This is a genomic window from Prevotella ihumii (assembly GCF_900155655.1).
Taxonomy (GTDB): domain Bacteria; phylum Bacteroidota; class Bacteroidia; order Bacteroidales; family Bacteroidaceae; genus Prevotella; species Prevotella ihumii.
On record NZ_LT706987.1, the window covers coordinates 525976 to 582756 of the forward strand.

A 56781-nucleotide genomic window follows, 5' to 3' on the forward strand; every position below is an offset into this window, starting at 1 on the left:
TCTTGCTTCTTGTCAGGATTCCATTTGTAGAAACGCGGGCGGTTCTGCTCCTTATCCATACGGACATAGGCATTGAAGGGTTGTCCTTCCTTGTCCACCATGTTCTTCAGATAAAGTGTGCGACCGCTGTCTAATGCTTCACGCTGCTTCGCTGAGAGTTCCAAGCCGCAGAGTTTGCGGGGTGCGCCCTGCTGTTGTGTCTGCTGCTGGCGTTCCTTGAAACCACGGTTGTTGTCGAAGATAAACTCAATCCCCTTCCGTTCGGCATTGACCTGCAGGGTGGCATTGAAGGTCTTGCCGCTCTTGGCTGTCATGCCCTCCATCTTCACGGCTTTGCCCTCCACGAGGTCTTTGTATTGTGCATCGGAAAGCGTAACACCCTTGATTTCCTTGGGAATGTTCACGCGGTCGGCACGCAGGGCGACAAGTTCATTGGTCTGTGGGTCGATGGAAACGTAGGCGGCAAAAGGCTCTCCGTTCTTGGGTGTTACCTCAATGGTCTTGCCGAGGTTGCCTGTAGTGAGTAGTTGCTCCTTATCTTCGGGCGAGAACTTATACCCCATATAGGGAAAATCGAGTTGTGGCTCTTTCCTCAAAGGATGGATAGCCAGCCCGATGTTGCCCTCGCCGTCCGTGCGGAAGGCAAGACGTGCATCGGTGTAGATGGTGGTATCGCCCATCGGGATGGCAATCGTAACGAGATTGCTTTTCTGCCAGTTGAGCATATTTGTGAGTTCTCCGCTCTGCTCCAACTGCTCACGGGAAAGTCCGAGGCGGTCGAGTTGCTTCCAGTCCACTTTCTCCGGGTCGATGGCGGTGGTGTTCTTCTGCTGTGGCAGATAGTCCTCAAAGGGTACGCCAATCTCTGCCAGCTGCTGCTTGCTTTCGGGCTTCTCACGGCTTTGGAGCAGGGTGCGCAGGTTGCCCACGCCCTGCTCCACATTGCTTGCCACCACCTTGTACAGTCCGAAACGGGTCGGCTCGTTGAACTGACGAAGGAAATTCTTCATGAAGTTCTCCAAGAGTCCCTCCTTGCTGTTGAACTTCAGAAATGCTGCTTGGTTGACGGCGGTGGCTTCGGTGGTCTTGAGGTTGCCCTTGTCGTCGATACCAGATACTACGGAGAGTTTCCCCGTTTCTTTCTCGTTCTTTACCTCTGTGCGGTCTTCCAAGACCAGCACATAGTTGTCATTGCTGTTTGATTCCATTTTTTATAAATTGTAATGATGAATACTAAAATCATCTGCTAAATTATAGTTATAATAAGAGAATGAAGAAGATGAAAGAAAAGCGGGAATTATTGGGAAATAACAAGAAAGTCTTTCTGTTTTAAATGAGTTTTTATCAGATGGAATCTGAATGATTGTCACCGTAAAAGTGTTGCGAAAAGTTAAAAAATAGCATTATGAGCATTTTTTTTATTTTTTATTGCGAACGATGCAAAAAAAATCGCTATCTTTATGCCGTCAAAGACAATAGATGATTCCGGAATTTTATCGCGTCAAAAGACCTTACTATGGGATTCATAGTTCGTATATGTTTAACTTAAAGCACTTCATCGCTATGAAATTACTAAAAGTTGAAGCCATTGAAGACCTTTTCGCTGTAAAAGGTGGCATAGGAGAGAATGAGCCTGTTGAGCAGGACACTACAATCGTGGTTCATTGTAATGTTGCAAACTCAGGGATTATCGTAAAACATCAAACAGCTGGATAATCCCCACTATTAGGTAGGATTGGAGAATTTATGGTCTCCAATCCTACTTTTAAATATTCACGGTCGCAATGTATATTGTTTTTAATCCCAAATATGCTCTTCGTAGTGATGAAAAGAGAGTCGTTATCTTTGACTCTACTGATGGAGATGGTTGGATGTCATATATACATCCTATCCACGCTATTGTATTGGCTACAATAAGTTACACAAATAATGTAGCAGAAACAGAATCTTGGTTTTATGAAAACATGGGAATTTCTAAACAGATAATTACTTCTTTTGTACATTCTCTATTAGATAATCAAGAGATTACCTATGTTAAATTTGGGGATATGAACATTTCGTTCCCTCCTAATACATTAATATCATCTACAGAAGTAAATAAAAGGAAATTTGATGATATTATCCATATATCTCTGAATATGAACGATGTGGACTTGAAAACGAAAAGATTATATACAAGTCCCGACAAGATCGTTATTATGCTAAATAATAAATGTGCTGTCAAGTGTAATTATTGTTATGCTGATACATACACGACAAGCAGCGATTTAAATTTTGACGATTTTTGTAATCTCATTACAGAATGTAAGACCATTGGAGTAAGGAAAATAGAACTAATTGGAGGAGATGTTTTCGTCAAACCAAATTGGGAAGAATATATTTCATTCTTATTAAATTCTGGTTATCCTGTTGATTTTTTATCAACAAAAAAACCGTTGAAAGAGTCTGATGTCAATAAGTTAATAAATCTTCAATACAGAGGGGATTTGCAAATTTCATTAGACACAGTTGATGAAACAATACATAAATCATTATTATATGCTCCCAATGATTATTTAAAACAATTGCAACAGACATTTGATATATTATCTTCATTTCGTGAGTTACCATTTAAAGTAAGAATAAGTACAGTTCTTTGCTCTAATAACGCATCTTTTGATTCCATATTCCAACTGTTCTCTTTTTTAAATCAGTATAGTATAATTTCTCGATGGGATATTTGTTATGCATTATTGCCATTCAAAAAGGGCAATATTGAGTTATGTACATCTAGGCAAGAAAGTTTAGTACGCCAATACATTCGAAAGATTCAATTATCTTATAATCCATTTTTTGAGATTGTACTAAATGCCAAGGGTGTTGATTCCAAAAGCACAGAATTGCTTTGTAAAAATCAAGATGCTAATTATCGTTGTTCAGCCAATGTTAGTTCATGCTTTATTCTTCCAGATGGAAAAGTTACTTTGTGCGAACGATTATATTGGAACAAAAATTTTATCATAGGAGATTTGAAGCAAGATTCATTGGCAAAAATTTGGAGATCCCCACGAGCGATCTATCTGTCAGAATTAGAAAAACATATTGATGAGAAGAGTCCTTGTTTTTCTTGTATTGGCAAAACTGATTGTTATGGAAAAAACAAAAGATGTCTTGTTAATGTATTCTTACGATATGGTAATAATATTACCTTTCCAGACCCTTCATGTATAAATAGTATTTGAAAATGAAAAGATTCTTTATTTTTTTTATAGTTTTATTCTCGAATATCGTTATGTTCGCTCAGAATCAGAACTATAATATCAGATCACGAGTTTTAACCTTAGAAGATTCCATCCCAGTAAGTTTCGCAACAGTGAGACTCATGCAGACCGACTCCGTTATGGTTGGCTCAACCCTTACGGATTTGAACGGTCTGTTCGGTTTCGACACCCCATTAAAAGAAGGGATGTTTCTTTCCATATCCTCCGTAGGATGCAAAACCACAGATGTAATCCTTCCGTGTGATACCACGATTTATATTGAAAGCACCAATAAACTTGCAGAAGTCGTGGTTCGGGGAAGTAAGAGATATGTCAAGGGAACGCCGAGGGGCTTGCAAATCTCAATGGCAGGAAATCCTGTTGCAAAACTTGGCAATGCTATGGAGGCGATCAAGTACCTTCCGATGATTGACGCATCTGGCGGTGGGATATCTGTCCTTGGACATGGAACACCCGTTATCTATATCAACAACAGGCTTGTGCGTTCAATAAGTGAGTTGTCTTCACTTTCCGCCAACGATATATCCAATGTAGAAATTATCACCAACCCTTCATCAAAATATGGCGCCAATGTGTCATCTGTCATTCTCATACGCACAAAAAAACTTAATGAGGGATTCCATGCTGTCGCAGCAGGTAATGTTTCGGCAAGTGAAGAATGGTCAGAATCTGTCGATGTGTCACTGAATTACCATACAGAAAGCGGACTTACCGTCTTGGGAGATTTATCATACGGCTTTTCTGGCTTCAAACAGGATAGACATTATATTGAAGGTTTTTATTCAGAGAGTAACCCTGAATCAAAATATCGTACTGATACTTATTCCAAAGCCAAAAGCAGAAGCCAGTCCCTCATGGCAGACGCTGGCCTAAACTACGATTTCGGGAACAACTCCATTGGTGCAAAATACACGTTTCAGCGCACTCCCAAGAGTCACTATAGCGGCAATGCCAAATCCGTTATGGAAAATCAAGGGACCGAAGATGTAATAGCATCAATAAGTGACCTGCATAGTCAAAGCTCTATGCATCATGTCAACACCTTCGGCAGTTTTTCCTTGCCTGCCAATATCGGGTTACGCATAGACGCCGATTATGTAAAATCCTATCGTACTTCCAACTCGGGTGTAGATGAGAACAATTCTACCAATATGATCTACAATTCGAATGTAAGCAAAGCCTCTTTATGGTCAGGAAAAATTGTACTGTCAAGAAAAATCAGCAAGGTAGAGATAGAGGCTGGCTCGGAAATCTCATATACACGCAACAATCAGGATTATTTGGGGTCCTCCACCGGGAATCAGGATTTTATTGCTCCAGAAACAGACAATGTAAAACAAAATCTCTATGCAGGATTTGTCGGTTTTAACTGGACACCCAACAACACATGGAATATGTATGGTGGACTTAGACTTGAATCAACCAATACAGATTTCAGACAAAACAACGTTCTTCGTGAAGATTTATCAAAATCATATACAGACTTGTTGCCTAATCTGGGCATATCCTTTAACTCATCTATTCGTATGAGCTTGTTTTACAGAGCATCCGTGTCTCGTCCGGGATACCAATCTCTTGACAACACATACGTTTATGTTACTCCTACCCTTTGGGAAACGGGCAATCCTGAACTTCGTTCAACTCTCCGCCACAAAATAGGATTGAATCTTTATTATAAGAAATTTATCCTTCAAAGCTCATTCACAATGAACAAACGGAATGTGACCTCAATATATCGCTATGACAACACCGATCGTATTAATGTTGTACAACCAGTCAATCTGCCAGATTATAACTCATTCCAACTTGTGGCTGTCCAACAACTTGATTTCGGCTTTTGGCATCCCACCATACAGGGCGTGTTCTACGTTCAGGATTTGAAGTATGGCTCACCCGTAAGAAAATACAACAAACCACTCTATACTCTGTCGCTTAACAACCGGTTCGATATTCCCAGCAGCTTCTATGCTTATTTTAATCTGTTCGGTCTCGGGACCGGCAATCAAGATGTGATTTATAGCCGTGGTTCGTGGCAGGCATCGGTGACCTTGAACAAAACTTGGAGAAACTGGGTTTTCACACTCTCGGCTAATGATGTATTCAATACATGGAGACAGAAAATTGACACGTTCACCAATACTGTCGATTATTCTTCTGACATCCAAGGGGCATCCCGTTCAATCACATTAAGCATACGATATACTCTTAATGCAGCAAAGGGTAAATATAAAGGAAAAACATCTCGACAGGACGAGATAGATAGATTATAACTCCATACAATGAAGAAGATGAAAATTATCATGCAACGTGATGCTATGCAATGCGGTATAGCATCATTAGCTATGATTTCTAATTATTTTGGTCGATTTATTTCAATCGAAGAACTCTCCAAAATATGTTTTGCATCTTCGGAAGGTGTTTCTTTACAAGGACTATGTGAAGCCGCAACCACTCTAGGCTTTCATTCTATTCCTGGCAAAGTAACTATTGAGTCTTTGTGTAATGAAAATCTTCCATGCATACTTCATTGGAATCAGAATCATTTTGTTGTATTATACAAGGTTAAAAGGAATAAGTTTTATATTGCTGACCCAAGTAAAGGTATCCAGAAATGCACTATTGATCAAGTGAAAACACATTGGATAGCCACAACTTCTAATAACGAAGAGAAAGGAATTGCTTTATTCCTTGAACCGAATGATAATTTCAAAACCTCAAAGCAACAGAAGAGATTCCATCCTCGATCTTTTAGATTTCTATATGGATATTTTAAACAATACCGTAATTTTTTTACTCAAATAATCATTGGCTTAGTTTTAGGATGTGTTTTGCAACTAATCCTACCATTTCTAACACAGTCAATCGTAGATATTGGAATTAAAAATAATAATATTGGTTTCATTTGGCTTATATTATTAGGAGAGTTTTTGATTGTTATAGGGCGCACGGCTACGGATTTTATTCGCAGATGGTTATTATTGCACATATCAATGCGGATTAACATTTCGTTGGTGAGCGACTTCTTTATCAAACTCTTAAAACTGCCCATGTCGTTCTTCGACACCAAACTGATGGGCGACCTTATGCAGCGTATGAGCGACCACAGCCGTGTAAACTCGTTTCTGACACAGCAAACGCTCAGCATCGTGTTCTCGCTTTTTACATTTGTGGTATTCAGCGTTGTACTGCTGTCTTATAACTGGCTCATCTTTACCATTTTCATGCTCGGCAGTCTGCTCTATGGCGGTTGGCTTGCGCTATTTCTCAGACGTAGAAAGATGTTGGACTATGAACTCTTCGAGCAACAAACCATCAATAACAACAAGACCTACGAGTTCATCACCTCCATGCAGGAGATAAAGCTCCAAGATTGTGAACAACGCCGTCGCTGGGAATGGGAGGATGTTCAGGCAGACCTTTTCGGGGTGCAGATGAAGTCGCTGAAGCTCCAACAGACACAGGAGGCAGGCAGCATCTTCATTAACGAACTCAAGAACATTGTCATCACGGTGGTGGCTGCAACAGCCGTCATTCACGGACAGCTTACTTTAGGTATGATGCTTGCCGTGCAGTATATCATCGGACAACTCAACTCCCCCGTTGAGCAGTTGATGAGTTTCTTCTATTCAGTGCAGGACGTGAAGATAAGCCTTGAGCGTATCAATGAGATACACCGCATAGATGATGAGAACGGAAAGCAAGGATTGGAAATGGCAGTAAAAGAAGAACATAAGGGAATTGACCTTGAAAGCGTAAACTTCAAGTACGACCCTCACGCCCTGAAAACTATCATTGATGATGTAAGCCTCACAATCCCCAAAGGCAAGGTAACAGCTATCGTAGGCGCATCGGGCAGCGGTAAGACAACACTCATCAAGCTTATGCTGGGCTATTACCCTGTATTGGGCGGAAAAATCACCATTGGAGGAACTGATGTAAATGAGCTCAATAAGAAGTGGTGGCGCAGACAATGTGGCGTAGTGATGCAGGACGGTGTGATATTCTCCGAGAGCATAGCAAGGAACATTGCCGTAGATGATGGCGAGATAGACAAGGAGCGGTTGCAGAAAGCTGCAGAAATAGCCTGTATTCACGATTATGTGATGGGGCTGCCCTTAAAATACAACACAAAGATTGGTCGCGATGGCGTGGGGTTGAGTCAGGGACAGAAACAGCGTATTCTGATAGCAAGAGCCGTGTATAAGAATCCCGATTACATCTTCCTTGACGAAGCCACCAACTCGCTCGATGCCAACAATGAGCGCATGATTGTGGAACATTTGGACGGGTTCTACAAAGGCAAGACAGTCGTTATCGTGGCGCATAGACTAAGCACAGTAAAAAATGCCGACCAGATAGTGGTGTTAGATAAAGGTAAGGTAGTAGAGACAGGCAACCACGAAGCACTTACAGCGAAGCGTGGTGCTTATTACAACCTTGTAAAGAATCAATTGGAATTGGGTAACTGACAGCAGAAAGGAAGATTATGGCAGACAACAAGATAGAACTCCGCAGCGAGAAGGTAAAACACATCATTGGCGAGATTCCTTCAGGTATTGTACGCTATGGCATCACTATTATCACCATTGTAATATTGGGACTGCTGGTGGGCGCATACTTTATACCTTATCCCGAAACCGTCAGTGCAAAGGTACAGATGACAAATGCCCGTCAAGGCACAATAGACATTCCCTATAAATACGTGAATACGATAACGAGAGGAATGACGGTAAACATCGAAGTTGAGGGTTACGATGCAGAAACATACGGAGCTGCCAATGGTATCATAACATCCACATCGCATACACCCCGACAAACGGCAGCAGGCAGCGTGTTCACGGCACAGATAAGGATAACGGATTGCAGGTATAAAATTATCAGTGGAATGACTGGTACAGCATCTATATTAATAAGCAATGAAAGCATACTTCAAAAGATTGTAAGGCGAATTATAAATGTCCAGTAACTTCCATTGTAATAAAGCGATGAAAGAGGGCAATGTCTATGTTAATATGTCCACATTGCTGTTCAATGGAAATGATCAAAAGTGAGAAGAAACGCAATGGCAAACGGTGCTACTAATGCAAACATTGCCAAAAACGTTTTATTACCGGTTACGCCGACAAAGCCTATCTTCCTGACACTGATTCTGAAATCATTCAACTGACCAAAGAAAAGTGGAGTATTCGTAGTACGGCACGAGTATTGGAAAGTTCAATTACCACTTTGCTTAAAAGGATTTTACAGATAACAAGTAAAATCAAATAACCGTCTATCGCTGTACGATAGAGAAATAAATCATGTAGTTGCCTTCAATGTAGGCAGAGTACCAATCGTACTTTGTCGGTAATACTTAAAAGCCCTTTCCTCTTCAAAGCTGAATTTATTTATACCGATAAATTGAAAAACTATGGCTATCTTATCAGTTAGGAAATACTCCATACCCGTTTTTCATTCCACCAACCATATCGAGCTGTACAATCTTACACTTCTCACTCACCTAAAACAGCTAAACCGGAAAACGATTTGTTACAGCCGTAGTTTATCAATGCTAACAGCTATCATAAGGATTTATCTGTGGGTATAGCCATGTTCCGTAATCATCACACTGCAACTACAATACCCAATCCGTGTTTGTATTATTTGTCTGGAATGAGATGGGACAAGGCAGGGGTGTTCTTTATCCTTTGAATCTCTGAATCAACCAGCGAGAGTATTTCTTGCTTTATCTTACGATAATTGGCTTCGATGGTTTCTTTGAGATTGTCTGAGCCATCTTCATTTTTGAATTCCACTATCATAGGGATGGGCTGGTATGCTTTCATTTCAGCCGACACCTTGGCACTATCCACCACAATCTCGGCATGGAAAATCTTTTGGTCGATACGTTCATCAAAGTTGTCTGACACTGCCCCCACAAACATACCCTGAGTAAGGTTACTGATTTTCGATGCTGGGATAAGACTATCCATCTGCGTGGAGATAGAGGTGGATTTGTCATTGCGATTGATGGTCATCGACTGGCGTTGCTGGAGGACTTTTCCGAAGCGTTCGGAGAGAGTCTTGGCAGTTTCACCTACCACTTGTCCACTGAACACATTGCCCACTGTGTTCTGTATAACTTTGCTCTCCTTGTCCCCATAGTCCCTTGTTAATTGACTAAAATCTTGAAACCCCAAGCATACCGCTACCTTGTTGCTTCGGGCAGTAGCGATAAGATTATCAAGTCCACGGAAATAGATGGTCGGTAACTCGTCGATAATAACGGATGATTTGAGCTGCTTCTTCTTGTTGATGAGCTTCACGATACGGCTGTTATAAAGTCCAAGTGCAGCCGAATAGATATTCTGACGGTCGGGGTTGTTACCCACAACAAGAACTTTCGGCTCGTTGGGATTATTGATGTCGAGCGAGAAATCATCACCTGTCATCACCCAATAGAGAGCTGGCGAAATCATACGTGAAAGTGGTATCTTGGCACTGGCTATCTGTCCCTGCAACTGGTCTTGCGCTCCGCCCTCCCAAGCATCCATAAAGGGAGAAAGGTAGTTGGCAAGTTCATCGTATGCCGTAAGAATAGGAAAAATCTGTGCGTAGGGACGATTGAGAAACTCGATGGCGTGTGGAAACGTGCAATACTTACCGTTTTCATATATCTTCAGGAACCAAATGATGGCAGCCAAAAGGATAATAGGCGACTCCACGAAGAAGTCTCCCTGCTTCTGTATCCACGAGCGGTTGAGGTTGAGCATAATCGTGTAGGCACTCTCATAGGCATCTGAAATGTCCGTCATAAAGGACGGATTGATAGGATTGCAGCGGTGCGATTTGCGTGGGTCGTCGAAGTTAATCACAAAGAACTGCGGCTTTACTTGGTAGGCATCAAGGTGGTTGAGTAGATGGTTATAGGCAATCTCGGAAAGGTCGGGAAACTTATAGTCATAAATATACATCGCAAAGCCTTTTTCTATCTGCTGCTTGATATAGTTGTTCACGATAGCGTATGATTTTCCCGAACCGGGAGTGCCTAACACCATTGAGGCACGAAACGGATTGACCACGTTAATCCAGCCTTTGTTCCACCTTTTCTTATAATAGAAGCGTGTAGGAAGATTAACCGAGTATTCATTTTCCATCAGCCTTGTTTCCTGCATAAAGCTCTCGTTCTCCGTGTTGAATACGTCGTCCATAAGGTTGTTTTTGAGTAATCGGCTCATCCACACACCACTCATTAGCAGGCAGATATAACCCACAGAGAGTGTGAAGATATAAAGCGTAGCCGCCCCGATTTTACCAATGGGCAATGCCAACAGCCACCAATTCAGAAAAAAGAAGACGAACCCAGCGAAAAGCACCGTCCAAATCTTTGGCCATGTGATTTTCTCCTCCTTCACGCCTTTTGTACCTAAGCACGATAAAGCGAGGAACACTACACAAAAGAGCTTTGTCCAAAGGATGGATGAAAACAAGCCTGTGGAACGTTGAAAGTTCATCAGTATCTTGTTGATGATACCGAGTGTGAAATGCCACTCGTGAAATGCCTCGTAGCAGAACCAATAACAGTTAATCAGGAGGAATATCACTGAAATTCCCCGCATAAAGTCCATGACCTTACCCAATGCCCTTAAATCATCTTCCTGTGCCATAATACTATTTTATTGTTGTTAGAAAATCCTTTGAATGTTATTTGAACGTGTACTTAACGTTTCCTGCGTTTAAGTTTTACCTTACTTTGCTTACGGAGTTTGCGTTGCCATGCCGCTTCTTTCCAATCATCATTGCCCGATGAAGAGAAGGATTCTCCCACCATATCGTCGACTAGTTCATCGACAAGGTTGTCGCCTTCCTGCTCATCAGACTGTATTGTCTGCATCTGTTGCTGTAAGGTGGTATCAATCTTTCCATAAAGCGATTCATCCAAGAATGGATTGTGTGCTGGATTAGATAGATATGCGTTGAATACATTGGCAGCATATCCTTTACCCAATCGGGAACCATTGAGCGCAATGCCTTCTTTGTCATCAATGAACGTAATACCATAGATGCGTCCATTATCATTCTTTCGGATTACCACTCGCAAGCCTTGTTCCTCCAATCTTTGTCGGAGTATTCCCTCCGTGTGGGGAGAAGTACGCATTACTTCTAATACCTTTCTTCTGATGGTTGGTATCAATGGCTTAACTATCTGCTTCGATTTCAGCATCTTGTTCTGAACGGCAGCATAGCCCACACCTCTACCAATGTCCGAGGCGTGAATGGGCGTGCTCACCTTATTGCCCTTGTCATCGGTAGGCACATAGACCAGTCCGTCATATCGCTTTCCTCGATACTCCGTTTTAACCTCCTCTACCGCAAGGTTGTATTTATGCAGAACGGCATTTAGTTCACCTAAGGAGCAGAATGTATAATGCTTCATCGCAGAACGAACAGTATTTGCCACTTGTTCCTTGATATTTCCTTGCGTAGTATCGACCTTTGGCGTTTCTGTTGTTGTTCTATCACTGACCTTTGAACTTGGAATGAGGTTATATTTCTTTTCCAGAGCATCAGTAATCTTTTTGCTTCGCCTGCCCTCATACCTGTCATTGATTTTTCTGCCTTGGCTATCCACCCGAAGCGAAACGATGTGGATATGCTCACGGGCAATGTCATTATGCTTAAAGACGATGTAGGGTTGCTTGCCATAGCCGAGTTCCTCCATATACTCCTTCGCAATCTGTGTGAGCCTTTCATCAGACAGCTTCTCGTCTGGGTGCGGATTGAGGGAGCAGTGAAAGACCGTTTTCTTTGTTCTGCATTGCTCAGGTATTGCCTTTTGCATATCGGCAAGTACCTTATCCATTTGAAAAGTGCCATCGAAGCCTTTCCGAAGTTCGTTCACGCAGAGAACTGCCGCTTCGTCGTGCTGCACCTTTTTGAAGTTATATCCCAATGCTCCTCCAAGGTTCTCGGTAGAAGAAATCTTTGCAATCATATTCCTTTATCGACTATCAAATTGTTCCGTCAGTTGGATGGCTTTCTGTTGTAGCGTGATAATTTGACCAGAGATTTTTTCCAATTTTTCAAGTAAAATCTGTGCAGTTTTCACGCTGTGATAAGAGTTTATTGCGCGTACTGTTTGGTTGTAGAGTACGCCTATCCGATGATTTTCGGCAATCAATTCCGAGAGTTTACGATAATAGTCCACAGCGGATTTATCCACTGTTATCACCTTGAACTTCCCTCCAAGAATACATCCACGCACAAAATCAGACTTCGATTTTGCACCGGATTTATGGAAAAGTTCAATGACTTTTTGCTGGTCTTTGGGGTTGGGCAACCGCACGTGCCAATTGTCCCAGCGTGGCTTTTCCGCTTTTTTTCTCTCTGAACGAGATTTCTCTTCCTTATCCATAGCTTTACTTTTCTTTAATCACGACTTTGGAGTGATTTAATCCCCTTTGGGGCAAGGGTCTTTGTGGTACAACTGTAAGTTTGTGTTACAAAGACACACCTTGCCAATATCAAGAGTTGATACGATTGAAGTATCCACCCTCGTGGGGTGTCTGCTTCGGGATATTACCTCCATGTATTATTCTCGCCTGCAAAGTTACGGCGAGTTTTCAAATATCTCATTATCAATGGTATTCACTCTTTTTCCTCGCATTTCCCTGTACTTCACAGGTAGTTGAAACTTAGGATAAAACCTTGTTATTTTGCAACCGAATTCAGTGAAAAGTCAACTTAAAATTCATTTGAATGTAGAGTGCAAGAAGATAGTTTCAACCTCTGTGATTCTTATCCGAATGAAATTCAGGATATAGTCAATTTTAATCCTTTGAGCTGAGTCAATTTTAACCTAAGTCAAAATTCGACTTTTGAGTCGGGTCAAGAATAAGGTTTCAACTTTGGACGTAATCAGACTTATCAGTCAAGTTAAAAAATAATTTATAACACAACTAACGACCATTCAAGATTATGAAAAAGAAAAACGAAACTCCCATCTATCTGGGCTTCGCCTCACAGAAGGGCGGAGTGGGCAAAAGCAGCCTTGCGGAAGTCTTGGCAGCTATCTTATACTACGAAAAGAATATCCCTCTTGCCGTCGTGGACTGCGATGGCACACAGGAATCGTTCTTCAAGCTACGCGAACGGGACAGAGACCTTATCGAGTCCTCCCCCGAACTGGGCAAGGAACTTCACGAGCGTCTGGCTTGCTATGGCAAAAAGTCATACCCAATCATCCGAAGTAAACCGGAGAGTGCCGTCGGTGATATTGAGAAATATATTAAAAAGAAAGCATCCCCTCCGCAACTCGTTATTTTTGACTTTCCCGGTCATGCAGTTACAAGTGCCTTGATGGACTTGTCCATTACGATGGACTACATTATCTCTCCGATAGAAGCCGACCCTCAGTCGCTGGCATCGAGTTTCGCCTATGCCAAAACCATCTGTGAGTTGGGGATTGGCTTTGAAGGTTCACGTATTCAGGACTTCTTCCTGCTTTGGAACAAGATCAACCGCAGTGCGAGTACCACGGTCATTGATTTGTTCACTGAAAACGCAAAAGAACAAGGACTGACCATCCTTGATTCACGTATCTACCATTCTGTTAGGATTAGTCGAGAACTGGCACAGGGAGGAACAAGAGGCGTGTTCCGATGCTCTTACCTTCCTCCTGCAATTTCCCTCCGTCCGCAGACGGGAGTGGATGAATGGGTGGCGGAAGTCATACGGAAAATCAAACTGTAAACGGAGGATAGTGTATGAGTTCATTAAAGGAACAACGAGAACAGCTGCTTCAGGAAAAAATGAAGGAGATGGCGGATATTGGTGTCAAGAAACGCACGGCAGAAAACACTCCTGATTTTGATGAGCCCATCGACTTGGACGAAGAGATCCTATCAGAGGACCCCGTCTCAGAAGATGTAGAAAAGGAGGAAAAGACCAACGATATTTCTACCGAACAGGTTGTTCACTCTCCCAAGCGCAAGAAAGTAGGTAAAGGTATGAATGCAGCTATGGCATTAGACTTTGAGGAATACGAGCAACGTTTTCTGACAAGCGTCCGTAACGGGCGCAACAAGTCAGGTTTCAGCATTCACACCGAAATCCTGCAAATTCTGCGTGATGTATTGAGCGACCTTCGCTCGGAGGCTTCCATTACAGGATATATAGAAAACATTCTTCTTGACCACCTGAAGACCTATCAGGATATGTTGAACCACACCGCCTCACAGCGTAGGCGCAATAAAACCATAAACTTATGATGATGGAATTACTTATGAATATCTTGTTGCTGCTTGGAATTGTATGGATGCTTTTGGGCATCGCATACCTTTGGAGAATATTCCGACACACAGCACCACAACCGGCAGAAAAAGCCAAAAAGCGACCTACCGTAACAAATGAGCAGATAGCACAAGCTCGCCATGTTCTGGTGGGCAGAAGTAAACCCTTCGTTTCCCCGTCTGTCCCCGAAGTTCCCGCCGTTTCCCCGTCTGAAAATTCAGCCGATAATCCCGATACCTTTGCAGCGCAAAATGTACGCAAAGAAGATGAAACGGAGTCGCCAATCCCACCTCAATCGCCATCGGAGCATACCGACGAACGGGAGAAGGACAATGAAATGCAGGTCGCCTACACAATGGACGAACCCGACGAGGATTCCATTTTAAAGGAAGACCTGCTGATTGCCGATGAAGCCATGCCCGAAGTTTCACCGACTTCAATCCTCTCACGGGACATCGCCCGTGTCAGTGGCTGGCACAAGAATGACGATGCGCTTCAGACAGAAAATGAGGAAACCGTCCATGAGACCCTTCAAGCCATACGAGGCACGGAGTTGATGGAACACCTCAAAGAGAGCACGCTCAAGCAGGAACACGACCATCAACGACTTCTTGCCGCCATTCGCAAAGCCGAAGAAACGGCACAGCAGGAAAGAGAGACAGCTTCCTCTTCCGAGTCCAAAGCGGACGAAAGAGAAGACGACAAAGAAAACACGGTGGACGACAGACCGCTGTCCTATTATCTGTAAAACAACCAAAACCGAAGAAGCGGGCGGGTGGCTCAACCGTAAAACCATCTGCCTGTATTGAAACAGAGCCGCCCTCCGCAACTTCTCAAACATGATTCATCAACAACTTAAAATTATAACAAACAAATGAACAACAAAAAAATCACAATGATGCTGCTCCTGACGGCACTGACCACCGCAGCAGCGTATGCACAGGGAAATGGTATGGCAGGTATCAACGAAGCCACGAAGATGGTAACCTCCTACTTCGACCCGGGTACGAAACTCATCTATGCCATCGGTGCCGTAGTGGGGCTTATCGGAGGAATAAAAGTATACAACAAGTTCTCAAGTGGCGACCCCGACACGAGCAAGACAGCCGCTTCTTGGTTCGGCGCGTGTATCTTCCTGATTGTGGCTGCCACCATCTTACGTTCCTTCTTCCTGTAAACGATGGCACAATGGGAAATCAATAAAGGTGTAGGTCGGACGGTGGAGTTCAAGGGCTTGAAAGCGCAATATCTCTTCCTCTTTGCTGGGGGACTGTTGGCGGTCTTCTTTCTCGTGGTGGTATTCTATCTCTGTGGCATCGACCAGTTGGTCTGCCTTAGTCTTGGCTTAGTGGGTGCTACACTCGTCGTGTGGCAAACGTTCGCCATGAACCGCAAGTACGGCAGATACGGACTGATGAAGCAGGGAGCCATTAAGATGCACCCTCGCTACCTATTGAACCGCCGCACCGTCTTTCACCTTATCCGTAACCTCAAACCAAAACGCAAGGCATAATGAGAAACAACAGTAAAATCACGACCTTGGAAGCGAAGTTCCCGCTACTCTCCATCGAGCAGGGTTGTATGGTGAGCAAGGATGCCGACATCACGGTAGCTTTCCGTGTGGAGCTGCCCGAACTCTTCACCGTTACCTCCGCCGAATACGAGGCGATGCACTCGGCATGGCACAAGGCAATCAAGGTGCTGCCCAACTATACCATCGTGCATAAGCAGGACTGGTTTATCAAGGAACGTTACCAACCAAAGATGGCAGAAAGCGGACTTAGTTTCCTCTCACGTGCATCTAACCGACATTTTAACGAGCGTCCTTTCCTGCACCACTCAGTCTATCTCTTTCTAACCAAGACCAACAAGCAGCGTATGCAGCGACAGAGCAATTTTGGTTTATCAAGGAACGTTACCAACCAAAGATGGCAGAAAGCGGACTTAGTTTCCTCTCACGTGCATCTAACCGACATTTTAACGAGCGTCCTTTCCTGCACCACTCAGTCTATCTCTTTCTAACCAAGACCAACAAGCAGCGTATGCAGCGACAGAGCAATTTTTCCTCGCTCTGCCGTGGGCACTTGCTCCCCAAGGAGATTACCGACAAGGAGGAAGTGGTCAAGTTTATGGAAGCCGTGGACCAGTTCGAGCGTATCATCAACGACACGGAGCAAATCCGACTCAGCCATATGATGGAGGAGGATTTGGTGGGTACAGCAGAGAAAGGCGGACTCTTAGACCGCTACTTCTCCCTTTCTGAAGAAGGACACGCTTCTTTGGAAGACATACGATTAGGAGCAGACCTTGTGCGTATAGGGGACAACCGCCTTTGTTTGCATACGCTGTCAGATACGGACGACCTGCCCACAAGTGTTTCCACCGACACACGCTATGAGCGATTATCAACGGACAGAAGCGACTGCCGACTGTCCTTTGCCGCTCCCGTTGGCTTGTTGCTGCCCTGCAACCATATCTATAATCAGTACCTCTTCATCGAGGACAGTGATGATAACCTGCAAAGGTTTGAGAAGCAGGCACGCAACATGCACTCGCTTGCAAGATACAGCAGAAGCAATCAGATTAACGAAGAGTGGATACAGGAGTATCTCAACGTAGCCCACTCGCAGGGGTTGACCTCCATTCGTGCCCACTTCAATGTGCTGGCATGGAGCGATGACAAGGAGGAGCTTCGCAACATCAAGAATGATGTGGGCAGCGCGTTGGCACTGATGGAGTGCAAGCCACGCCACAACACCGTTGATACGGCTACCCTCTATTGGGCGGGTATTCCCGGCAATGCCGCCGACTTTCCAAGTGAGGAGAGTTTCTATACCTTTATCGAGCCGGCTCTCTGTTTCTTCACGGCAGAGACCAACTACAAGGACTCGCTCTCTCCCTTCGGCATCAAAATGGCTGACCGACTTTCGGGCAAGCCAATCCACTTGGACATTTCCGACCTGCCGATGAAGAAAGGTATCATTACCAACCGCAACAAGTTCATTCTCGGTCCTTCAGGTAGTGGCAAGTCTTTCTTTACCAACCACATGGTACGCCAGTATTACGAGCAAGGGGCGCACGTGCTTTTGGTCGATACGGGTAACAGCTATCAAGGCTTGTGCGAGCTTATCCACCGCAAGACCAAGGGCGAGGACGGTGTTTATTTCACCTATACCGATGAGCATCCTATCTCTTTTAATCCTTTCTTCACCGATGATTACTTCTTTGACGTGGAGAAAAGAGAAAGTATCTGCACCTTATTGCTTACGCTTTGGAAGAGTGCCGATGAACATATTACCAAGACAGAAGCAGGCGAACTTGGTTCTGCCGTCAACACCTACATCGAACTTATCAGGACGGATCACACCATCGTTCCCTGCTTCAACACCTTCTATGAGTATCTTCGTGATGTGTATCGGGAGGATATGGAGCATCGGGACATTAAGGTAACGCTCTCTGACTTCAATATCAATAACCTCCTAACGACACTCAAGCAGTATTATAAAGGTGGCAGGTATGACTTCCTGCTGAACTCGGACAAGAACATCGACCTGCTCTCGAAACGTTTCATCGTCTTTGAAATCGACCAAGTGAAGGACAACAAGGATTTGTTTCCTGTCGTAACGATTATCATCATGGAAGCTTTCATTAACAAGATGCGCCGATTAAAAGGCATCCGCAAGATGATTCTCATCGAGGAAGCATGGAAGGCGATTGCATCCGCTAATATGGCAGACTATATAAAATATTTATATAAGACGGTCAGAAAGTATTTCGGGGAAGCCATCGTCGTGACACAGGAGGTGGACGACATCATTCAGTCGCCCATTGTCAAAGAGAGTATCATCAACAACTCCGACTGCAAAATCCTGCTTGACCAGCGCAAGTACATGACCAAGTTTGACGGCATACAAGCCATGCTCGGACTCTCCGAAAAGGAGAAGAGTCAGATACTTTCCATCAACCAGAACAACGATACCAACCGACTATATAAAGAGGTGTGGATAGGTTTAGGCGGTATGCAGAGTGCCGTCTATGCCACGGAGGTGAGTATGGAGGAATACCTTACCTATACTACCGAGGAAACAGAAAAAGTCGAAGTGATGCAGCGCGCGGAACAGCTGGGTGGCGACATAGAAACCGCCATCAGGCTACTCGCCAATGAGAAAAGAAACAATAAGAAGAAATAAATATGAACCATCAAAATAGTAGTAATAATGAAAAAGTTTTTATTCATGGCTCTCTTAGGATTGAGCCTTTCTATTCCCAAAGCCCACGCACAGTGGGTAGTAACCGACCCGGGCAACTTTGCGGGTAACATCGCCAATTCCGTCAAGGAAATCGCCACCGCCTCGAAGACGGTGAAGAACACCTTGGACGGATTCAAGGAAGTGGAGAAGCTCTACAACGACACGAAGAAGTATTACGACGATTTGCGTAAAATCAAGAACTTAATCGGTGATGCCTATAAAGTAAAAGAATGTATCCTGATGGTGGGCGACATCTCGGAGATTTACGTTACCTCGTACAAGAAGATGCTCTCAGACAAGAACTTCCGTCCTTCGGAACTTGCTGCAATGGCTTCCGGCTATACCAAGTTATTGGAATTGAGCGGCGAGAGCCTGAAAGAACTCAAATCGGTTGCCAAAAGCAATGTGTTCTCGATGAACGACCACGAACGTATGCAGCAGATAGACCATATCTATACCACGCTGCGTGAATATCGTTCGCTGGTATCTTACTACACCCGTAAGAACATATCGGTGAGCTTCGTGCGTGCCAGAGAGAAGGGAGAACTGAGCGAGGTAAAATCCCTCTACGGTAATATGGCAAGCCGCTATTGGTAATCAAGTAAGGAAAGGACAAACTTATGGATTTTGCCAGTTTACACGATTTGCTCCGCTCGACCTATGACGAGATGATGCCGCTTTGTTCGGATATGACAGGTGTGGCAAAGGGGATTGCGGGCTTGGGCGCGCTCTTCTATATCGCACTGAGGGTATGGGCTTCGCTTGCCCGTGCCGAGGCAATCGACGTGTTTCCGCTCCTACGTCCCTTTGTGATTGGTTTTTGCATTATGTTTTTCCCTACGATAGTGCTTGGCACAATGAATGGCGTACTCTCCCCAATCGTCAAGGGTACGGAAATGATGGTGGACAAGCAGGAGGGGACACTTGCCAAACTTATAGCACAAAGGGATAAGTTGCAGGAGGAAGCCTATCTGCGCAACCCCGAAACGGCATTTTTGGTATCGAATGAAGCCTTTGACCAAAAGATTGAAGAGATGGGCATCGTCGGTCCGGAGGATGCCATAACCATTGCGGGAATGTATGCGGAACGCTCTGCCTACCAAATGAAACAATGGATTTTAAAGTGTGTTCACGACATCATGGAAATACTCTTCCACGCTGCGGGATTGATTATTGACACGCTGCGCACTTTCATTCTGATTGTGCTCTCCATTCTTGGACCCGTCGTTTTCGGCATTGCCGTATGGGACGGACTGTCGGGGTCGATGACGGCTTGGTTTTCTCGCTATATATCGGTGTATCTATGGTTACCGGTGAGCAGCATCTTGACCGCCCTTCTGACAAAGATACAAGTGCTGATGGTGCAGAAAGATATTGAAACCCTTAGCGACCCGAATTTCCTCCCCGATGCGGGCAGTTGGTATCACATCGTCTTCTTCCTCATCGGTATCGTGGGCTACTTCTGTGTTCCAACAGTCGCTGGCTGGATTATCGAAGCGGGTGGCGGCATCGGCTCATACGGTCGCAACGTCAATCAGACGGCTCAACGTGGAGCGCAGGGCGCATACACCGGAGGCAAGTATTTGGCAGGTGGAGCCGGAGCCGTTGCAGGCAATGCCATCGGACGTATCAAGGGTGCATTACTCAAAGGTAAATAACAAAAAACGAAAAAAACAATGGAATTCAAATCACTCACCAATATTGAGACCTCATTCCGTCAAATCAGGCTCTATGCCTTTGTCTTTGCCATCGTCTGTGTGGCGGTCAGCGGCTATGCCGTCTATGCCTCGTATGGCTTTGCCAAGGAGCAACGGGAGAAAATTTACGTGCTTGACCAAGGAAAATCCTTGATGCTCGCACTGAGTCAGGATGCAAGCAAGAACCGACCTGTGGAAGCGAGGGAACACGTCCGCCGTTTCCATGAACTGTTCTTCACCATCGCGCCCGATAAGGATGCCATCGAGAAGAACATGGAGCGTGCCTTCCTGCTCTGCGATAAGTCGGCTTTCAACTACTACAAGGACTTGGCGGAAAAGGGCTATTACAACCGTGCCATTTCGGGCAATGTCAATCAGCGTATCGAGGTGGACTCCATCCGCTGCAACTTTGAGGTCTATCCCTACGAGGTAACGACCTACGCCCGTCAGTTCATCGTACGACCGAGCAACATCACGGAGCGTAACCTGATTACGACCTGCACCTTGCAGAACTCCGTCCGCTCGGACAACAATCCGCAGGGCTTCCTGATGGAACAGTTTATGGTGCGACAGAATCAAGACCTCCAAACCTATAAACGATAGCACGATGGAAAGGACAAGGGGATTTTCATTCGCACGGCACTATCTGAGGGCGCACTTGTGGCTTCGCCATCGGTGCGACAGGCTCACGGCAAAGCAGCGCAAGCTGATTGTATTCGGATTAAGTTTTGTCTATCTCGTCTGTTCTTTAGTGATGATAGCGCAGTTTTTCCTGCCGCACGATAAGGAGGAAAGACTACCTATCCCCAAGGGAACGATAATAGACAGCGACATCCATACAGATAGCGTATTTATACGACTTTATCAACAATATTCAACTAATAGTAATGAAAATGGATAATAAACAAAAAGAATATCTCAAGAAAGGACTGGTCTTCGGTGGGCTGGGATTGCTTTTCGCCCTCTCGATGTGGTTCATATTTGCCCCGTCGGGCAAGGAGAAGAGTGCGGCGCAGCAGGGACTGAACGACAGCATACCGCAGGCGACCACCGAACAGCTGACGGGCAACAAACTCAAAGCCTACGAATTGGGCGACAAGAGCCGTCAGGACGAACAGACACGCGAGGAGATGGGCAGGCTTTCGGATTACTTTGATAGTAATACCGCCCCCTCGGAAAGCGAGCGTGCCGAAGCAGCCGCTTCGACGGCAAAGATTGAAAACTCGATGCACCGCTATGAGGAGAACAACCGCCTGTTGAACTCTTTTTATGCGCCCGACCCCAATGAGCAGGAGCGTGAGGCACTGCGCTCGGAGTTGGACAACCTCAAAAAGGAATTGGCATCCAAGAACGAGAGTGAGGATGCGGAGGAGAAGCGACAGCTCGCCCTGATGGAAAAGAGTTACCAAATGGCGGCGAAGTATCTGCCACAATCTTCTTCAACTACCAATGCTGCCCACGCTTTTACACCCGCAAAGGAAAAGGGAGTTTTGGAAACATCGGCAACAAAACAAGTATCGGTAGCCGGTTCTCTCCCTGCAATGGAGGTATTGGCAGAACGTAAGCAGGTGGTGTCTTCGCTCAACCAGCCGATGACAGATGCCGACTTCGTTCAGCAATATGGCACGAAGCCACGCAATATGGGCTTTCTTTCGCTCACGAGTGCGGTTGCTGCTGTACCCCGCAACACGCTCAGCGTGGTGGTGGACAGGACGGCAACGCTGAAGGAGGGCGACAATGTGGCGTTGCGCCTTCTCGAAACTGCCCAAGTGCAGGGCTTGCGCATTCCCCGCCAAAGCCGACTCATTGCGAGGGCTAAGATTGAGGGCAACCGCCTGCACCTGCTCGTTAAGAGCATTGAAGTGAAGGGACAGATTATTGCCGTGAAGCTCTCGGCATACGACACAGACGGACAGGAGGGTGTGTTCATTCCCGGTTCGGAGGACATTAACGCTCTCAAAGAGGTGGGTGCGAACATCGGTGGTTCGATGGGGACTTCCTTCACCTTTGCTTCCTCCGCCAAAGACCAGATTATCTCGGAGGCGGCACGTGGGGTGATGCAGGGCGCAAGTCAGCTGCTCCAAAAGAAACTCCGCACCGTCAAGGTAACACTTAAAGGCGGCTACCGCCTGTTCTTGGTTCAGTCAAAATAAGCATATCAATCAATAAAAATAGCAATAACAAAATAATAACAACAATGAAAAAATGGATTTTTTCGGCTGTCCTGCTTGCCACGATGGGAGCGTCAGCCACTGCACAGACAACGACTTCAACGCTCACGCCCGACCGTCCGCTCTCATCGGGAGAACTCTTTCAAGGCATGAGCAAGGCAATCCCAAACGGACGCATCGTCCTGCCTTACGGCTTGGAGGTTACTTTTGAAAAGACGGTGCATCTGATTTTCCCTGCGCCTGTCCGCTATGTGGATTTGGGTTCACAGAACATCATTGCCGGCAAGGCGGAGGATGCGGAGAACGTACTGCGTGTAAAGGCTGCCGTCAAGGACTTTGAGACGGAGACCAACATGAGCGTGATTTGCGAGGACGGCTCATTCTACGCTTTTAACGTGAAGTATGCCGATGAGCCAGAGAAGCTGAGCGTGGAGATGAAAGACTTTCTGTCGCCCGTCGAAGGACGCTTGCCGAGCAACCGTGCGGACATCTACTTCAAGGAACTTGGGAACGAGTCGCCCGTACTTGTCAAACTGATGATGCAGACCATCTATCAGAATGACAAACGCTATATCAAGCATATCGGCGCCCAAATGTTCGGTATGAAATTCCTGCTTAGGGGATTGTATGCGCACAATGGCTTGCTATATTTTCATACCCGAATAGACAATATGACCAATATGCCGTATTCGGTGGACTTTATCACCTTCAAGGTTGTGGATAAGAAAGTAGCTAAACGCACTGCCATTCAGGAGAGAGTGCAACAACCACTCCGTGCCTATCATCAGGTGAACTATATCAAGGGAAAGCACACCGAAAGTTCAGTGTTTGCCTTGGAACAGTTCTCACTATCAGAGGATAAACAGCTTGAAGTGACGCTTTATGAGCATAATGGTGGACGAACGCTTACCTTCTATGTCGAGCCGCAAGATTTACTTTTGGCTCAGAAGATTGATAACCTCAAACTTAAATGGTAATGAAGAAGTATCTTTTCAAATGGATGAAGGAAGTTCTTTCAAGGCCCCTGCTCGACATGACGGAGGAGGAACTCACGAAAATGCTACCTTCAAACTTCAAATAACAAATAACCCTTATATGCTGCCAGACATATAAGGGTTATTTGTTGGTGTGAAAGGCGGCTAATATTGGATGCTTACCTTTTGCCGGAAGCGGAAAGTGAATGCAGAGTGTGTCAGCCTGCCCCATGAATGAAACAGGCGCCCACACACAGCCGGACAAACCGGGAAGAATGATTGTTGCCACCCGGCTGAACAAGTTCCGTCGGATCGGAAACAATCATACTTCCTTTGTTGTGGTTTGCCCTTTTCACGCTTCCGGTGATGTCTTTTTCCTTTTGGTGATTCTTTTTTTTACGGATTTTCCCCTGAAGTTTTTTTCTACACAATCTGCCTCTGTTTTCGTTTACCTCCATTTTGCGCCTTTCAGTAAGCCGCATCAGTCAGTCATTTTCGTTCTGGGCGCAAAGGTAATTCCGGGATTGGACGGGAAAGCAAGGTCAAGCCTCCTGTTTTCGGTAAAAATCTCCAGCCCTGCGGGTAGTATTTTGACCGAAAAACCTTGCATTCCCTAATCCCTACCTTTTCAAGCACCCGAAACGAAAACGACCGATGCGACAGAAAGACGCATAAAAAAAATGTCGGATAAACGAGAGGCAGATAAGATAGTTTGAAACTCAACTCCCTCAGCTCTTGAATCCGCATTAAAAACAAAAAAATCAAAAACAGCGAAGATATGACGGCAACGGCAAATTTCAGACAAATGGCGCAACACATCGGGTTGGCGATATGCGGCTTGATGATGCGCACCGCCTTCGGGGTGTTCGGCATCCTTTGGGGCATCATCAGAGAGATTGTAAACGGAGTGTTCCGAGTGGCGATAGGTGTAATCGTGGCTATCCTTTCCACCATTGCCTTCTTTGGCTTCATCCTTTGGTTATTCACCCTTTAACCCTTACCGACATGGCAAAAAGAAACAGCAAGACGGCAGCGCAGCAGTGCAGATATTACGAGGTGGACAACATCTTCGTGTATATGGTGGAAACGTACATCAACGGCAATTTTGAAACTTTCCGAAGATTGTACCACGAACTGAACAAGGACGCACGGAGGGATTTCATGGACTTCCTTCTCAGCGAGGTAGAGCCGACCTATTGGAGAGAGATACTGAAACAGATAATCTAAAAACGACAGCGATATGAAAGGAACAGACCATTTCAAGAGAACGATATATATGTACTTGGAACAGCGTGCGGAGGAAGATGCGCTATTTGCAAAGAAGTACCGCAACCCTGCCAAGAACATGGACGAGTGCGTGACCCACATTCTGAACTATGTGCAGAAAAGCGGTTGCAACGGTTTCACGGACGGAGAGATATTCGGGCAAGCCATCCACTACTATGAGGAAAACGAGATAGAGGTGGGCAAACCGATGGACTGCCAAGTGGTTGTGAACCACGTTGTGAAACTCACGGCAGAGGAAAAGGCGGAGGCACGTCAGAACGCTGTCCGCAAATACCAAGAGGAGGAACTCCGCAAGTTGCAGAACCGCCACAGACCGTCAGCGAGAAAAGAAAACCAACCCCAACCCTCATTATTTGATTTAGGCTTATGAAACCGAAGACCAAGATACAGACAGAGGTGGCAAGACTTTCCGCCAACCTTCGCCCCATATCAGCGACACAAATAGATTGGGCATACCGCCACTGCGTTGAGCATATCGGCTACCGCACCAAGAAAGGGAACATCACCTGTTCCGACTGCGGTCACGAGTGGCACAGCGACAGCGGACTATGCGACACCCTTGAAGGCTGCACCTGCCCCAAATGCCATGCCGAACTCAAAGTGCAGGACACACGCAGACGCATCTACAAGGAAACGCAGAATTTCAGCGTGATAACCACCTGCAAAGGGTATCAGGTAATCCGCGTGGCGCAGGTCAGATGCGAGAGCAGGAAAGGCGAACCGATGCGTTTCTACTGCCACGAGGTCGTGCAGCGTTGGATTTCACCCGACGGCAAGGTTACGGACATGGCGTTGCTCCGTGGCTTCCTTTTCTGCTATTGCGATGTGTGGGCATTAGGCAGCGATATGGAGGTAAGACCGCACAACAGCCTATACGATGATGTGGTGGCAAGAAGCTGTGCATATCCAAAGATGAGGATATTGCCCCAACTCAGACGTAACGGCTTCAAGGGCGATTTCCACGGCATCTCCCCCGTGCGTCTTTTCAAAGCCTTGCTTTCAGACCCAAGAATTGAAACCCTTATGAAAGGCGGTGAGATTGAGGTCATGAAACACTTTCTTTTCAATACCCGTACTGCCGATGAATGTTGGGCATCATATCTGATTGCCAAGCGTCACAAGTATCAGATAGACAACCTCTCAATGTGGTGCGACTATCTGCGTATGCTCAAAAAACTCGGTCAAGACCTCCGTAACCCGAAGAACATCTGTCCCGAAGATTTCATGGCGGCACACGACAACGCAACCCGAAAAATTGAAGCCATACACGAGAAGGAAAGAGCCGCAGAGCAACGCCGTTGGGAGATTGAAAGGCGTGAGCGTGAGCAACAGCGACAACTCCAACGAAAGAAAGATGCGGAGGATTTCATCGCCAACAAATCCAAATTCTTCGGCTTGGTAATCACGGACGAGGAAATAATCGTCAAGGTGCTTGAAAGCATAGACGAGTATTACAACGAGGGCAAGACGCAGGGCATCTGCGTGTTTGGCAGTGGATACTACAAGAAAGCCGACACCCTCATACTATCGGCAAGGATTGGCGATGAGATTATTGAAACCGTAGAGGTGGACTTGCGAACCCTCGAAGTGGTGCAGTGCCACGGCAAGCACAACCAGGACACCGAATATCACGAGCGCATCATAGACCTTGTGAACAAGAACGCCAACCTTATCCGTGAGCGGATGAAAGCGGCATAGCATAACCCCTAAAACAACATTGATATGGAAGTAAGAATTGAAAGTATGATTTGTGTGTGGGATGATGCAATCCCCACGATGTTCCTTGAATTTGTGAACCTCCTCACTCTCACAACGAGTGAGGGGGAATTGAGAAAGAGCGTAAAGGAGTTTGCCGAGAAGCACGAACTTGACAAGTTTTTCCTTTACGGCTTCGGCTCACACCATTTCTACCTGCACCAACGCTACACAAGCAACCCCGAAATGGTGATGAAGAACAGAGTTCTGTCAGTACATTTTTAACCATCTAAAAAGCAACATTATGACAACACGAATGACCATCAACGGAGTAAGCACCTGCGCGGAAGCAGGTACGGAGAAATACGAGCGTTTCCAATCGGGTATCGGAAGACGCAGGCGGACACTTGTGCAGTACGACTACCGCCACCCCATAGACAGAGAATTGTTCTCTTGTGTCAAACCCACGTTGGACGAGTGCCGAGCCGCACGGGACAAGTGGCTGAACGCAAAGAAGGGAAAGGAGGACAGACTATGAACACGACCTATCAAACGCTGATAGTCAAGTTCAGCGAACCTATCACGGCATTGGACGGTATCTTTGACGATACCGGAGCGTGGGGAACGGACACCCTCAAGGGGTGGATAGATGATTACGAAAGCACACGTTTCACCGCCACCGACAGCCATACGGCAGTCATCACGAGCGAGTACAATATGGAATGTGTGAAAGAGTGGCTACAACGGCAGACCCCCATTTCCGAAATGCGAGAATTTTGAACGGGATGGCGGTGTCCGCACCGCCAATACTTAAAACCCTAAAAACAAAAGATATGATAGCCAAGACGATATTACAGCAGATAGGCGGAAAACGCTTCACCGCCATGACAGGTAGCCGTGATTTCATAGATATGGGCAACGGCTTACGGATGAGCCTTGCAAGGAACAAAACAAGTGCCAACCGCCTTGACATCATCTATGACGAAGGGGCAGACCTCTACAATATGCGCTTCTACCGCAGGACGTTCAGCAAAAAGACCTTTGAGTGCAAGACAAAGGACATTGCCGTACACGAGGGTATCTATTTTGATATGCTGGAGGAAATGTTCACGATGGTGACGGGACTTTACACACGCTTTTGAGTGGCGGGGCGGCGAGAGCCGCCCTACTTTCTTTCAGTGAGCATGATGGCGGACAAAGAAAGTAGCAAAGAAACCTTTGTCCAATCTGCGATAACTAAAAAATCCGCAAGTAAAACTTGCGGAGGCTATATATTGGGTCGTTATTTTTTGGTGGAGGGGAATGATAATCTCGAACCGTTGAACTACACATTTCTGCTTCGTCTCCATTTCCCCCAACGATTTGATACGTTCAATCATTTTTGTTGTTCCTTTCTGAATTTTCCTAAATACTTTCTTCATAATTTCGCTATACTTTTTATGGTTAATAACTATGTTTTGTATTGCTCTCACAACACTTACAACTTGAAGTGTTATTTGGAAACCGATAGGCAAAAATGGCTCAACGATGTCAATTAACGAGAAAATCCTACGATAATCTATCAAGTGATAGAGCAAAAGACGTGCCAAGTTAAATATGGCACGTCTTTTGCCAGTTTTGTCAGTCCTTTTATGGGATATACAACAGCGCAAACTCCGCCTTTCTCCGTTTGAGCAGCATGGCGTGGCGTTTTCCTTTGTAGTTGCAGAAGGCTATATACTCACGGTAGATGTTCCTGTCACCAGCTTCCAGCTTCTTGATTAAGGTGCTTTTGGGGATTGTTTTGCTGCCTAACAGCTTCGCCGGTCCCACATTGTAAGCTAACGTGCCAAGCAAAATCGAATCAACCCCGAATTTACGGAACATGGCGACAAATTTGCGCAGGTCTTTCCGCAAAAGTTCATCCGCATCCCGTTTTGTCATGGTTCGTGCCGAATACTTCTCGTTTGGCAAAAGTTTGTGACCCCAACCGACGTATGGGTAGTGTTTTTCTGAGTGCCAGCCTTCAAAGTAGCGGCAGCATAAAAAAGCACGTTCCATAAGCGGCAGTCGGTAGATTGCCGCCTGCCCGTCCGTTCCCTCTTGGCGGCTGATCTGCGCGGACACAGAACAGACCGTCAGAAGTGAACAGAGCATTGTCATGAATACACGCATCATTTCAACAAGGGGCTGAAGTTGCCGATGGGAACGATGGTAAGATCGTCGTCCTTTACATTCCTGTTGTTGAAGTCAAATTCCAGTTCGTAGGAGTTGCTAAAGTTATCCTCCACCACCACGATGAAATTATGCGCCTCATCACCCGCCGCCGTGTAGTACAGGCGGAATTTTTCGTTCTCCAGCAGGTAGCGGTCGTTAGGCAGGAAGGTGATGCCGTTATCCATTTTGAGCGAGCCTTCCCCCTCGAACTGGAAATAGCGGATGGTATAGAGCGTACCCGAAAAGTCGCCCTCCTTTTTCAGTTCACAGCGGATTTCCACTGTCTGCCCCTTTACTACCTTGTTCGGCACGGGCATGACCTCCACCGTGAAGGGATAGGACTGCTGGATGTCCATGTCATCGTCACATGACACGAGGGTGAATGACATGGCGGCTATCAGGCATAACGCCACTGCCTTGAATATTGATGTTCTCTTGTTTCTGTTGTTCAGTATGTTCATTGTTCTTCGATTTTTAGATGGTTGTTTTTCTGTTTTTTCGTTGTCAGTTGCAGGTACTCGTTCAAGTCCTTGCAACCGTCATAGAGGGAGGAACGGTCGGTGACACGTTCCCCGTATCGCATGGTAAGTGCGGCAAGCGTCCGCCGTCCGGCTTCGTCACGGTCGAGGAAGCAGCCGATGCGCCCGTATCCGTCCAGCAATCCCGCCGCCTTCTCCACGTTGGCGACTGAGTTCAGCACAAGACAGTCAGCGTTACCGGTTACACCAAGCGTCACGGCAGAGAGAAAGTCCATGAAGCCCTCGAACACGAGGCACTCGTCAGCCGGGATGTCATTCGCCTTTACCAGTGATACAGACTTCGGAGGTATGCAACCCTTGAAATATCGGCTTCTGACTTCATAGCCACCTGCCATGTTCGGAAAGCCAACGGCAAAATACCGTTTCCCACGCACACCGTAGTTCAAGCGGCAGCAGTGACGGGATGCGATGGCGTAAGGGATGCCCCGTTCCTCTAAATACTCCGTCAGCAGTGAGCGGAGCAGCGGAGCGACCTCCACATCCTCAAAAACGGATTCGGTCGGCTTCGAGAGATAGACGGGCTTTTCCCATCCGGCAACCGTCATATTGGCGGCTTCCGCTATGAACTTCGCTTGCTTCATGAAGTCATCGCTTTGCAGAAACTCCCCGGCAAGCGTGAAGATGTCGCCGCCCTTGCCCAAACCGAAGTCGTACCAGAGCTGTTTCGCCACGTTCACACGGAAAGAGGATGTGCGCTCGCCCCTGTACGGGGCAAGATACCACAGCTCGTTACCGCTCCTTCTGACAGGCTCATGCCCCAGCCGTGCGAGAAAATCCGCAAGCGGCATCCTTCTGACAGCATCTATTTCCGTCCTTTCCATGCCCGTGTCAGTTGATGATGAACTTGATACCGACCCCGAACTGCGTGTGGAACTTCCGTGTGTCGCCACCACAAAGGCAACGCTCCCGCAGGTTGGCAAGCAGGGCGATACGGTCTGCCACGTAACACTCCACATCGAGCGTCAGCGCACCGCCGTAGATGAAGGCGTCCCGGTCGTGCAGCGTGGAGCCGTCATGCAGCACCTTCTTCCCCCAATTTACCGCCTCATATCCGGCGAGAGCCGAAGCCCCGGCATAGACGAAAACAATCTTTCGGGCGTCCGACAGTATCTTGAAGTAATAGCCGCCCTCCGCCGTGAACTGCGCCACGGGTATCTTGGTGTCCTTGTAGGGATTGTTCTTCAACAGGTATTCGCCACCGAACACCCACTTGTTCCCCTTCTTCGTGTAGGTGGAGAGAGCCGCCCCGAAGCTGTACCCGCCGTCCTTGCCGCCGAGATTGAAGCCGTCCGCCATGTCCGCCCTCACCTCGATGCCCTGCATCTTCGGCAGACACCGCTGGGCGTGCGCCTGCCCTGTAAAAAGGGCAAGCGACGCGATGATTATTGCGATGTACTTTCTCATGGTCAGCGTACTTGAAGTTCGTTGATGGTACCCGCGCGTACCAAATCCTCGTTCTCAATCACGAAGGACTGGTGACGGCCGCCGTTCTTCTCGTTCAATTCCACCACGAGGCACTTGTCATCGGGGATGGTGAACTTCGCCATCGTGAAGACCGTGCGCTCGCTCTTTTTGCCCGGCACGAGGGTGGCGTAGTTCTGCGCGCGGAGCGGCAGAATAATCTGCTCCTGCACGGCAGTACGCTTCGCAACCTTCTTGTCCACGATTTTCCAAGTGATGTAGTCCACATCGAAAGGCACGTTGCTCTGGTTCTTTATCTCCGTGTGGAAATAAAGCAAGCCGTTGTGCGTGTAGATGCCTTTCAACAGGTATTGGATGCCGAAACGCTTGCAGCCGATATGCTTCACCTCGCGCTTGTTCTGTTTGTGGATGGACTTCATGATAAGGCGCACCAGCATCGGGCTTTCGCTGCCCAGCTCTTTCAGATAGATTTCCTGCGCGTTGTTCGGGCGGTTCACCGTGCTGCCGTCATGGATGAAGTCGCACATCTCCACGTTGAGCAACAGCGGTTCGGCGGCGTACTTCACGTTGAAGGTGTAGAAACTGCCGTCCTCCGTGATGACGGACATATTCGTTTCGTTGGGAAAATTCCTTACGGTAGCCTTCACACGGATGATGTTCTCCGCTCCGTCGGCTTTCCCGGCAATCAGGTCGGGCGAGCCTAAATCGACATAGCGCACCTCCGCCGGAAAAATGACGTGGACGGTCTTGTCGTAGGTCACTTCCAGACCGTGCGGCGGTATCATGCGGTCGAAGGTCAGCTTGCGTGACAGCCCGTGATATAGGTCGCCGTCCGCCTCCTTCTGCGGATAGACCTCCTTCGTCAAGGTCGGTTGTTCACTTCCGTTGGTCGTTTCAACGGTTACATTCTCCTGCGCGTTGGCAGTTATGATGCCCATAGCGAGGGCAAACATGATGATTACTTTTCTCATTACTTTTGGATTTTAGTGGTAATTTTTATTGTTTTCAATATTTTTCTTGGTAAAGCATGACCCTGTACCCGGCTTTCAGATGCACCTTGACGGTTCGCATCTTTTTGGCGATGTACTGGCTCGTGCCTTGTATCAGCCCCTTGCCCAAGTCGGAGGCGAGCTGCGCCCCGGCATTGGTGGAGATGTTGATGCTGCTTCCCAGCGAGCCGCCCATGTTGGCGGCGACCTCCCGGACGGCGTTCATCTCCATCGAGTTCGGGATGAAGATGCCGGGCTGTCCGTCCGTGTCATAGACCGCAAGCTCCACGGGGATAATCGTGCCGTCGTATTCCAGCGAGGTAATCTCGATGTCGAGCCGCTCACCCTGTATCTTGCCCGTGCCGACCACCACCGCACCCCGGGGTATTGTCCTGCCTGCCACCGCCATAGGCTCCAGCAGGCGCAGCCTTACCGTCTGCCCGTCCGTCACGCTCTGCGCCCCATGCACGCACGCCGGTATGGTGTTCCTGTCCAATACCTCCGCCGTGCCGACAGCCGTGTTGAAACCCCGGTTGCGTTCCTGCGATAAGGCGGCGACAAACTCCGCGTTACTCATAGGCTGTGAGAGTGAAGAAACTACTTGATGCTCCACCTGTCTGATAGGCATTGCCTTGTTCTTCTTCCCTTTCTGCACGGTAGTTGGCTCTGCCCTCTGTTCCGCCGATGGCTGTCCTCCGTTCTGACCGCCCATGTACTTTGCCGCCAGCTCGTAGGACTTCTCCATAAGAGCCACCTGCTCGTCCATAGAGGAAGCCTTGCCCCTCTCGCTTTCCAGTTCCGACTCCAGCGATGCGATGCGCTCCAACAATTCGTCCATCTCCGCATTGTCGTTTTTCGGCTGGTCGTAGAAGTTTCCGAGCGTGGCGTTCAGGTCACGGTAGGCGGCTGCGGAGGACTGGATGGTCTGCGGCGTGGCTGGCTTTGCCCTTTCTTCCTTGCCGCCCGGATTGGCGAGGTCGAAGTCCACTCCGTTCTCCGTTCCCGCTATCTCGCGGTCGAACATGTCGCCCAGCTGCCCGATGGCACGGTTGCGGCTCTCCTGACGCTCTTCCATCTCCCCATGCTCGTAGGCTTTCAGCTTGTCGCCGATAATCTGCCGGTTCGCCTTGTCAGCGTCGGGCATCTCGGTGTTGTATCCGTCCGTTCCCGGCGGTTGCTCCTTGCCGGAGGACGGGGCGAATATCAGCCACATCGCCCCGATGAACACCAACACCATAGCGGGCAGCACGATCATCTTCTGCCGTTTCAGCCGTTGCGCCTCTGTCAGCGGTTCGCGCTCCTTTTTCGGTTTCCCCGTTTCGGGAGCAGCTTTGTTCTCTTTCGTCGGTTCATTCTTTGTCTGTTCCATATAAATAAGGTGTTAAGTGATTGCCTGTTTCCGCCGGGGTCGGCAGTTCCACCCGTCCGGCGTGTCCCGTTTCCATATGTGAGCCGTCGTTCCTGCCGATGTCATAGACGGCTCTGCCGAAGGTGTAAAGGGCAAGCACCGCGAAGGCGGCGAACATCCCCAGCACGATGCGGCGGCGTGTTTCCGGCGGCAAGCCGTCCAGATACCCTTTGAGACTTGCCGCCAAGCGTTTCCGTTTGTCGTGGAGTTTCCAATACATGCCCCACATTGATTTTCTGATACTTTTCATGTCCTGTTACCGTTTGATAGTCTGTAAATCCTTGTTCTCAATGATGGTGAAACCCTCGATGGTAAAACCGTTCGGGTTGTCATCCGACCGCGATGCGTTCAGCAGGCGGCAGGTGGTCACGAGGCTGCGCTCGGTGACGTTGCTCTGCCGGATGATTTTCTGTGTGGCGTAGGTCACGGCACGGTAGGGATAGGCGTTGAAGTCGCACACCACGCTGTCCACCTTCAGCACTTGGTTGATGTTCCCGGCGATGATGCGGTTGTAGTACCCCTTCTCCGCGAAGTCCGAATAATAGTGGTACACGCTCTTGTCCGCCAGCAGCAAGGCACGTTTCACGTTGTGTTCAATCGCGCTTTTTTCAGGTGATAGCGTGAAGAACATCTCGTGGAAACGGCGCACATGTTCCCGTGCCTCCGCCGGGCGGTTCTGCGACAAATCCTGAGACAAGGCGAGCATCAGGCTCTTGCCGTTGTCCAGCACATAGATTTTCTCCCGTTGCTTCTCTGCGAAACGGTAGGAGTTCCACACGCTCCACACCGTCACCACGGCGCACAGCGAGAGGAAGACGATACCGAACAGGCGTATCTGCCTGAACGACGATTCGATGTTTCTAAGTGATTTGAATTCCATTTATATTTTCCAATTTATGATTGCACATTGATTATTTCAGCAATTTGCCGACACGTCCGACTGCGTTTCCTGCGGCTGCACCCGCCACGCTGCCCGCCATGCTTCCGGCTCGTCCCGCCATCTGGTTCACGTTGCGACCGTAACCGCCCATGCCTCCGGCTTGGATAATCCAGCCCGCAACGGTGGGAATGGTAAAGTAGCCGATGATGCCGATGCAGAGGAATACGATATACACCCCGTCGCTCGAATCCAGCGAGAAGTTCGGGTCTGCCTGCATCCGCTCGATGTCGTTTTGCAGCATCAGAACCTGTATCTTCGCCAGTATGGTGCTGAACATGTCCGATACCGGTAGCCACAGATAGACCTGTATATAGCGGCATATCCACTGCGTGAGCGTGTTTTGGAAACCGTCCCATACCGACAGGGCGAAGGCTATCGGACCGAGAATCGCCAGCACCACGAGAAAGAAGGTGCGGACGGTGTCTATCACGAGGGCGGCGGCTTGGAACAGCAGTTCGAGTATCTCGCGGAAGAAGTCGCGGATGCTCTTCTTCATGTTGTACATTCCCCGGTCGATATACATTCCCGCCATCGTCACCATGTCGGAGGGCGACCAGCCGAGTTCCTCCAGTTGCTTGTCAAATTCCTCGTTGGACACGAGGTAGGCGGTTTCGGGGTTGCGTACCATCGCCTCGTATTCCAGTTTGTCCTTCTGCTCCCGGTATCGGTTCATGTCCAGCGTTTCCGCCTCCAGCATCTTTGCCGTGCCCTGTACGACGGGTGAGAGGATGCTGTTTATCGTGCCCAGCACCACAGTCGGGAAGAACATGATGCACAGACCGATGGCAAAAGGACGGAGCATCGGGAATACGTCTATCGGTTCAGCTCTCGCCAGCGACTGCCATACCCGGTAGGCGACGTAGAACAGCGCACCCAGCCCGGCGATGCCTTTCGCCACACCAGCCATGTCCCCACACAGCGGCATCATCTGCTCATAAAGTGAACGTAAAATCTGATGAAGGTTGTCGAACTTCATAGGCTACCAGTATCTTTCGTTCATGTTCCCGTACAGCCCCATGATGCGGTCGAGGTCGTTCTTCTTTTTCGCACGCAGGTAACTCACGGAGATGTTCTTGTTCGTGTAGTAGCTCACGAGGTTGCGGTAACGCTTCATCTTCGAGTGGCAGCGTTCCACCACGTCCATGCGCTCCTTGTCGGTCATGGAGAGCGTGGTGATGTTCACCACGTTCCTGAGTTCCGTCAACACTTCGTTGCTTTCCTCCAGCAGTTTCGTGTAGCCGAAAGCGATTGCGGAAAGCTCTTCGGGTCTGAAATTCCCGTCACGGAGCATCCGTTGGAAACTGTTCACATAGATGTCTGTGATGTCGCCCACCATCAGGATGGTCTGCTGCACCTTGCGGGCGTCCTTGACCAGATTGTTCACCGATTTGAGGGCATCGTAATACTTCTTGCCCTGCTGATAGATTTTCACCGTCTCCTGAAAGTTGCTCACCATGTTCGTGGCGGTCTTGGAGGTATGGATGATGTTTTTGGAGGCATTGATGATGCCCTGCGCTAGATTGCCCGGATCGCTTACGACCCACTGTGCGCTTGCCCTGCCCGCGAAAAGCAGGCACAGGCAGATAATCATTGTTATTCTTGTTCTCATGTTACTTTGGATTTTAGTGGTTGTTATTCTTCGGTCGGATGTCCCGGCTGCGGCTTCACCCGCACATAGTCCCCGTTTGGCGAGAAAGTCAGCACATCCGTGGCCTCGTTGTAGGACACGTCGATGCGGAAGCCGGTGTTCATGAACAGGTTGCCGTTCTCCTCCTGCAAGAGATAGGTTTCCGGCTTGAGCTTGCGGCGCAGACCGCTACGACGGAACACCGTCACTTTGTAGGCTTCGCCCTCCTTGTAGATAAGCACGTCAGGTTTTCCCTCCACGCTCTCCCAGTTCCCGCACAGCATGTCGCGGCGGTTGTCGGCCCCCTCGCAGGATTGCAGCATCATGACCGCCAATCCGATAAGGCACTTGCTGACTTGCAGCATTTTCACTTTTGGTAAATTCATACGCGTTTTTCTTTTTTGGTTGATACATTCTGTTTTTTAGTTATTCCTTGTTTCTCCGCCTTTCGGCAAGCTGCCGGATGGCGGCTTCGATGTCGTCGCCCAGCTTCTCCGCCAGACGGTAAACCTCCACTTTTTCCGTTTCCTCGGTGGTGTACGCCAGATACTCTTCCGCGCTGACCTCCGTGGCATAGACCGCCGACTGCGTGCCGCCCAAGCCTATCCACACCTCCTTGTAGAGCCGTGAAGGGTTGTTCGCCATGTTGATGGAGAGTATCTGCGACTTCTCCTTTTCCGTCAGTCCGAGCAACGCCTGTATCTGGTCGAACTTGTTCATATATTTCCTTTGGTCAAGCAGGATTTTACAATCCGAGTTGTTGATAATGCTCTCTTTGACCACCGGAGAACTGATAATGTCGTCCACCTCCTGCGTCACCACGATTGCCTCGCCGTAATATTTTCTGACCGTCTTATACATATAGCGCAGATATTCAGCCATGTTCGCCGATGAGAGGGCCTTCCAAGCCTCTTCCACGATAAGCTGTTTCCGCACGCCTTTCAGCCGCCGCATCTTGTTGATGAAGGCTTCCATGATGATGATGGTCACGACGGGGAACAGTTCGCGGTTTTCTTTAATCGAATCTATCTCGAAGACGATGAACCGCTTGCCGAGCAGGTCGATGTTCTCCGTGGAGTTGAGCAGGAAATCGTAACGCCCGCCCCGGTAATACTGCCGCATGGTGGTGAGCATGTTGTCGATGTTGAAGTCGGACTTCTCCACCTTGATGTCACGCTGTGCCAGTTCCTTGCGGTAGTCGTCACGCATATACTCGTAGAAGGTGTTGAACGACGGCACGATGCTACGGTCGGATTGGATGCGCTCAATATAGGCACTCACGGCACTGCCCAGCTCGCCGCTCTCCGTCTTTGTCACCTTGTCGTCCTCCGACTTCCAGAGCGTCAGCAACAGGGTCTTGATGCTGTCCTTCTTCTCCACGTCGAAGATGTAATCGTCGGTGTAGAACGGGTTGAAGCTGATGGGCTTATCTTCCGTGTAGGTGAAATACACACCGTCCGCTCCGCCTGTCTTGCGTCGGATCATGCCGCACAAGCCCTGATAGGAGTTTCCCGTGTCCACCAATACCACATGTGCGCCTTGCTCATAATATTGGCGCACGAGGTGGTTCATGAAGAAAGACTTGCCGCTGCCCGAAGGACCCAGCACGAACTTGTTGCGGTTGGTCGTGATACCCCGCTTCATGGGCAGGTCGGAGATGTCAAGGTGCAGCGGTTTTCCCGTGAGCCTGTCCACCATCTTGATGCCGAAGGGCGAGAGCGAGTTGCGGTAGTTGGTTTCCTCTGTGAACAGGCACACCGCCTGTTCGATGAAGGTGTGGAAACTCTCTTCCGCCGGGAAGTCCGCCGCATTGCCGGGTATCGCCGCCCAGTAGAGTGTCGGGCAGTCGATGGTGTTGTGGCGCGGCACGCATTCCATGCTTGCCAACTGGCTGCCCACGTCGTTCTTGATATGCTTCAGTTCCTCCGCATCGTCGCTCCACGCCATGACGTTGAAGTGTGCCCGTACCGAGGTCAGTCCGTAGGAATGGGCTTCGTTCAGGTATTGGTCTATCCACTCGCGGTTGATGCTGTTGCTCCTTGAATAGCGAGATAGCGACTGCATGTTACGGGCGGACTTCTCGAACTTATGCAAGGTTTCCTCACTGTTGTCTATCAGCACATACTGGTTGTAGATATGGTTGCAGGAGAGCAGAAGCCCCACCGGGGAGGCGAATGACAGTCGGCAGTCACTCCGGTCGGTGGAGAGCTTCTCGTAACGGGTGTCGGTAGCCACCTTGCCCGGCAGGTCTTCCGCGTCGGAGAGGGTGTGCAGACACAGGCGGTTGTCGCCGATGCGCATCTCCCTTGCCGAAAGCTCGATGTCCTGCAAGGTGGTGTCACCTTCCGACATGAGCGAGAAGTAGCGTTCAATAAGTCCCGTATTTCCCTCAGTACCCACAATCTCATCGGTGGAGAGGCGGCGCAGCCTGACAAGCCCGCTGTCGTTCATGATGCGCTCGAACTGTTCGCAGGCTTCCAAGAACTTGGTCGTGGTTTCCCTGTCCAGCTCCTTCGGGATGATATGTCCCCGGCACAGCGTGCTGAAATTGCTCTGCATCCGGTTACGCTCCTTTGTTGTCTTGGTCAGGTAGAGGTAGCAGGTGTGTTTCAGGTACGGACGCTCGTTGAAGTGACGCTCGAAAGAGCGGCTTAAAAAGCTCATGTCGTCCTTCTGAAGCTCCGGTTTGTAGCGTTCCTTGATGAACCAGTCCTGTTTGTGGACGACGGAGTAGTCCGGCAGCACCTTGATAGCCTTGCACCAGCAACTGTGTATCGCCTCGTACTCCGCACCCGTCACGGTGTAAAGTTCCGGCAGTTCCACCTCGAAAGCCACCGTGATGTCGGCGTCCTTTGAGATGATGCAGCCATGCTCCACCGCTAAAAGTGGGAACCTGTTTTCCAGTGTTGTCATTTTCGATGTATTCCTCATTGTCTTTCTTCCTTTCGTTGTCGTTTGAACAGACGGGGTATCCGCCGCCGGTTGATAAGGTATCGGGGATGGCTCCGTGCCGCTCCTAATTTCATCAGCCCGTGTTCGCCGTACCGGGCGTTCAGCGCGAAGGTCTGCCATACAAGGAGGGAGGACGATGCCGCGCCGAAGCCGATACATATCCACTGGTCGATACCGACCATGTAGAGGATGACGAACAGGACGAAGAGAGCCAGCAGACCTCCGCAGAAGATGAAGAGGTACTGTGCCTTCAAGCCCTTGAACTCTACCGGACGGCCGATACCCTTGTTGATTGGGTATTCAGCCATACATTATTTATTAAAGGAAGAATGAGCGCAGGATGGTGGCGGCAACAATCAGGAAGATGCACGCGCCGAACCACGAGGCGGCTGTCTTGCTGGTGTCGGGGTCGCCCGATGAAAACTTGCCGTACACTTTTACGCCCCCGATAAGCCCGACGACTGCACCGATGGCGTATATCAGTTTAGTTCCGGGGTCGAAATAAGAACTCACCATAGAGGTGGCTTCGTTGATGCCCGCGATGCCGTTTCCCTGCGCGAAAGCGGAGGCGGTTGCGGCGATGACAAGTGCCGCGGAGAGGATTGCTTTTCTGTTTTTCAAGATGTTCTTGTTCATAAACTGTTCTTGTTTTTTGCCGTCAAAAGGGTGGATGGTCCTTTGTCGGGCGGTTGATACTTTGTTTCTTTACTTTGGTTTTAGTGGATGCCCGTTTGTTTCCACGGACGTGGGCGTGTCCGTTGCGGATAGGGATGCGCCTTGCGTTTCCTCGCCGCGTGGGTTGATGTCATTCTTTCATGTTCATTTCTTTTATTGTTGTCATACATAGTTGCGAATGTCGAACTCCTCGATGTTGTCCGGCACGACGAACTCCTTTTCAGGTTTCTTCAGCCGAATCTCGATAAGCCCCTTGATGCGGATGCCTATCTCCGAAGAGCCTTCCATCATTTTCTCGTACAACTCCGTGCCCTCCATGTCGGTGAACACCTTCGCCGCCTTTTCACGTTCCGCCTGTGTCGCGTCCGGGTTCTTGGCGGTCTTGCAGGCGTCGTCAATCTCGTCAAAGCTGCTGCCCGAAGCCCGTGGCGTGTCCGAGGCGTCCTCTTCCGGTTCGTCGTCCCCGTATCCCAGTTCCTCCGGCGGTATGCTCGTGAAGGTCTCATCGAGTTTTTCCTCCGGAACTTGTGCCGGGCGGGATGCGTTTCCCGTTTTTCCGTCGTCAAAAGTAGCCTCTTCCTCCGACAGCTCAATGCCTTTTTCCATAGTGGCGGCTTCTTGCGTCGGTATGGCAGCGGTTGTCCGGGTGGATGCCATCCTGAAACGGCTCTTGCCGATGATGTCCGCCTTTTCCGCAGGGACTTCCTCGTGTGCCGCTATGCGTTTAGCCTCATTCCCGTCCAGTGACCGCCATAATCCGACAATGCCCTTGAAGAAGCGGACAATCCGCGTGTCCATGATGCGCTCGTAAAGGAGCAGGAACAGGAACCAGAGGTTGCAGCCGACCGATACCGCCAGCAGAATGTCTGTCATGCTGATTGTGTAATTCATATCCTTCCGTTTTTGGTTAGAATACTGAATTATAATTTCGGGCATAAAGGCTCTTTATCGCATCCTCGCACTGGTTGAAGTGATGCGTCAGCACATGGTCGATGTAAGCGGACAGCATAAGCCGGTCATGCCCGATTACACGGGTGATACACATGATACGCTCGTGGTACTCCGGGCGCACATACGCCATCTTCCCCTCACGTGCCTTTACTTCCGAGTCACGGATGAACAGACGTTCATAGTCCTTCTCGCAGCATTTGCCGCTTACCGGGACAGGCGACAGGATTTCCACACTCGCCTGCACTTGGGCAAACATACCTCCGCAGTCTTGCTGTGGTCTTTTTTCATTCGGTGTCATTTCTTTTTCCATTTTCAAATCAGATCTTCACGTTGTTTCTTGTACAGTTCGTTGATTCTCTCCTTGTGCTGTTCCAGATGTTGGCGCAGCACGGTATCCACATAGCCGCCCACCGAGATTTCACCTCCGGCGATGTCGTTCACGATTCTGAGGATTTTGCCGTGGACATCGCGGCTGATATAGACACACTGGCGGGTCTTTATCTCGTTGCGGCGCAGGAACAGCTCGTTATAGTCCTCATCCTGCCTTTTCCGGCGGCCACTTTCCCTCTGCGCTTTTTCCCGTGTTACTGGTTGCACAGGAGGTGGTTCCGGTGCGGCGGTGTCCTCTTCGGTCGGTGCAGCTGCGGGTACTTCCTGTGCGGGGCGCAGTGTCCCGTCCTGTGTGCGCCGCCCGATGGAAGCTAACAGCAGTTCCTCGTCGATGCCTTCCGTGTTCACTTTCCTGCTGCCCATGCTCACTGCGGTCTGATGATGTCGCTTATCTCTTCGGAAAACTCCCGGATGCCACTCCCTTTCAGCAGTGCCGTGTCCATCGGGAAGATGGTGGAGCGGAAAACGCTCTTGCGCTCTTCCGAAAGGTCACGGCGGAACTTCTTGCTGTCGGGCAAGCGGGTGGAAAGTACCGGAAAGCCCATTTCGGCTATCACTTCCTCGTAGATGCCGTACAGGTCGTTCCTCTCCCTGCCGTCCACCATCGTCCAAAACAGATAAAGCCCCTTTGTTTTCGCCTGTCCGGTAGTCATCAGCCTGTCGCGGAACATTGTGACGAATTTCAGGGTACTCTCCACAACAAAGCGGTCGGCACTCAGCGGAGTGAAGATGTAGTCCATCTGCGAGAGCGTCTTTATCACGCCGTTACTACGGAGTGTGCCGGGCATGTCGAAGAACACCACGTCGGGTTTCACGTCCTCAGTGGCAATCATCCTCTCGGCATCGTCGAGGGCGTTCACCGCATTGCTCTTGACGATGGTGTAGGCGTTCTTTTTCATCCGGCGGAAATGGTCGCAAGCGAGAGCCTTGAAGTAGGTGCTGCTGTCGATAAGCCCCATTTCGTGTTCGCGCAGCCCGTGGATGCTGTGCTGCGGGTCGTCGCAGTCCACGACGGCGACATTGTAGCCTTTCACGTTGTGCAGGTAGCTGGCGGCAAGTGCCGTGACAGTGGATTTGCCGATGCCACCTTTCTGTGTTGCGAATGCAACGAAGATTTCCTTACTCATAGTTCCATTTATTTTAATTGTTGAAGATTTCTTTTTCTATTTATATGCGGATTTGGTTGCTACATTATCCGCTTCAGTGAACAGACACATGGGCGGGTCATCGCGTATCCGGTTCTGTGGTGAAGCGGTGCGGCGAACAAGTGATGAATGACGACACTGCGTCATGAAGTCATTGAATCTGTACTTCACCAGATTGTCGGATAACCGGGGTTCCGACGGTTCGGGTATCCGCTTCGGCAAGTATCCGCCGAAGCGATTGTCCGGGTATTTGAATGTTCCTTTTCTCATATTTTCAAATCGTTCGTTTCTTGAATCATGCTGCAAATAAACAAGTATATTTTGGAACCTGTATCACTTCTCCGGCAAGTGGCAGCACGTTGCGCCGGTTGGCAGTCATTGACCGGGTCAAGCATCTGTCCAATACAGCTTTAAGGGCGTAACTTTGCCCCCCGGACAGCAGGGTTCGCCGATGGTGCGCGGCCCGGAGTCCTGAAAGGTATCTTCCCATCCGTCCCCTGACGGATTTTTATGTTCACCTGAACATAGCAAGGTATGTTTTCAGCCGCTCAAAATATTTTGAGCATCCCGGAAAACGCCTTGCCCTTGCAGGGGGCGGGCTTTCCCTCCGAAGTCGGAAAGCCTTTCAGAACTGCGGTGCTGTGATCCGAAGCGGCGGCTTATGCCGTCAATCCGCTAAATCCAAAGTAATATGAAAGAGAAAAGGAAAAGCAAAGCAGGGAGAAATCCCAAACTTGATCCGGCGGTGTACCGTTACACCGTCCGTTTCAACGAGGAGGAACACAATCGTTTCCTCGCCATGTTCGGAAAATCGGGTGTCTATGCACGGTCGGTTTTCCTCAAAGCGCACTTCTTCGGACAGCCGTTCAAGGTGCTGAAGGTGGACAAGACGCTGGTGGACTATTACACCAAGCTATCGGATTTTCATGCGCAGTTCCGCGCCGTGGGTACGAATTACAACCAAGTCGTGAAGGAACTGAGGCTGCATTTTTCAGAGAAAAAGGCGATGGCGTTGCTCTACAAATTAGAGCAACACACCGTCGAACTCGTGAAACTGAGCCGCCGGATTGTGGAACTTTCAAGGGAAATGGAGGCGAAATGGTCGCAAAAATCAGTGTAGGAAACTCGTTGTACGGCGCGATTGCCTATAACGGGGAGAAGATTAACGAGGCGCAGGGGCGGTTGCTTACGACCAACCGCATCTACAATGACGGTTCGGGAAAGGTGGACATCAACAAGGCGATGGAGGGTTTTCTCACCTTCATGCCGCCACAGATGAAGGTGGAGAAGCCGGTGGTGCATATTTCGCTCAACCCACATCCGGAGGATGTGTTGACCGATGCGGAATTGCAGGATATAGCCCGCGAGTATCTGGAAAAACTCGGTTTCGGCAACCAGCCTTATCTTGTTTTCAAGCACGAGGACATCGACCGCCACCACCTGCACATCGTGACGGTGCGGGTGGACGATAACGGGAAATGTATCAGCGACAAGAACAACTACTATCGTAGCAAACAAATCACCCGTGAGCTGGAGAAGAAATACGGGCTGCACGGCGCGGAGCGCAGGAACCGCCGGCTTGACACGCCGCTAAGCAAGGTGGACGCATCGGCAGGTGATGTGAAGAAGCAGGTGGCTGGCACTGTGAAGGCTCTGAACGGGCAGTACCGTTTTCAGACGATGGGCGAATACCGTGCGCTCCTTTCCTTATATAATATGACGGTGGAGGAAGCGAGAGGCAACGTGCGCGGACGGGAGTATCACGGGCTGGTTTATTCCGTCACGGACGACAAGGGTAACAAGGTGGGCAACCCGTTCAAGTCCTCGCTTTTCGGGAAGTCCGCAGGTTATGAAGCCGTACAGAGAAAATTTATCCGTTCCAAATCAGAGATTAAGGACAGGAAGCTCGCCGACATGACGAAACGCACCGTTCTTTCCGTGCTGCAAGGCACTTATGACAAGGACAAATTTGTATCCCAACTCAAAGAGAAGGGCATCGACACCGTACTGCGCTACACGGATGAAGGGCGTATCTATGGAGCGACGTTTATCGACCACCGCACAGGATGTGTACTGAACGGCTCTCGCATGGGCAAGGAGCTTTCGGCGAATGCCTTGCAGGAACACTTCACCCTGCCATACGCCGGACAACCGCCGATACCGTTATCCATCCCTATGGATGCTGCGGACAAGGCATACGGACAGACCGCATACGACCGTGAAGACGTATCGGGCGGAATGGGCTTGCTCACTCCCGAAGGTCCGGCGGTAGATGCTGAGGAAAAGGCTTTCATCCGGGCGATGAAGCGCAAAAAGAAGAAAAAGCGCAAGGGCTTGGGTTTGTAATCGGAGTATCAACAATTAAAAAATCAATGTATGTCACAACAAGAAGACGATTTGAGGGCATTGGCGAAAATCATGGATTTTCTGCGTGCCGTGAGTATTATTTTAGTGGTTATGAACGTGTACTGGTTCTGTTACGAAGTCATCCGGCTGTGGGGCGTGAACATCGGTGTGGTGGACAGAATCCTTCTGAACTTCGACCGCACGGCGGGGCTGTTCCATTCCATACTGTACACAAAGCTGTTTGCCGTCCTGCTGCTTGCCCTGTCCTGTCTGGGTACAAAGGGGGTCAAGGGAGAGAAAATCACTTGGGGAAGAATATGGACGGCACTCGCCGCCGGGTCCGTGCTGTTTTTCCTAAACTGGTGGATACTGGCTCTGCCGCTTCCGATTGAGGCGGTGATGGGGCTGTATGTCCTTACCATCGGTACGGGCTATGTCTGCCTGTTGATGGGAGGTCTGTGGATGAGCCGTCTGTTGAAACACAATTTGATGGAGGATGTTTTCAACAACGAGAACGAGAGTTTCATGCAGGAAACAAGACTCATCGAAAGCGAGTATTCGGTCAATTTGCCGACACGCTTCTATTACAAAAAGCGTTGGAACAACGGTTGGATCAATGTGGTGAATCCCTTCCGTGCGTCCATCGTGTTGGGTACGCCGGGCAGCGGCAAGTCATACGCCGTGGTAAACAATTTTATCAAGCAACAGATTGAAAAGGGCTTCTTGATGTACGTGTATGACTTCAAATTCAGCGACTTGTCCACCATTGCCTACAATCATCTGCTGAACCACCCTGACGGCTACAAGGTGAAGCCGAAGTTCTATGTGATCAACTTCGACGACCCGCGACGCTCTCATCGGTGCAATCCCATTCACCCGGATTTTATGGAAGATATTACGGACGCCTACGAGAGTGCCTATACAATAATGCTCAACCTCAATAAAACGTGGGTGCAAAAGCAGGGTGACTTCTTTGTGGAATCACCTATCATTTTGTTCGCCAGTATTATATGGTATCTTAAAATCTATCAGAACGGGAAATATTGCACGTTTCCCCATGCCATCGAATTTTTGAACCGCCGCTACGAGGATATTTTTCCGATACTGACTTCCTATCCCGAACTGGAGAACTACCTTTCCCCGTTCATGGATGCGTGGCTCGGAGGGGCTGCGGAGCAGCTCATGGGGCAGATAGCGTCGGCAAAAATTCCGCTTTCGAGGATGATTTCACCGCAGCTCTATTGGGTGATGTCGGACAGCGAGTTTACGCTGGACATCAACAATCCCGAAGAGCCGAAAATCCTATGCGTGGGCAACAATCCCGACCGTCAGAATATCTACGGGGCGGCTCTCGGATTGTATAACTCCCGCATCGTGAAGCTCATCAATAAGAAGGGGATGCTGAAGTCGTCGGTCATCATAGACGAGCTGCCGACGATATATTTCAAAGGGTTGGACAATCTTATAGCTACCGCCCGAAGCAACAAGGTTGCCGTGTGTCTGGGATTTCAGGATTTCAGCCAGCTGGTGCGCGACTACGGTGATAAGGAGGCGAAAGTGGTGATGAATACGGTCGGTAACATTTTCTCCGGGCAGGTGGTAGGTGAAACGGCAAAGACACTATCGGAACGATTCGGTAAGGTGTTGCAGAAACGGCAGTCTATCTCCATCAACCGGCAGGATGTTTCCACCTCCATTAACACGCAGATGGACGCGCTTATCCCGCCCAGCAAGATTTCCGGTTTGACGCAGGGAATGTTTGTCGGTTCGGTGTCCGACAACTTCAACGAGCGTATCGAACAGAAGATTTTCCACTGCGAGATTGTGGTGGATGCCGATAAGGTAAAACGGGAGGAAAGTGCCTACAAGAAAATCCCCGTTATTACCGATTTCACTGACGCAGACGGCAACGACCGCATGAAGGAAACGGTGCAGGCAAATTACCGGCGCATCAAGGAGGAGGTGAAGCAGATTGTTCAGGAGGAATTGGAGCGCATCGCGGGCGATGACAACCTGAAGCATCTGTTGCAGCAGAAGTAACCTATTAAAATAAGGGAGGATAGCTAAAATCCTCCCTTATTTTAATATTCCTCCAAAAGTTTATTTTGACGTAAATCTTCAATGTAACATGCTAAGTTACTTGAAACTTTATTAAATACTTTATCAAGATATGGGATGATATTTTCCAAATTCAATTCCAACTCTAACGGGAAACTATGATATTGATGTAAAAACCTTGTGATGTCATTTCTTTCTGAAACAGATAAAAGCAAAAATGGATTACTGTTTTTATAATATACCATTGCTGAAAGATGAATAAAAGCGCATCCTAATTTATAAACAAAAAAAGGCCAGCCATAAAATTTATCAGCTAAATCCACCATTTGTTTATCGGTCACGACTTTCTTTGTATTGGGATAAGACCATTTTATTCCCTCCAAAGTTTGGTTTATAAAATGCTCTCTAAGGTTTAAATCGCTAATTGACAACAAAAACATAACTCTTACCATAGAATCTAATTCTTGACGCAGAATAGATATTACCTGCCCATATAATTGTTGTTGCAACAAAATATTTATAGCGCAAGAATGTTCTCCTGACCTTTGAGTAACTATATCGCAAAATAAATTAATATTATTTGTTTTCATTGTTGAGTGATTTCGCTTATAAGATATAGGATTTACTATTGGTTGCCACATATATCTGATGCGGCATTTCTTTTTCGTTGTATATTATTGTATGGTTGTCGCACAAGGTCATTCCCAGCCTTTCAACCACACGGATGGATGCCACGTTTTCCGGTCGGATACTGCAACAGACAGTTTTCAGTTCCAGCTCTCCAAAGGCGTATTCCAAACACGCGCGGGCGGCTTCCGTACCGTAACCGTTATGCCAGTATGTGTTATCGAGTATATAGCCAAGCTCGACAGTCTCGTTCCCGTTTAGGGTACTATTCATCAGACCGGCTTGTCCTATCAATGCGCCGCTTTCTTTCAGTATGACGGCAAAATATCCGAACCCGTCCTTGCGGTATCGGATGAGTTGCCTGTTTATCCATTTGCGCACGTCCTTTTTGGTAAAGCCGTGTTCCCAAGCGTACATGACTTCCGGCTTTCCCATTATGGCAAGGAGTGCGTCCATATCCTTACGGGTTATCCTGCGGATAAGCAGCCGTTCCGTTTCCATGACGACCAGCGATGCGGAATAGGTCTTTATCTCAAATCCGTCCTCTTTCCATTCCTTCACAAGCCTGTTGATCGTTTCTTCCACCAGACTGTCATAAGCGGCATCGGGAATAACCTTTATAAAAAAGGTGTCACGGGTTTCTTTCATGACCCATTCGTTGATGTCTTTCAGTTCCTTGCCTTCGGGAATGTAATTCTTGTGTATCATGAACTCGTTGATGTTGTCCGCCAACAATTCTTCCAACTGATAACGGATGTCATCCTCCAGTTCGGCAAATGGTATGGTTTCCTCTTCATAGATGCCTTCTATTAAAACATCATCCTCTTCCATATCCTCGTCCGGTGTCTGATTGCCCCGTTTCATGTCCAACATATCCTGAGCGAACTGCCCGGATTCCTTGTCCTTGTACTTCTTGGCATATTTTTCCAGCAGTTCCCAGTCCTGACGGCTCATCGGGCATTTGAAAACGGCTCGTTCCACCTCGTTACAGCGCACCATGTCCGCCTTCACATCATCGGGAAGCGACCGGCATTCCTTGCAGATATGCCGCGAGTGTCCTTTGCCGCTGAATTGCTCGTTGGCTTTGTACTCGCTACAAATCCGACAGTAATGCCCCTGTTGTTTCTTCTTTTTCGCCACCATACCCCGTTATTATATCAACAGTTCTTTTCCTTTATCGGTAAGACGATATTTCTGCCGGGGATGTTTCGGATTTTCCGGGTAAATAGGCTCTACCAAATTCTGCCTTATGGCTGGATACAGATATAGTTCTAAAAAATTACTTTTGTCCTTTAATCCTATCACACACATAATCTCTTTGGTTGAAAGTGTCTGTGTGCCGATTGCAGACAACACCTTTTCCACCTGTGGGGTAACTGTGGGGTGACTGTGGGGTAACTGTCGGGTAATTGTCGGGTCGTGCCCCACAGTTTTTCGGGTATAGCGGAAAATAACCCATACACTATTTCCATCTGTATGAAACTCCGGATCGGGAATGCCGACACGCCGGCATTCGCTTATCATAAGCCCGATGCCTCGTCCCCAGCTTTCCAGAACCTCGCTTTTATACAGAACATTCGCAATAATCAGGTTTTGAGGTTCTGAATTATGCCCGCTCAATAACTTTTCCATTGTTATATCCGGCGGAAAAGTTCCACTGTTCTCAATCTCCACACGGTCATCATAGATGGCAATTCCTACCGAACTGCCGGGACGGTGGTATGAGCGGTGGCAAAGGGCATTTGTGCAGCATTCCCTCAATGCCTTGTAAGGAATCTCAAGCTCTTCCTCCCGATACAAGCCTTCAACTTTGCCCGAAAGGGAAAGATGCTTGAAAAAGAACGACATTGCAGTGTCCAGCAGTGTGTAGATATTGCCAGTGGTACGCTGATTGTCTATAAACTCGTCTTTTGTAGTTCCTTTGAAACGCGCCAACCGAAGCAGGCACTGGGGATAGAAGTAAAAATCACGACCGAACAAGACTGCGGAAGCATTATTCAGTTTTCCGTCATGTAACAGGTTGAATTTTTCGAGTATGGTCGGCAAATCCTCCCTTATGGTGGCTTCGGGTAGGCGACCGCACCGGATGCCTCCACGTACCGCTCCCATAATGGCATGTTCATCAAGGTCAGTAACTTTGATGTCGGGATTCGTCATCGCCTCCCAAGCGTATTTCCCACCTCGCTGCATAAGCAGTTGGTTATATACGTCTTGCGGCATGGAGGATGTCACGCTCTCCAATCGAAGATAAGCCCGTCCCTTATAGGAGAACGGACGCATATAACGTTGGCTGTCCGCAGACAAGGCTATCACACTCTTGTCTGTATTTTGGATACTGATATACGAAACTTCGAGTGTGGCAAATGGTTCAAAACGCCGGATGGCTTCCGCAATATCACGCTTCGTCTTGTCGCTCACTTCCTGCCCGATGATCTTTCCTTTGTCGGTCACACCGAACAACACCGTGCCACCTTCGCTGTTAAGGAAAGCGCAGAGCGTTTCCATGCCGCGCTCCAACTGCCCGGTGGTTTCCTTGAACTCCACCTGCCCGTTTTCCTTTTCGGCTATCAGTTGTTTTACTATATCGAGGTTGTCTATGTTCATATTCAATTCGTAACAATTGTACAAAGATAGCGTTTTTCGCTGAAATTCGGGGCAATAGCGCGCCGAAAACGCCCTTTTTCGTATAGATTTTACTCAAACGGGAGAACAGCATGATACCATTCTCCCGCTTATACCTGATTTTATCTTCTCATACGTTCCAGCTCTTCATCGCGCAGCATTCTCTCGTTCAGTTTCTCCTGCATCTTGTCGAGGAAATAGGTACGGCTTTCGTTTTTCCGACGTTTGATGTCGGTATAGAAGCGGTAGCAATCCTTCGACTCAATACCGAATATCTTGTAGAGAATCGGGGCGAGCTGTTTTAGCGGCATATTGCCGTTGTTGATACAGCCCATCTCGTCTATGCCGTAGATAAGTTCCACGAGGTCGATGGCGTTGCCCGTCCAAAGAAGGCTGGCGGTGGTTTCTGTTGCGTTGTTGGCGGATATTAGTGGTGGCACTTGGGGCGTGGCAAGGAATTTCTGCATCTTTCTTACGAAAGACAGAGCCTTGCTGACGTAGGCGGCAATCTCTCTTCTTTCTTCTGACAGATTACGCACCGGATGGTGCTGCAACTCGATTTCGATGTAGGCAAGCGCGATGACGGTAAGGTTCATGTCCATGCCGCCGTTGCACAGTTCTATTACTTGGGTGGCGAAAGCCGTGTATGCTTTTTCCATATTGCAGTCTCCGGCTTCGTTTATCCGGCGGAAGAACTCGGTTTCCGCCAATAAAAAATAATTCATGTCCTGTCAATTTTGAAATTTTACACTCTGTTTTCGGTATGCGCACATGAATATAATTGGCAAAAAACGCGGCAGAAAACAAAAAATCCAACGCTCAATTTTACAAAGTGTTGTATTTCAGTGGTATAAAATTCAATATTTTTTCACAGGGACAAATTATCTCCGACTTAAATTGTTTGTAATCAGAACATTTATTCTATTCTTGAAAATAAAAATGTATGCTTGCCGCACATTTTGGCTATCTTGCTTTTTTATCAAGGATGTAGATAATGCGGCATACACCGTTGGGAAAACTTTTCAAAGAGGAAAGCGTCCAGTGTTGCTCTGGCAGAGCCGACTTAAAAAAATGTCGTCCGCTTCCGGATATGAAAGGAACGGTGTATAGTATGATTTCATCCACAGCGTGCATACGCAGTAGTCCGTTTATATAGTCTGCCGTGTCCGGTGTGGCTTCCGCGAGGTAACGGATGTTTGTGCCGTCTTTTCTCCATTCGTGCAGCATTGAAATGGAATAGTCTGGTGTCACGCGGTAAAGGGCGTTCTTCCTGATTTCATCAAGACCGCAACGGTCAAGGCACAAATCCTGATGTGCTTTATAATATAACTCTGAAGAAAGACATCCGTCCATCGTCAGTACGGCGAGAATCTGAACTTTACCCATAATCGTTACCTTTCATTAGGCAAGGGCAAAAAAGTAGCGTGCAATTCACACTACCTTCAAGCGATGGCTCTGGTAAAGCCTTTACGGAGAGTACGTGAATGCACGCTATGCGTAAGCATAGCATAAGCATCACGCAATCGTCTCCGTAGTTCCAATTTACCAGATTTTCGCTTGAAACGCCTTGCGGTCTTATCCTATATGTTGGCGGCGAAAAGCTCCTGCCAATCGCCGTTTTTCTCAAATGTTATGCAAAGATAGCCAAATTCAGTGAATTACAGGCTATGATTGCTTGAATTTATATTTAAGTCCATACTCTTCAAGTTTGCTGTATAGTGTTGTCCTGCCTATTCCGAGCAGTTCGGCGGCGACACTCCGGTTGCCGTTTGCCTGTTTCAACGCACGCAATATCCGCTCCTTATCCTCCGCGTCATTGCGCAGGGCGAAGTTGACAGTAGAGGTCGGTTTCGTCACGGCAAGTTCCAGATGCTCTTTCATGACAACACCTTCCTGCGCCTGCAATACAGCACCCATAACTTTCTGCCGAAGTTCCCGCACGTTGCCCGGCCATGCGTGTGTCAGCAACGCTTTACGTGCTTCGGAACTGAACCCGCTCACGCTACACTCCAGCTCTCTGTTTGCCATATCACGGAAGAACTCTGCCAGCGGCATGATGTCTTCCTGACAGTCACGCAACGGAGGAACGGTTATCCCGAAGTCGTGCAGGCGGTACAGAAGATCCTGCCGAAAACGCTTTTCACTCACTGCCGCTTCCAGATCCTCGTTGGTGGCGGCGATGATGCGGACATTGAAACTCCTGTCTGCCTTGTCTCCGACCGGGCGATACCGCCTCTCCTGTATGGCGCGGAGCAACATCTGTTGGGTTTCCAACGCGAGGTTTCCTACCTCGTCCAGAAACAGCGTGCCGCCTTCCGCCTCATGGAAATATCCTTTCTTGGCACAATCTGCTCCTGTAAACGCTCCCTTGACGTGTCCGAAGAAGGCCGAGGGCGCAAGCTCTTTGGTGAGTGAACCGCAGTCCACCGCCACGAATGGCTTGACTGCCCGCTTGCTCTTGTCGTGCAGGTGGTGGGCAATATGTTCCTTACCCGTGCCGTTCTCTCCGAATATCATCACGCTCATATCGGTAGCGGCTACCAGCCTTATACGGTGCATGATTTTCTGAAATGCGGAACCGTCACGGGCGAACACAGGCATACGGCGTTGTCCTGCCTGACGTTCTTTCAGTATGGAACGGATCAGGGGGACAAGTTTATCCTCCACAAGCTGTTTGGGAATATAGTCTATCGAGCCGAGTTTCATGCTTTCCACGGCGGTATTAACTTCGGCGTAGTCGGTCATAATGATGAAGGGCTGCATCTTTCCCTCCTTTCGCATCCAGCGCAAAAGGTCAATGCCGTTACCGTCAGGCAGGCGCAGGTCGGCAACCACGATGTCATTATCTGTCGCCTGTTGTAGATGTTTCTTCGCGGTTGAGAGGTGGTAAGCCTTCACGGTGCGGTAGCCCTCCCGCGCCAGCATGTTGCAGACAAACTCGCAGTACACGATATTGTCTTCTACCACAATTATTGTTGTCTTATCCATCTTCGTATTTTCTCCTTTCCTCTTCTGCCAACCGGATTATTTCCGCTCCCTTATCCAGCACGGCAGTCACGGCATGGCTTAACGCTTCACCATCCGGGAGTACATCGCCATGAAGCAATCTGTAAAGTACATTTAGCGGTTGGTCGGCACGTAGCACCTCCCACGAGCTGCGCAGGTGGTGTGTCAGGGAATCCAGCTTTTGCAGGTCTTTTTCTGTTGCCGCTTCCCGTATTGTCTGCATCTCTTTTTCAGTTTCCGTCATCAACTTTTCCAGCATAACGGCTTCATTGCCGTAAGACAGCAAAGCTGAAAAATCCGGTTTCCCGTCCGGTGTTTCTTTTATGGCACACCTGTCGGAAACCTCCATCAACTCCGATATGGAGAACGGCTTGAACAGGCATCCGGCAAAGCCTTTTGCCAATAGTTCCCCTTTGTTACAACTGCCCGAAGCGGTTGCCACAACCACCGGGATTGTTGGTGAATTGCCCACGTTGGACGAACGCAACAGTTCCAGTAATTCGAAACCGTTTATACCGGGCATATTCAAGTCTGTCAGCAACAGGCTGTATTCTTTCTGGCGTATCATTTCCATCAGTTCCGCAGCATCGGTGCAAGTGTCGCAGTGTATTCCTTCTTGGGAGTACATCTCTTTCAGCATCAGAAGTAATACCTCATCATTGTCAATGGCGACAACATCATGGAATTTATTGTTATGATAAACAGGTGTATTGCTTGTATATCCAAGCTGTTCTTCAGCTTCCTGCATAGAAATTTCAACTGTGAAACGACTGCCTTTCCCTTTCTTGCTGTCCAAACGGATTGTTCCGCCAAGCATCGACACAATATTACGCATTATGGCAAGCCCAAGCCCGAAACCCTCCTTTGCGGCGGCATTTGATAGACGTTCAAACGCACCGAACGCTTGTTTCTGTTCCTCTTCTGTCATGCCTGTACCTGTATCTTCAACGACCAGTGTCAGAACTCCATTATCATATTCAGTAATCAAAGAAACACCGCCTTCTTCTGTGAACTTGACTGCGTTTGACAGCAGGTTATTCCCGATTTGTATTATTCGCTCTTTGTCGGTCAATACAATGGCATCGTGTCCAGTCTTCACGGACAAGGACAACCCTTTGTTCACTGCAACAGGAATGAACTCCGTTTCAAGTGTGTGCGTGATTGCAGAAATCCGGCAGGGTGACAGACGGGGCTGTTCCTTGCCGTTGTCCAGGCGGAAGAAGTCAAGCAAAGTGTTGAGCATATCCCGCATACGGTCGGAGGATTGCAGTATATTTCGGATATATTGCCCATTATTACCGCTATTGCATTCTTTCCGCAAAAGTTCGGTATAGCCAGTTATTGCCGTCAGTGGTGTACGCAACTCATGGGTAATAGTATGTACCGCTTTCTTTCGGGAGGTTATGAGTACCTCATTTTGTTGCACGGACTGTTCCAATTGCTCGATCAAATCCGTTGTCTTGCGTTTGTATCGTTTAATGTTCTTTGCATCACGGTGTATGATGATATAGGAAATGACCAACAGCAAAAGAACAAATCCCATCAAGCCGCCTATCTGCATAAATGATTTTTTACGCATCGCTGTTATCTCGCTTTCTCTATTTTGTAAATCAGATTGTACCTTCTTTTCGATTTGGCAAATCAATCCTTGCAGTTGTCTGTTAAGTTCTGCATTACGGGCAGCAAGACTATCGGCTTGTTCTGACAATCGACGGCTCTGCGCTTTCTGTTCGTTGACCATGTTTCTATTGGATGAACGGAGCGTAGTCGTTGTTGTCGTTGGCTTCGTTCCCTCTTTTTTGCCAAAGATGCCCAAGAAACCTTTTCGTTTTGGCTTTTTGGACTGTTCCTGCACACTTTTCTGCACAATAACCGGAATTTGATTGGCTATCTTCTTGTTAATAGATTGTTGTTCATCCATTAACCGGACTATCTGGAACATCTGTCGTTCCTTATCCTCTAAAAGACTGCGCACACTATCGATGCGCTCTGCTGGATAGGTGGCCTTGAAACGGCAGAGCATACTGTCCATTGCCATACGCCGTGCATGGTAATGCTCGATATCTTTATCGTTCCATTCCAGTATTGTTTCACCCAATAGAGAAAATTTTATCATTTGAATATTGATATTGTTTATTTCTTTTCGGAGCTCGTCTATTTTTTTATTGCCAAGTTCTAATGCTTCTATCTCCTGCCATTCATAGAGGCTATTATATGCCATACATCCGATAAGAATGGAGATAAGTATATATCCCAACTGTATTGCCTTATAGAAATTTCCTGACCGCTCCATTATTTTGATGACATTGATTTTTGGAACATGAATAAAAGTTTATCTTTTTCGTTCATGCGGATATTATCAGAATAATCGCCTTTTGTTATTTGATACCCGCATGGCTTGACCATAAAAACGCCTAAGCCCTTAGTGTATGAACTTACTTCTGAGGCGTAGTCTTTACTTGTATTTAATGGAACTTTCCCTTTAATATGACACCACTCATTATTGCAACTGATGTCTTCAATCTCAGACATCATTTTTTGCAAATCTGTAATAGCTTTGGAACTTGCCGCTTGGGGTATCTGCAACTCAAAATAGAGCATCGGTTCGAGAATGTCCACACCTGACTGTTGCAAGGCCAGCCTGAAGACATAAGGGGTCAGCTGTCTGAAATCAGCAGGTGTACTTACCGGGCTATAATACTCGGCTTGAGTAAAAGTTACTTTCAGATCAGTCACTTCCCATCCATGTAAACCAGATTGGCAAGACATACGAATCCCTTCAAAAACGGCATTTTGAAAAGAATGGTTCAGATAACCATAGGAGATGTCACTTTCGATTTGCAACCCTGTCCCTAACGGCAAGGGTTCAAGCGTCAGCCCTATTGTGGCCCAGTAAGGGTTGGGTGGCACTTCGATCTGAATAATCTTATTGACCTTTTTTATAGGTCGTTCTTTGTAGATAGTCTTGATCTCATCAAAATGGACCTTTACGGAAAATCGTTCTTCCAGCAATGTCTGTATGATTTCCTTTTGGGTCAAACCATATAACGAGATTTCCAATTCATCACTATATGAGTTTATGGAAAAGGACAAAGACGGGTCTTCAATCCACAATGTATTCAGAGCGGATATCACCTTGCTTCTCTCTTCGGGCCTGTCTGGCCGGACGGAGGATTTGAGAGCGGGATGCTGATGCGATAATCCTTGAATCAAACAAGGTTCAGCACCTAAATAATTTCCGATTCGAAAATCATCCATATCCTCTACAATCGCGATATCATTGGCGCCCACTTCATCAACATTTATCTCTCTGCCCTGATAAATAGTCTTTAGATTTTTAATCTTGATGAATTTTTCCGAATCGTTGATTCTTACAATGTCTCGAAGTCTCAGACTTCCGTCAATTATTTTTAGAAAACTTCTTTTATGTCCTTTGGGGTCATGCTCTATCTTATAGAGATAAGCTGAAAGTCTGTTTGAGACTGATTCTGGAGGAAGTATAAAAGAAGAGATGGCGTCCAACAACTCATTGATACCGATATTGAACATTGCTGATCCATGTAGTACCGGATAGACTTTGGCTTTTGCCACAAGATCGATTATCGTATTCCAATAATCAGCCGGTGAAATTTCGCTATCCGCCAAATATCGTTCTAATATATTGTCGTCATGGTTGCATACAAATTCTTTGTATTCTTCCTTTATATATGTTTGGGAGCAAATCGGATAAACCAATCCATCGACAACAGTTTGCATAAACAGGACATCTTGAGACAGATTTGTTTTTATATCCAGATACAAACGCTCTAAATTCACACCGTCACGGTCAATTTTATTGATAAATATAATTGTCGGGATTTGCAGTTTTTGTAAAGTATTGAACAGCAACTTTGTTTGCGCTTGTATGCCTTCCTTTGCGGATAAGATGAGGACTGCTCCATCAAGCATTTTGAATGTCCGCTCCACTTCCGCAATAAAATCCATGTGTCCCGGAGTGTCAATGATATTGCATTTCACTCCATTCCAGATAATAGATGTCGTAGAAGCCCGAACAGTAATTCCTCTACGTTTCTCTATATCCATAGAGTCTGTTATGGTGTCACCATTATCCACACGGCCGCACTTTTCCGTTGCTCCACTGGCAAACAGCAGATTCTCGGTTACGGAAGTTTTTCCTGCATCAATGTGAGCAAGAATTCCTAAATTTATAATATTCATTTGGATTAAGCAATAATATACTACAATAGATGCATTGTCGAAACGCACCTTTTAATACCTCCTCG

Annotated in this window: 61 protein-coding genes and 1 pseudogene; 31 read left to right on the plus strand and 31 right to left on the minus strand. The window is 48.0% G+C overall.

The genetic code is table 11. From position 1 onward, the window contains the following. A partial coding sequence (locus tag CZ367_RS02390; protein WP_077195535.1) for a DUF3945 domain-containing protein occupies positions 1–1208 on the minus strand: 1208 nt, incomplete at its 3' end. A 355-nt stretch (positions 1209–1563) separates the two neighbouring features. Between CZ367_RS02390 and CZ367_RS15305 the strand changes: the two genes are divergently transcribed. From CZ367_RS15305 to CZ367_RS16620, 6 genes are all read left to right on the plus strand, one after another. Further along, complete coding sequence (locus CZ367_RS15305; RefSeq protein WP_004339333.1) at positions 1564–1716, plus strand: hypothetical protein; 153 nt, start codon at positions 1564–1566, stop codon at positions 1714–1716. Between the two features lie 68 nt (positions 1717–1784). Further along, entirely contained in the window at positions 1785–3221 is a 1437-nt protein-coding gene (locus tag CZ367_RS02400) for a radical SAM/SPASM domain-containing protein (protein ID WP_004336029.1), read from the plus strand. 158 nt (positions 3222–3379) lie between these two features. Further along, positions 3380–5530: an outer membrane beta-barrel protein gene (locus CZ367_RS02405; protein WP_237581491.1), complete on the plus strand. Its 2151-nt coding sequence runs from the start codon at positions 3380–3382 to the stop codon at positions 5528–5530. 9 nt (positions 5531–5539) lie between these two features. After that, entirely contained in the window at positions 5540–7729 is a 2190-nt protein-coding gene (locus tag CZ367_RS02410; protein WP_004336027.1) for a peptidase domain-containing ABC transporter, read from the plus strand. Positions 7730–7746: 17 nt separating this feature from the next. Continuing rightward, positions 7747–8226 carry a hypothetical protein gene (locus CZ367_RS02415; RefSeq protein WP_004336026.1) on the plus strand — a complete coding sequence of 160 codons (480 nt, stop codon included), beginning with the start codon at positions 7747–7749 and terminating at the stop codon, positions 8224–8226. Positions 8227–8670: 444 nt separating this feature from the next. Next, complete coding sequence (locus tag CZ367_RS16620; protein WP_084793469.1) at positions 8671–8847, plus strand: IS1 family transposase; 177 nt, start codon at positions 8671–8673, stop codon at positions 8845–8847. Between the two features lie 52 nt (positions 8848–8899). On the opposite strand, the gene mobC (CZ367_RS02425) is transcribed toward CZ367_RS16620, so the two are convergent. Genes mobC (CZ367_RS02425) through CZ367_RS02435 form a run of 3 tightly spaced genes read right to left on the minus strand, consistent with a single transcriptional unit; the run spans position 8900 to position 12654 of the window. Continuing rightward, entirely contained in the window at positions 8900–10906 is a 2007-nt protein-coding gene (gene mobC / locus CZ367_RS02425; protein WP_077195536.1) for a conjugal transfer protein MobC, read from the minus strand. A 53-nt stretch (positions 10907–10959) separates the two neighbouring features. After that, positions 10960–12234 carry a conjugal transfer protein MobB gene (gene mobB, locus CZ367_RS02430; RefSeq protein WP_077195537.1) on the minus strand — a complete coding sequence of 425 codons (1275 nt, stop codon included), beginning with the start codon at positions 12232–12234 and terminating at the stop codon, positions 10960–10962. A gap of 6 nt (positions 12235–12240) precedes the next feature. After that, positions 12241–12654 (minus strand): plasmid mobilization protein, encoded by a 414-nt coding sequence (locus CZ367_RS02435; RefSeq protein ID WP_004338348.1) that lies wholly within the window; start codon positions 12652–12654, stop codon positions 12241–12243. 563 nt (positions 12655–13217) lie between these two features. On the opposite strand from CZ367_RS02435, the gene CZ367_RS02440 reads away from it, so the two are divergent. The 22 genes and pseudogenes from CZ367_RS02440 to CZ367_RS02550 all read left to right on the plus strand — a co-directional run bounded on the left by CZ367_RS02440 (position 13218) and on the right by CZ367_RS02550 (position 27747). Further along, positions 13218–13991 carry a ParA family protein gene (locus CZ367_RS02440; RefSeq protein ID WP_077195538.1) on the plus strand — a complete coding sequence of 258 codons (774 nt, stop codon included), beginning with the start codon at positions 13218–13220 and terminating at the stop codon, positions 13989–13991. A 14-nt stretch (positions 13992–14005) separates the two neighbouring features. Beyond that, positions 14006–14509: a DUF3408 domain-containing protein gene (locus tag CZ367_RS02445; RefSeq protein WP_036895276.1), complete on the plus strand. Its 504-nt coding sequence runs from the start codon at positions 14006–14008 to the stop codon at positions 14507–14509. Then, on the plus strand, positions 14509–15279 hold the full coding sequence (locus CZ367_RS02450) for a hypothetical protein (RefSeq protein ID WP_077197337.1): 771 nt from the start codon (positions 14509–14511) through the stop codon (positions 15277–15279). Before CZ367_RS02445 ends, CZ367_RS02450 begins: the two co-directional genes overlap by 1 nt. A 126-nt stretch (positions 15280–15405) precedes the next feature. After that, positions 15406–15708 (plus strand): DUF4134 domain-containing protein, encoded by a 303-nt coding sequence (locus CZ367_RS02455; protein ID WP_008448479.1) that lies wholly within the window; start codon positions 15406–15408, stop codon positions 15706–15708. Between the two features lie 3 nt (positions 15709–15711). Then, the gene (locus CZ367_RS02460) at positions 15712–16044 is read left to right on the plus strand and encodes a DUF4133 domain-containing protein (RefSeq protein WP_077195539.1); all 333 of its coding nucleotides are present in this window, start codon (positions 15712–15714) and stop codon (positions 16042–16044) included. Next, positions 16044–16415, plus strand: a pseudogene (locus CZ367_RS16625) (DUF3875 domain-containing protein); the annotation flags it as partial. The gene CZ367_RS02460 and the pseudogene CZ367_RS16625, both read left to right, overlap by 1 nt. Before the next feature lie 44 nt (positions 16416–16459). Then, positions 16460–18721 carry a TraG family conjugative transposon ATPase gene (locus CZ367_RS02470; protein ID WP_449421155.1) on the plus strand — a complete coding sequence of 754 codons (2262 nt, stop codon included), beginning with the start codon at positions 16460–16462 and terminating at the stop codon, positions 18719–18721. A gap of 27 nt (positions 18722–18748) precedes the next feature. Then, a complete protein-coding gene (locus CZ367_RS02475) occupies positions 18749–19378 on the plus strand; it encodes a DUF4141 domain-containing protein (RefSeq protein WP_048739825.1) in 630 nt (209 codons plus the stop codon). Between the two features lie 23 nt (positions 19379–19401). Then, positions 19402–20439 carry a conjugative transposon protein TraJ gene (gene traJ / locus CZ367_RS02480; RefSeq protein WP_008448442.1) on the plus strand — a complete coding sequence of 346 codons (1038 nt, stop codon included), beginning with the start codon at positions 19402–19404 and terminating at the stop codon, positions 20437–20439. Between the two features lie 18 nt (positions 20440–20457). Then, entirely contained in the window at positions 20458–21081 is a 624-nt protein-coding gene (traK, locus tag CZ367_RS02485) for a conjugative transposon protein TraK (protein WP_004360055.1), read from the plus strand. 4 nt (positions 21082–21085) lie between these two features. After that, complete coding sequence (locus tag CZ367_RS14445; RefSeq protein ID WP_080975325.1) at positions 21086–21379, plus strand: hypothetical protein; 294 nt, start codon at positions 21086–21088, stop codon at positions 21377–21379. After that, positions 21372–22631, plus strand: a complete 1260-nt coding sequence (gene traM, locus CZ367_RS02495) for a conjugative transposon protein TraM (protein ID WP_048739846.1) — start codon at positions 21372–21374, stop codon at positions 22629–22631. The genes CZ367_RS14445 and traM (CZ367_RS02495) overlap by 8 nt, the downstream gene beginning before the upstream one ends. Positions 22632–22675: 44 nt before the next feature. After that, positions 22676–23626, plus strand: a complete 951-nt coding sequence (traN, locus tag CZ367_RS02500; protein ID WP_077195540.1) for a conjugative transposon protein TraN — start codon at positions 22676–22678, stop codon at positions 23624–23626. Between the two features lie 203 nt (positions 23627–23829). Next, positions 23830–24240, plus strand: coding sequence for a hypothetical protein (locus CZ367_RS15785; protein ID WP_004291538.1), 411 nt, complete (start codon positions 23830–23832; stop codon positions 24238–24240). 161 nt (positions 24241–24401) lie between these two features. Continuing rightward, positions 24402–24617: a hypothetical protein gene (locus CZ367_RS02515; RefSeq protein WP_004291535.1), complete on the plus strand. Its 216-nt coding sequence runs from the start codon at positions 24402–24404 to the stop codon at positions 24615–24617. A gap of 11 nt (positions 24618–24628) precedes the next feature. After that, positions 24629–24850 (plus strand): hypothetical protein, encoded by a 222-nt coding sequence (locus CZ367_RS02520; RefSeq protein WP_004291534.1) that lies wholly within the window; start codon positions 24629–24631, stop codon positions 24848–24850. Between the two features lie 13 nt (positions 24851–24863). Beyond that, positions 24864–25280, plus strand: a complete 417-nt coding sequence (locus CZ367_RS02525; RefSeq protein WP_004291533.1) for a PcfK-like family protein — start codon at positions 24864–24866, stop codon at positions 25278–25280. Beyond that, positions 25277–26608: a PcfJ domain-containing protein gene (locus tag CZ367_RS02530; RefSeq protein ID WP_077195541.1), complete on the plus strand. Its 1332-nt coding sequence runs from the start codon at positions 25277–25279 to the stop codon at positions 26606–26608. The genes CZ367_RS02525 and CZ367_RS02530 overlap by 4 nt, the downstream gene beginning before the upstream one ends. A 24-nt stretch (positions 26609–26632) precedes the next feature. After that, entirely contained in the window at positions 26633–26890 is a 258-nt protein-coding gene (locus CZ367_RS02535) for a hypothetical protein (RefSeq protein WP_004291531.1), read from the plus strand. Positions 26891–26909: 19 nt separating this feature from the next. Then, positions 26910–27143: a DUF3873 domain-containing protein gene (locus CZ367_RS02540; protein WP_004304291.1), complete on the plus strand. Its 234-nt coding sequence runs from the start codon at positions 26910–26912 to the stop codon at positions 27141–27143. Then, positions 27140–27385 carry a DUF6956 domain-containing protein gene (locus CZ367_RS02545; protein ID WP_004291529.1) on the plus strand — a complete coding sequence of 82 codons (246 nt, stop codon included), beginning with the start codon at positions 27140–27142 and terminating at the stop codon, positions 27383–27385. Before CZ367_RS02540 ends, CZ367_RS02545 begins: the two co-directional genes overlap by 4 nt. Positions 27386–27438: 53 nt before the next feature. Beyond that, entirely contained in the window at positions 27439–27747 is a 309-nt protein-coding gene (locus CZ367_RS02550; protein WP_004304290.1) for a hypothetical protein, read from the plus strand. 33 nt (positions 27748–27780) lie between these two features. Here CZ367_RS02550 and CZ367_RS16540 read toward each other — a convergent pair whose 3' ends face one another. The 19 genes from CZ367_RS16540 to CZ367_RS02640 all read right to left on the minus strand — a co-directional run bounded on the left by CZ367_RS16540 (position 27781) and on the right by CZ367_RS02640 (position 41821). Beyond that, positions 27781–28170 carry a hypothetical protein gene (locus CZ367_RS16540; RefSeq protein ID WP_004291527.1) on the minus strand — a complete coding sequence of 130 codons (390 nt, stop codon included), beginning with the start codon at positions 28168–28170 and terminating at the stop codon, positions 27781–27783. Positions 28171–28234: 64 nt separating this feature from the next. Beyond that, positions 28235–28762, minus strand: coding sequence for a glycoside hydrolase family protein (locus CZ367_RS02560; protein ID WP_004291526.1), 528 nt, complete (start codon positions 28760–28762; stop codon positions 28235–28237). Continuing rightward, complete coding sequence (locus tag CZ367_RS02565; RefSeq protein ID WP_004291525.1) at positions 28759–29262, minus strand: DUF3872 domain-containing protein; 504 nt, start codon at positions 29260–29262, stop codon at positions 28759–28761. Before CZ367_RS02565 ends, CZ367_RS02560 begins: the two co-directional genes overlap by 4 nt. Beyond that, on the minus strand, positions 29259–30161 hold the full coding sequence (locus tag CZ367_RS02570) for a toprim domain-containing protein (protein WP_004291524.1): 903 nt from the start codon (positions 30159–30161) through the stop codon (positions 29259–29261). The genes CZ367_RS02565 and CZ367_RS02570 overlap by 4 nt, the downstream gene beginning before the upstream one ends. Positions 30162–30168: 7 nt before the next feature. Then, complete coding sequence (locus CZ367_RS02575) at positions 30169–30744, minus strand: conjugal transfer protein TraO (protein WP_077195542.1); 576 nt, start codon at positions 30742–30744, stop codon at positions 30169–30171. Between the two features lie 2 nt (positions 30745–30746). Then, entirely contained in the window at positions 30747–31733 is a 987-nt protein-coding gene (gene traN / locus CZ367_RS02580) for a conjugative transposon protein TraN (RefSeq protein WP_004291522.1), read from the minus strand. A gap of 34 nt (positions 31734–31767) precedes the next feature. Continuing rightward, positions 31768–33120, minus strand: coding sequence for a conjugative transposon protein TraM (traM, locus tag CZ367_RS02585; protein ID WP_004291521.1), 1353 nt, complete (start codon positions 33118–33120; stop codon positions 31768–31770). Continuing rightward, positions 33101–33388, minus strand: coding sequence for a TraL conjugative transposon family protein (locus tag CZ367_RS15800; protein WP_018697145.1), 288 nt, complete (start codon positions 33386–33388; stop codon positions 33101–33103). Before CZ367_RS15800 ends, traM (CZ367_RS02585) begins: the two co-directional genes overlap by 20 nt. A 27-nt stretch (positions 33389–33415) precedes the next feature. Next, positions 33416–34039, minus strand: a complete 624-nt coding sequence (traK, locus tag CZ367_RS02590; protein WP_004291519.1) for a conjugative transposon protein TraK — start codon at positions 34037–34039, stop codon at positions 33416–33418. A 31-nt stretch (positions 34040–34070) separates the two neighbouring features. After that, a complete protein-coding gene (traJ, locus tag CZ367_RS02595; RefSeq protein ID WP_004291518.1) occupies positions 34071–35075 on the minus strand; it encodes a conjugative transposon protein TraJ in 1005 nt (334 codons plus the stop codon). A gap of 3 nt (positions 35076–35078) precedes the next feature. Beyond that, a complete protein-coding gene (locus CZ367_RS02600) occupies positions 35079–35708 on the minus strand; it encodes a DUF4141 domain-containing protein (protein ID WP_004304283.1) in 630 nt (209 codons plus the stop codon). Positions 35709–35731: 23 nt separating this feature from the next. After that, positions 35732–36112 carry a DUF3876 domain-containing protein gene (locus tag CZ367_RS02605; protein WP_077195543.1) on the minus strand — a complete coding sequence of 127 codons (381 nt, stop codon included), beginning with the start codon at positions 36110–36112 and terminating at the stop codon, positions 35732–35734. A 40-nt stretch (positions 36113–36152) separates the two neighbouring features. After that, a complete protein-coding gene (locus CZ367_RS02610; RefSeq protein ID WP_077195544.1) occupies positions 36153–38657 on the minus strand; it encodes a TraG family conjugative transposon ATPase in 2505 nt (834 codons plus the stop codon). Further along, positions 38654–38986 carry a DUF4133 domain-containing protein gene (locus CZ367_RS02615; RefSeq protein ID WP_008764731.1) on the minus strand — a complete coding sequence of 111 codons (333 nt, stop codon included), beginning with the start codon at positions 38984–38986 and terminating at the stop codon, positions 38654–38656. Before CZ367_RS02615 ends, CZ367_RS02610 begins: the two co-directional genes overlap by 4 nt. A 10-nt stretch (positions 38987–38996) precedes the next feature. Then, positions 38997–39314, minus strand: coding sequence for a DUF4134 domain-containing protein (locus tag CZ367_RS02620; RefSeq protein WP_002560983.1), 318 nt, complete (start codon positions 39312–39314; stop codon positions 38997–38999). Positions 39315–39515: 201 nt separating this feature from the next. After that, positions 39516–40244: a hypothetical protein gene (locus CZ367_RS02625; RefSeq protein ID WP_008764732.1), complete on the minus strand. Its 729-nt coding sequence runs from the start codon at positions 40242–40244 to the stop codon at positions 39516–39518. 16 nt (positions 40245–40260) lie between these two features. After that, a complete protein-coding gene (locus CZ367_RS02630; RefSeq protein WP_025880727.1) occupies positions 40261–40614 on the minus strand; it encodes a DUF3408 domain-containing protein in 354 nt (117 codons plus the stop codon). Between the two features lie 2 nt (positions 40615–40616). Then, positions 40617–41057: a DUF3408 domain-containing protein gene (locus CZ367_RS02635; RefSeq protein WP_002560986.1), complete on the minus strand. Its 441-nt coding sequence runs from the start codon at positions 41055–41057 to the stop codon at positions 40617–40619. A 2-nt stretch (positions 41058–41059) separates the two neighbouring features. Beyond that, positions 41060–41821 carry a ParA family protein gene (locus tag CZ367_RS02640; protein WP_002560987.1) on the minus strand — a complete coding sequence of 254 codons (762 nt, stop codon included), beginning with the start codon at positions 41819–41821 and terminating at the stop codon, positions 41060–41062. 709 nt (positions 41822–42530) lie between these two features. On the opposite strand from CZ367_RS02640, the gene mobA reads away from it, so the two are divergent. The 3 genes from mobA to mobC (CZ367_RS02660) are packed head-to-tail and all read left to right on the plus strand — an operon-like array spanning position 42531 to position 46225. Beyond that, on the plus strand, positions 42531–42959 hold the full coding sequence (mobA, locus tag CZ367_RS02650; RefSeq protein ID WP_002560988.1) for a conjugal transfer protein MobA: 429 nt from the start codon (positions 42531–42533) through the stop codon (positions 42957–42959). Further along, the gene (gene mobB, locus CZ367_RS02655) at positions 42938–44185 is read left to right on the plus strand and encodes a conjugal transfer protein MobB (protein WP_002560989.1); all 1248 of its coding nucleotides are present in this window, start codon (positions 42938–42940) and stop codon (positions 44183–44185) included. The genes mobA and mobB (CZ367_RS02655) overlap by 22 nt, the downstream gene beginning before the upstream one ends. A gap of 30 nt (positions 44186–44215) precedes the next feature. Further along, the gene (gene mobC / locus CZ367_RS02660) at positions 44216–46225 is read left to right on the plus strand and encodes a conjugal transfer protein MobC (protein ID WP_002560990.1); all 2010 of its coding nucleotides are present in this window, start codon (positions 44216–44218) and stop codon (positions 46223–46225) included. A 41-nt stretch (positions 46226–46266) separates the two neighbouring features. Here the strand turns inward: mobC (CZ367_RS02660) and CZ367_RS02665 are convergent, their stop codons facing one another. The 8 genes from CZ367_RS02665 to tet(Q) form a co-directional block, all read right to left on the minus strand. Continuing rightward, positions 46267–46833, minus strand: coding sequence for a hypothetical protein (locus CZ367_RS02665; protein ID WP_002560991.1), 567 nt, complete (start codon positions 46831–46833; stop codon positions 46267–46269). Between the two features lie 16 nt (positions 46834–46849). Then, positions 46850–48013, minus strand: coding sequence for a GNAT family N-acetyltransferase (locus CZ367_RS02670; RefSeq protein ID WP_002560992.1), 1164 nt, complete (start codon positions 48011–48013; stop codon positions 46850–46852). A gap of 9 nt (positions 48014–48022) precedes the next feature. Then, on the minus strand, positions 48023–49474 hold the full coding sequence (locus CZ367_RS02675; RefSeq protein ID WP_002560993.1) for an ATP-binding protein: 1452 nt from the start codon (positions 49472–49474) through the stop codon (positions 48023–48025). Between the two features lie 140 nt (positions 49475–49614). Continuing rightward, positions 49615–50217 (minus strand): RteC domain-containing protein, encoded by a 603-nt coding sequence (locus CZ367_RS02680; RefSeq protein ID WP_002560994.1) that lies wholly within the window; start codon positions 50215–50217, stop codon positions 49615–49617. 238 nt (positions 50218–50455) lie between these two features. Next, positions 50456–50878: a dihydrofolate reductase family protein gene (locus CZ367_RS02685; RefSeq protein WP_002560995.1), complete on the minus strand. Its 423-nt coding sequence runs from the start codon at positions 50876–50878 to the stop codon at positions 50456–50458. Between the two features lie 279 nt (positions 50879–51157). Beyond that, positions 51158–52480, minus strand: a complete 1323-nt coding sequence (locus tag CZ367_RS02690) for a sigma-54-dependent transcriptional regulator (RefSeq protein ID WP_002560996.1) — start codon at positions 52478–52480, stop codon at positions 51158–51160. Beyond that, on the minus strand, positions 52473–54791 hold the full coding sequence (locus CZ367_RS02695; protein ID WP_002560997.1) for a hybrid sensor histidine kinase/response regulator: 2319 nt from the start codon (positions 54789–54791) through the stop codon (positions 52473–52475). The genes CZ367_RS02690 and CZ367_RS02695 overlap by 8 nt, the downstream gene beginning before the upstream one ends. After that, positions 54791–56716, minus strand: a complete 1926-nt coding sequence (gene tet(Q), locus CZ367_RS02700) for a tetracycline resistance ribosomal protection protein Tet(Q) (RefSeq protein ID WP_077195545.1) — start codon at positions 56714–56716, stop codon at positions 54791–54793. The genes CZ367_RS02695 and tet(Q) overlap by 1 nt, the downstream gene beginning before the upstream one ends. Between the last annotated feature and the right edge of the window lie 65 nt (positions 56717–56781).

What these genes read in the sequence shown, in the direction of transcription:
- CZ367_RS15305 (WP_004339333.1), top strand. Translation starts at nt 1,564, where the DNA reads ATGAAATTACTAAAAGTTGAAGCCATTGAAGACCTTTTCGCTGTAAAA.
- CZ367_RS02400 (WP_004336029.1), top strand. Translation starts at nt 1,785, where the DNA reads ATGTATATTGTTTTTAATCCCAAATATGCTCTTCGTAGTGATGAAAAG.
- CZ367_RS02405 (WP_237581491.1), top strand. Translation starts at nt 3,380, where the DNA reads ATGGTTGGCTCAACCCTTACGGATTTGAACGGTCTGTTCGGTTTCGAC.
- CZ367_RS02410 (WP_004336027.1), top strand. Translation starts at nt 5,540, where the DNA reads ATGAAGAAGATGAAAATTATCATGCAACGTGATGCTATGCAATGCGGT.
- CZ367_RS02415 (WP_004336026.1), top strand. Translation starts at nt 7,747, where the DNA reads ATGGCAGACAACAAGATAGAACTCCGCAGCGAGAAGGTAAAACACATC.
- CZ367_RS16620 (WP_084793469.1), top strand. Translation starts at nt 8,671, where the DNA reads ATGGCTATCTTATCAGTTAGGAAATACTCCATACCCGTTTTTCATTCC.
- mobC (WP_077195536.1), bottom strand. Translation starts at nt 10,906, where the DNA reads ATGGCACAGGAAGATGATTTAAGGGCATTGGGTAAGGTCATGGACTTT.
- mobB (WP_077195537.1), bottom strand. Translation starts at nt 12,234, where the DNA reads ATGATTGCAAAGATTTCTTCTACCGAGAACCTTGGAGGAGCATTGGGA.
- CZ367_RS02435 (WP_004338348.1), bottom strand. Translation starts at nt 12,654, where the DNA reads ATGGATAAGGAAGAGAAATCTCGTTCAGAGAGAAAAAAAGCGGAAAAG.
- CZ367_RS02440 (WP_077195538.1), top strand. Translation starts at nt 13,218, where the DNA reads ATGAAAAAGAAAAACGAAACTCCCATCTATCTGGGCTTCGCCTCACAG.
- CZ367_RS02445 (WP_036895276.1), top strand. Translation starts at nt 14,006, where the DNA reads ATGAGTTCATTAAAGGAACAACGAGAACAGCTGCTTCAGGAAAAAATG.
- CZ367_RS02450 (WP_077197337.1), top strand. Translation starts at nt 14,509, where the DNA reads ATGATGGAATTACTTATGAATATCTTGTTGCTGCTTGGAATTGTATGG.
- CZ367_RS02455 (WP_008448479.1), top strand. Translation starts at nt 15,406, where the DNA reads ATGAACAACAAAAAAATCACAATGATGCTGCTCCTGACGGCACTGACC.
- CZ367_RS02460 (WP_077195539.1), top strand. Translation starts at nt 15,712, where the DNA reads ATGGCACAATGGGAAATCAATAAAGGTGTAGGTCGGACGGTGGAGTTC.
- CZ367_RS02470 (WP_449421155.1), top strand. Translation starts at nt 16,460, where the DNA reads ATGGCAGAAAGCGGACTTAGTTTCCTCTCACGTGCATCTAACCGACAT.
- CZ367_RS02475 (WP_048739825.1), top strand. Translation starts at nt 18,749, where the DNA reads ATGAAAAAGTTTTTATTCATGGCTCTCTTAGGATTGAGCCTTTCTATT.
- traJ (WP_008448442.1), top strand. Translation starts at nt 19,402, where the DNA reads ATGGATTTTGCCAGTTTACACGATTTGCTCCGCTCGACCTATGACGAG.
- traK (WP_004360055.1), top strand. Translation starts at nt 20,458, where the DNA reads ATGGAATTCAAATCACTCACCAATATTGAGACCTCATTCCGTCAAATC.
- CZ367_RS14445 (WP_080975325.1), top strand. Translation starts at nt 21,086, where the DNA reads ATGGAAAGGACAAGGGGATTTTCATTCGCACGGCACTATCTGAGGGCG.
- traM (WP_048739846.1), top strand. Translation starts at nt 21,372, where the DNA reads ATGGATAATAAACAAAAAGAATATCTCAAGAAAGGACTGGTCTTCGGT.
- traN (WP_077195540.1), top strand. Translation starts at nt 22,676, where the DNA reads ATGAAAAAATGGATTTTTTCGGCTGTCCTGCTTGCCACGATGGGAGCG.
- CZ367_RS15785 (WP_004291538.1), top strand. Translation starts at nt 23,830, where the DNA reads ATGCAGAGTGTGTCAGCCTGCCCCATGAATGAAACAGGCGCCCACACA.
- CZ367_RS02515 (WP_004291535.1), top strand. Translation starts at nt 24,402, where the DNA reads ATGACGGCAACGGCAAATTTCAGACAAATGGCGCAACACATCGGGTTG.
- CZ367_RS02520 (WP_004291534.1), top strand. Translation starts at nt 24,629, where the DNA reads ATGGCAAAAAGAAACAGCAAGACGGCAGCGCAGCAGTGCAGATATTAC.
- CZ367_RS02525 (WP_004291533.1), top strand. Translation starts at nt 24,864, where the DNA reads ATGAAAGGAACAGACCATTTCAAGAGAACGATATATATGTACTTGGAA.
- CZ367_RS02530 (WP_077195541.1), top strand. Translation starts at nt 25,277, where the DNA reads ATGAAACCGAAGACCAAGATACAGACAGAGGTGGCAAGACTTTCCGCC.
- CZ367_RS02535 (WP_004291531.1), top strand. Translation starts at nt 26,633, where the DNA reads ATGGAAGTAAGAATTGAAAGTATGATTTGTGTGTGGGATGATGCAATC.
- CZ367_RS02540 (WP_004304291.1), top strand. Translation starts at nt 26,910, where the DNA reads ATGACAACACGAATGACCATCAACGGAGTAAGCACCTGCGCGGAAGCA.
- CZ367_RS02545 (WP_004291529.1), top strand. Translation starts at nt 27,140, where the DNA reads ATGAACACGACCTATCAAACGCTGATAGTCAAGTTCAGCGAACCTATC.
- CZ367_RS02550 (WP_004304290.1), top strand. Translation starts at nt 27,439, where the DNA reads ATGATAGCCAAGACGATATTACAGCAGATAGGCGGAAAACGCTTCACC.
- CZ367_RS02560 (WP_004291526.1), bottom strand. Translation starts at nt 28,762, where the DNA reads ATGATGCGTGTATTCATGACAATGCTCTGTTCACTTCTGACGGTCTGT.
- CZ367_RS02565 (WP_004291525.1), bottom strand. Translation starts at nt 29,262, where the DNA reads ATGAACATACTGAACAACAGAAACAAGAGAACATCAATATTCAAGGCA.
- CZ367_RS02570 (WP_004291524.1), bottom strand. Translation starts at nt 30,161, where the DNA reads ATGGAAAGGACGGAAATAGATGCTGTCAGAAGGATGCCGCTTGCGGAT.
- CZ367_RS02575 (WP_077195542.1), bottom strand. Translation starts at nt 30,744, where the DNA reads ATGAGAAAGTACATCGCAATAATCATCGCGTCGCTTGCCCTTTTTACA.
- traN (WP_004291522.1), bottom strand. Translation starts at nt 31,733, where the DNA reads ATGAGAAAAGTAATCATCATGTTTGCCCTCGCTATGGGCATCATAACT.
- traM (WP_004291521.1), bottom strand. Translation starts at nt 33,120, where the DNA reads ATGGAACAGACAAAGAATGAACCGACGAAAGAGAACAAAGCTGCTCCC.
- CZ367_RS15800 (WP_018697145.1), bottom strand. Translation starts at nt 33,388, where the DNA reads ATGTGGGGCATGTATTGGAAACTCCACGACAAACGGAAACGCTTGGCG.
- traK (WP_004291519.1), bottom strand. Translation starts at nt 34,039, where the DNA reads ATGGAATTCAAATCACTTAGAAACATCGAATCGTCGTTCAGGCAGATA.
- traJ (WP_004291518.1), bottom strand. Translation starts at nt 35,075, where the DNA reads ATGAAGTTCGACAACCTTCATCAGATTTTACGTTCACTTTATGAGCAG.
- CZ367_RS02600 (WP_004304283.1), bottom strand. Translation starts at nt 35,708, where the DNA reads ATGAGAACAAGAATAACAATGATTATCTGCCTGTGCCTGCTTTTCGCG.
- CZ367_RS02605 (WP_077195543.1), bottom strand. Translation starts at nt 36,112, where the DNA reads ATGAATTTACCAAAAGTGAAAATGCTGCAAGTCAGCAAGTGCCTTATC.
- CZ367_RS02610 (WP_077195544.1), bottom strand. Translation starts at nt 38,657, where the DNA reads ATGAGGAATACATCGAAAATGACAACACTGGAAAACAGGTTCCCACTT.
- CZ367_RS02615 (WP_008764731.1), bottom strand. Translation starts at nt 38,986, where the DNA reads ATGGCTGAATACCCAATCAACAAGGGTATCGGCCGTCCGGTAGAGTTC.
- CZ367_RS02620 (WP_002560983.1), bottom strand. Translation starts at nt 39,314, where the DNA reads ATGAACAAGAACATCTTGAAAAACAGAAAAGCAATCCTCTCCGCGGCA.
- CZ367_RS02625 (WP_008764732.1), bottom strand. Translation starts at nt 40,244, where the DNA reads ATGAATTACACAATCAGCATGACAGACATTCTGCTGGCGGTATCGGTC.
- CZ367_RS02630 (WP_025880727.1), bottom strand. Translation starts at nt 40,614, where the DNA reads ATGGAAAAAGAAATGACACCGAATGAAAAAAGACCACAGCAAGACTGC.
- CZ367_RS02635 (WP_002560986.1), bottom strand. Translation starts at nt 41,057, where the DNA reads ATGGGCAGCAGGAAAGTGAACACGGAAGGCATCGACGAGGAACTGCTG.
- CZ367_RS02640 (WP_002560987.1), bottom strand. Translation starts at nt 41,821, where the DNA reads ATGAGTAAGGAAATCTTCGTTGCATTCGCAACACAGAAAGGTGGCATC.
- mobA (WP_002560988.1), top strand. Translation starts at nt 42,531, where the DNA reads ATGAAAGAGAAAAGGAAAAGCAAAGCAGGGAGAAATCCCAAACTTGAT.
- mobB (WP_002560989.1), top strand. Translation starts at nt 42,938, where the DNA reads ATGGTCGCAAAAATCAGTGTAGGAAACTCGTTGTACGGCGCGATTGCC.
- mobC (WP_002560990.1), top strand. Translation starts at nt 44,216, where the DNA reads ATGTCACAACAAGAAGACGATTTGAGGGCATTGGCGAAAATCATGGAT.
- CZ367_RS02665 (WP_002560991.1), bottom strand. Translation starts at nt 46,833, where the DNA reads ATGAAAACAAATAATATTAATTTATTTTGCGATATAGTTACTCAAAGG.
- CZ367_RS02670 (WP_002560992.1), bottom strand. Translation starts at nt 48,013, where the DNA reads ATGGTGGCGAAAAAGAAGAAACAACAGGGGCATTACTGTCGGATTTGT.
- CZ367_RS02675 (WP_002560993.1), bottom strand. Translation starts at nt 49,474, where the DNA reads ATGAACATAGACAACCTCGATATAGTAAAACAACTGATAGCCGAAAAG.
- CZ367_RS02680 (WP_002560994.1), bottom strand. Translation starts at nt 50,217, where the DNA reads ATGAATTATTTTTTATTGGCGGAAACCGAGTTCTTCCGCCGGATAAAC.
- CZ367_RS02685 (WP_002560995.1), bottom strand. Translation starts at nt 50,878, where the DNA reads ATGGGTAAAGTTCAGATTCTCGCCGTACTGACGATGGACGGATGTCTT.
- CZ367_RS02690 (WP_002560996.1), bottom strand. Translation starts at nt 52,480, where the DNA reads ATGGATAAGACAACAATAATTGTGGTAGAAGACAATATCGTGTACTGC.
- CZ367_RS02695 (WP_002560997.1), bottom strand. Translation starts at nt 54,791, where the DNA reads ATGGAGCGGTCAGGAAATTTCTATAAGGCAATACAGTTGGGATATATA.